This is a genomic window from Mesorhizobium sp. L103C105A0 (assembly GCF_000502215.1).
Classification (GTDB): Bacteria; Pseudomonadota; Alphaproteobacteria; order Rhizobiales; family Rhizobiaceae; genus Mesorhizobium.
The window spans coordinates 1-56317 of the sequence record NZ_AYXF01000004.1 but is presented as its reverse complement, the minus strand read 5'-3'; the positions used below and the strand labels follow the sequence as shown (position 1 = coordinate 56317).

Here is a 56317-nt window from a genome sequence, read left to right as displayed (position 1 = left end):
CGATCCGCCCGTCATCTGCTTCTTGACGATGTCGGCCTGCGGGTGGTCGGCGCGGCCGGGATAGATGACGCGGGCGATTTCCGGCCGTCCTGCCAGGAAATCCGCGATCTTGGCCGCGCTTTCCGTCTGCTGGCGCACCCGAACCGGCAGCGTCTCCAGGCCCTTGAGCAGCGTCCAGGCGTTGAACGGCGACAGGCTCGGGCCGGTGTGGCGGAAATAGTCGTGCAAATTCTCGTCGATCCATTTCTTGTCCGACAGGATGATGCCGCCGAGACAGCGTCCCTGGCCGTCAATGTGCTTGGTCGCGGAGTAGACAACGATATGGGCGCCGAGCTGCAAGGGCTTCTGCTGCAAGGGCGTGGCAAAGACATTGTCGACGATCAGCCTGGCGCCGATCGAGGTGGCGAGCGCCGCCACCGCTGCGATGTCGACCACTTCCAGCGTCGGATTGGTCGGGCTTTCCAGGAAGAACAGTTTCGTGTTCGGCCGCACCGCCTTTTCCCAGTTGGCGATGTCGGTGCCGTCGACCAGCGTTGCCTCGATGCCGTATTTCGGCGCCAGCGTCTCCACCACCCAGCGGCAGGAGCCGAACAGCGCGCGCGCCGCAACGATATGGTCGCCGGCCTTGGCGCTGCACAGGAGCGCTGCCGTCACCGCCGCCATGCCGGACGCCGTGGCGCGCGCATCTTCGGCACCCTCCAGCGCGCACATGCGCTTTTCGAACATGTCGACGGTAGGGTTGGCATAGCGCGAATAGATGAAGCCCGGCTCCTCGCCCTTGAAACGGGCCTCGGCAGCCTGCGCCGTCTCGTAGACATAGCCTTGGGTGAGGTACATCGCTTCGGACGTCTCGCCGAACTGGGAACGCAGCGTTCCCCCGTGCACGAGTGCGGTCTGAGGTTTCCAGTTACGCTTCTTGGTGCTCATCGCTTTTGTTCCAGACACAAAAAAACCGGCCGCGAAAGTCGCAACCGGTCCATATGGCCTTGCGGCCCGACGGTCCTTTAGCGACTTGTTTAACGTGGCTGCAAGCCGACCGGCCAAATCACCACGGGATAACGACCCTTTAGACCTCACCTGCGCTTGCGTCAATTGCCGGCTTCATTAAGAGGTTTGTACCAGGCAGGTTCCGCAATAATATCCAGCGGTTTTGCGGCAAGAACCTGCCACAAAGAGACCGACCTTGGAGCGGAGCCAGCCTTTTGCGGCAGACAGGCATTCTTCCCGATCAGGACATTTCCGCGCTGTTTCAGTCCGGCGCGCTCAAGTCGCCGCGCGCGCTCGATGTCGACCAGGTGCAGCCGGCGAGCCTCGATCTCAGGCTCGGCGACAAGGCTTTTCGCGTGCGCGCCTCCTTCCTGCCGGGTCCCGATCATCTGGTGGCCGACAAGCTTCACCGGCTGAAATTGCATGAGTTCAGTCTCGCCGAGGGCGCGGTGCTGGAAACCGGCTGCGTCTACATCGTGCCGCTGCTCGAAAGCCTGGCGCTGCCCGCAAACGTGTCGGCCTCGGCCAACCCGAAGAGCTCGACCGGCCGGCTCGACATCTTCACCCGGGTGATGACCGATCGCGGCCATGAGTTCGACAAGATCGCCCCCGGCTATCACGGGCCGCTTTATCTCGAAGTCAGTCCGCGCACCTTCCCGATCGTCGTACGCGCCGGATCGAGGCTGTCGCAGATCCGCTTTCGCACCGGCAACGCGCTGTTGTCGGAGGCAGAACTGAACGAATTGCACCGCGCCGAGATGCTGGTGGCGACCGAGCCGCCCAACATTTCCGGCGGCGGCATTGCGCTGTCGATCGATCTCGACGGCGACCAGAACGGCCTGGTCGGCTATCGCGGCAAGCATCACACCGGCTTGGTCGATGTCGACAAGCGCGCCGCCCAGGATGCCGTCGATTTCTGGGAGCCGCTCTATAAGAGCGGCGCCGGCGAACTGGTGCTCGACCCGGACGAGTTCTACATCCTGGTCAGCCGCGAAGCCGTGCACGTGCCGCCGCTCTACGCCGCCGAGATGACGCCCTTCGATCCGCTGGTTGGCGAATTCCGTGTTCACTATGCCGGCTTCTTCGATCCGGGCTTCGGCCATTCGGCCTCAGGCGGCACCGGCAGCCGGGCGGTGCTCGAAGTGCGCAGCCACGAAGTGCCGTTCATCCTCGACCACGGCCAGATCGTCGGCCGGCTGGTCTACGAACACATGCTGAAGCGGCCGCAGGCGCTTTACGGCACCGATCTCGGCTCGAATTACCAGGCGCAAGGCCTCAAGCTCTCCAAGCATTTCCGCCCCGCCGGCTGAACCTTCGATCACCGTCAGGCAAAATACTTGCCTGCGCTGCCTCACCATGCTTGGCTGCCTTTCGGTGGCCGGCAAGAGAACGGCGCGCAAGGGGAACCAAAATGCAGATTTCAAGATGGATCATATCGGCAGCGGGCGCTGCCATGCTGGTGATATCGGCCGGCTCGCTGGCTGAGGCGCAGGAGAAATTGAAGATCGGCACCGAGGGCGCCTATCCGCCCTTCAACACCATTACCGCGGACGGCAAGATCGAGGGCTTCGACATCGACATTGCCAATGCGCTGTGTGCGCAGATGAAGGTCGAGTGCGAGATCGTCACCCAGGACTGGGACGGCATCATCCCGGCGCTGCAGGCGAAAAAGTTCGACGCCATCATCGCCTCGATGAGCATCACCGAGGAGCGCAAGAAACAGGTCGCCTTCACCAACAAATACTACACGACGCCGCTGGCGCTGGTGGCGCCGAAGGACAGCGACCTCACTTCCACCGAACCGGCAGCCCTTGCCGGCAAGACGGTGGGCGCGCAGGCCTCGACCACCCAGGCCGACTATGCGCAGGACGCCTATGGCAAGGCCGGCGCCGAGGCGAAACTCTACCCCACCCAGGAAGAGGCGATCACCGACCTGCAGAACGGCCGTCTCGACGCCGTCATCTCCGACAAATTCGTGCTGATGGACTGGCTGAAGAAGGCGAGCGAAGGCTGCTGCAAGCTTGTCGGCGACGTCAAGGGCACCGAGACGCAAGCCGGCATCGCTGTCCGCCTGGAGGACACGGCGCTGCGCGACAAGCTGAATGCGGCGATAGACGCCATCGTCGCCGACGGCACTTACAAGAAGATCCAGGCCAAGTATTTCGATTTCGATATTTATTGAGTCCCGTCCGCCGGCGTCAGCCGCGAAAGAGATACTCTTTCGCGGCGCCAAGGCAGGCATGAAAATGGCCGATAAACAGCAGTTCGCGTGCGGCCAAACGTTTCCTGCCCCAAAAGCCTTCGGTCAGTTTGACCTCGTCGAGCGAAGCGTTTGAGCCGCGCTTCAACGGGAACAACTGCTTGTCGAGGCAACCGAGAACATGGGCCTTGGCGGAGTCGATGCCGCAGACCTTGCCATTGTTGTTCAGCCTGTCGCTGCGAAGCGCTGATGTCATGTGATCCGTGTTGCGCATCAGAAAGCTCACCTGGGCTTTCGAATAGCCGGTTGCCAGAAGACGGCTCGTCATCGCCAAACGGGCTTCACGATAGGACTTCGGGCTGCACTGGCCGGCGCTAAAGGCCACCGACGGTTGGGTCAGGAACAGGGCCACGCCCGTGAACACAATGACAAGCCGCATTCCGTTCATTTCCGGCTCCCAAATTGTGATGCTGCCTCAAAGCGCCTTCACCGCCACCTTAACCGGCTGCTCAATCTCCAGCGGGTTGCGCAGCGGCAGGCCGAAATCCGCGGCCTCGATCTCGAACACGTCGCCGGCCTGAGTCTTGATGCCGTCGGCAAAGGACAGCGTCGCCGTGCCGAACATGTGCACATGCACGTCGCCCGGCTGGCGGAAGGCCGAATATTTGAAGTGATGATGTTCGAGATTGGCGATTGTGTGCGACATGTTCGCTTCGCCCGACAGGAACGGCTTTTCCCACAGCAAGTTGCTGTCGCGATAGATTCGCGATGAGCCCCTGACGTCGGCCGGCAGGTCGCCGATCAGGATTTCCGGCCCGAACGAGGCGTTGCGCAGTTTGGAATGTGCCAGGAACAGATAGTTCACCCGCTCGGTAACATGATCGGAAAACTCGTTCGACAGCGTGAAGCCGACGCGGAACGGCGCGCCGTCGTCGCCGATGACATAGATGCCGGCGATTTCCGGCTCCTCGCCGGCGTCCTGCGCGAAGGCCGGCGACATCAGTGCGGCGCCCGGCGCCACCGCCATGGTGCCGTTGCCCTTGTAGAACCATTCCGGCTGCACGCCGGTCTGGCCCTTGGCCGGCTTGCCGCCTTCGAGCCCCATGCGGAACATCTTCATGGAATCGGTAAGCTGCTCCTCGCCGCCATCGCTGAGCTTCTTGTGCATGGAATCGCGCGTCGCCGCCGAGCCGAGATGGGTCAGGCCGGTGCCGGTCAGATGCAGATGCGCGGGATCGGGATGGTTGATCGGGGACACCAGCCGGCCCTTCTTGTAGACGGCGTCGAGGTCTATCGCTTCACCGAACCCCTTGCGCTCGATCAGCGCGGCGAGGCCCGTGCCGGTGCGCGCGGCTTCCATGGCCAGCGAATAGACGCTGCGGGCGCCATTGATGATCCTGGTCTTGCCGCCGCCATTGCGGGCGACGACGCGGATGGTCTCGGCGTCGTCGAGGATCTGGGAGATCAGCATGATTAAATCCTCTCTCATGTGCTTGGCCTTGGATGCCTCTTGGCAAACCTTGACCTGCGCGGCTCGGACCTAGCCGCGCCACGGGTTGAACTCTTCGTCCGGATTGCGCTCGCGAACTTGATCCCTCGGGGGACTTCTTATGCCGACAACTTGCCGGCTGCGCCGCGATCGTATGCCTCCTGCTTGCCTCGCCTGAAGCTTGTCAGGCCTTGTTCTTGTTGTAGACGTCGAAGATCACGGCGCCGAGCAGCACCAGGCCTTTGACCACCTGCTGCCAGTCGACATTGACGCCCATGATCGACATGCCGTTGTTCATCACGCCCATGATGAAGCCGCCGACGACCGCCCCGATGACCTGGCCGACGCCGCCCATCGCCGAGGCGCCGCCGATGAACACTGCGGCGATGACGTCGAGCTCCGAGCCGAGACCCGCCGCCGGCACCGCCTGGCCGAGACGAGCCGCGATGATCAGGCCGCCAAGCGCCGACAGCACGCCCATATTGATGAACACCATCAGCGTCAGCCGCTCGGTGTTGATGCCCGACAGCTGCGCCGCCTTGGGATTGCCGCCCATGGCGTAGATGCGCCTCCCGATGGTCATGCGCTTGGTGACGAAGACGAACAGCGTGATCAGCACGCCCATGACCAGCAGCACCACGGGCAGGCCGCGGTAGCTGGCAAACTCATAGACCAGGAACAGCGCCAGCGCGCTGGCGACCAGCGTCTTGACCACGAACAGGGTGAAGGGCTCGGCCTCATAACCATGGCGTTCTCGTTTGCGCCGGGTGCGGACCCCGAAATAGGCATAGGCGAGCACGGCGATCAGCCCCAGCACGACCGTCGTCATGTGCAGGGTCACGCCGCTGCCCATGATGGTCTTGCCGGCTGCGTTCACGACCGGCGGGACGAGCGTCAGTGGGCCGATCACATCCGGGATGAAGCCGGAGCTGAGCATCTTGAAGTCGTCGGGAAGCGGACCCACCGACGAGCCGCCGCCAAGCAACGCCTGGCAAATGCCGCGGAAGATCAGCATGCCGGCCAGCGTGACGATGAAGCTCGGTATCCGGTGATAGGCGATCCAATACCCTTGCGCGGCGCCGATCAGGCCACCCGCGACCAGGCAGACGATCGAAACCACCAGCGGATTGCTCAGCGGTCCGAGCTGCCAGATAACCATCATGTTTGCCGCCAGCGCACCGATGAAACCGGCGACCGATCCGACGCTGAGGTCGATATAGCCCGATACGATCACCAGCAGCATGCCCAGCGCCATCACGATGATGAAGGAGTTCTGCTGCACCAGATTGCTGAGATTGACCGGCTTGAACAACGTTCCCGACGTGGTGAACTGGAAGAACAGCATGATGACGATCAGCGCTATGATCAGCCCGTATTCGCGCAAATTCGTCGCCAGCGCCGAGACGGCGATGCGCGGGCGCTGTTCGTCGGCGACGTTGCCCTGCGGGGCGGGGGCGCTTTCGGTGCTCATGCTGCTTTTCCTTCTCCCCGGACGATGGCGCGCATTATCTTTTCCTGGCTTGCTTCCGCCGCCGGCATTTCGCCCACCATGCGCCCTTCGTTCATGACGTAGATGCGGTCGGTAATCCCTAGCAATTCCGGCATTTCCGACGAGATGACCACGATCGCCTTACCCTCCGAGGCAAGGCGCGCGATGATCGTGTAGATTTCATACTTGGCGCCGACATCGATGCCGCGTGTCGGCTCGTCGAGGATCAGCACGTCAGGGTCGGCAAACAACCATTTCGACAGCACCACCTTCTGCTGGTTGCCGCCGGAAAGATTGCCGGTCATCTGATAGACGCTGGACGCACGGATATTGGTCTTCTTGCGATAGTCGTTGGCGACCGCAAGTTCGCGCATGTCGTCGATCACGCTGTGGCGCGACACGCCGTCGAGATTGGCCAGCGTAATGTTATGCTTGATATGGTCGATGAGGTTCAGGCCGTAGGTCTTGCGGTCCTCGGTGACATAGGCGATGCCGTGTTGGACCGCCTTGCTTACCGAGGAGACATCGACCGGCTTGCCCTTGAGCAGCACTTCGCCGGTGATGCGGCGGCCATAGGAGCGGCCGAACAGGCTCATGGCGAATTCGGTGCGGCCGGCGCCCATCAGCCCGGCGATGCCGACCACCTCGCCCTTGCGCACATTGATGTCGATGCCCTTGATCACCTGCCGCTCGGCATGGAGCGGGTGATAGACCGACCAGTTTTTCACCTCGAACACGACTTCGCCGATCTTGGGCTCGCGCGGCGGATAGCGGTCGTCGAGCGAACGGCCGACCATCGAGGTGATGATGCGGTCTTCGGAGATATCCTTCTTGGCCAGTGTCTCGATGGTGCGCCCGTCACGGATGACGGTTACCTTGTCGGCGACCCGGTTGATCTCGTTGAGCTTGTGCGAGATCAGGATCGAGGTCATGCCTTGTCGCTTGAATTCGAGCAGAAGATCGAGCAGCGCCTGGCTGTCTTTCTCGCTGAGCGACGCGGTCGGCTCATCGAGGATCAAAAGCTTGACGTCCTTGCTCAGCGCCTTGGCGATCTCGACCAGCTGCTGCTTGCCGACGCCGATATTGGTGATCAGTGTCTTGGGGTCCTCCTTGAGGCCCACCTTCTTCAACAGGGCAGCGGTGCGCGCCTCGTTGGCATCCCAGTCGATGACGCCGTATCGGGCGTTTTCGTTGCCGAGGAAGATATTTTCGGTGATCGACAGCATCGGCACCAGCGCTAGCTCCTGGTGGATGATGACGATGCCCTTGTGTTCGCTGTCATGGATACCTTTGAACTGGCATTCCTGACCCTGAAAAATGATCTGGCCGTCATATGTGCCGGCGGGATAGACGCCCGACAGAACCTTCATCAGCGTCGACTTGCCGGCGCCGTTCTCGCCAACCACGGCGTGGATCTCGCCTTCTTCGACGCTGAGGTTGACGTTCGACAGCGCCTTCACGCCGGGGAACGTCTTGGTGATGTCGCGCATCTCCAAAATCGTCGTCATCAGGGCAAGCTCCTCCTGTTGCATGTCGCTCAAAAGTGCTTGCGGTTTGAGACAACGACATGCACGGAAATAAAGTCCGGTAGAAACAATACCGGGGTCGCTTGTGAACGGAAAGGGGTCCTGCGTCGCGCAGGACCCCTGTCTTTATAAACGGATTACTTCAGTTCGTCGGCCTTGATGTAGCCGGAGTCGACGACCAGTGCCTGGTAGTTCGACTTGTCGACCTCATGCGGCGTCAAAAGGATCGAGGGAACGACCTTGACGTCGTTATTGTAGGTCTTTTCATCGAGGCCGTCCGGCTTGCCGCCCGAGAGCACCTTGTCGACGAGTTCGACGGTGGCCTTGGCCAGTTCGCGGGTGTCCTTGAACACGGTCGAGTATTGCTCGCCCGTGATGATCAGCTTGACCGAAGCAGTCTCGGCGTCCTGGCCGGTCACGATCGGCCACGGCTGGGCGTCGGTGCCGTAACCGACGGCGCGCAGCGAAGCGGTGATGCCGCGCGACAGGCCGTCATAGGGCGAAAGAACGCCATCGACGCGGCTGCCGTCCGAGTAGTTGGCCGACAGCAGGTTGTCCATGCGCGCCTGGGCGGTGGCGGCGAGCCAGCGCAGCGTGCCGACCTTGTCCATGCCGGTCTGGCCGGACTTGATCTTGATCGAGCCGTCATCGATCAGCGGCTGCAGCACCGAGATTGCGCCGTTGTAGAAGAAGAAGGCGTTGTTGTCGTCCGGCGAGCCGCCGAACAGTTCGACGTTCCACGGCTTGGTGTTCGGGAAGCGCTCCTTGAGGCCCTTGACCAGCGAGTTCGCCTGGATCACGCCGACGCCGAAATTGTCGAAGGTGGTGTAGTAATCGACATTGGCGGTCTTCTTGATCAGGCGGTCATAGGCGACGACGACGACGCCGGCGTCAGCGGCCTTCTGCAGCGCGTCCGACAGGGTCGTGCCGTCGATCGAAGCGATGATCAGCGCCTTCGGGCCCTTGGTGATTTCGTTTTCCAGTTGGCTGAGCTGGTTGGGGATGTCGTCCTGCGCGTACTGCAGGTCGACCGTGTAGCCGAGAGCTTCGAGCTGGGACTTGACGGCATCGCCGTCATTGATCCAGCGCTGCGAGGTCTTGGTCGGCATCAGCACGCCGACAAGACCCTTGTCGGCTGCGTGCGCCGAGTAGGTCATGGCAGCGATGCCAAGGGCCGCGACGGCGGCCAGTGTCTTGATGATTTTCACGTAAAACTCTCCCTGGTTGATGGACGCGACACCTCGGGGCTTCGCGGGCCGCGCAGTCGGGCGGATGCGCCAAAGCGCCGCCGCCGTCATAATCGATCTCCGGTATCCTCCCAATCGGCCCTCAGTCTTGATTTAAATCGATACGATTTTGCTCGTCATCGACCGTCAAGTCTTGAGGACGCGCGAAAGTGTGACCCTTTGCCATAACTGTCAAATGCGATCTTCGGTGGTTGCTATACCAAAACCGGTATATGACTAAACCGGGCTGGAACAGTGGCGGAAGCGGGAAAAGGCATGGCGGCTTTACGAGGTCCTCAGGGAATTTCAAGCGGTTACGATGAATTGCCGGGCGATGGCGAGACACTTCTGCGTAGCGGCTTGAGCCTGCGTCACATGCGCATGATCGCAGCACTCGACGATCACGGTCGGGTGAGTGCTGCCGCCCAGGTGATGAACATCTCGCAGCCGGCGGCCTCGCGCATGATTTCCGAGATGGAAGCGGTGCTCGAGGTGAAGCTCTGCGAAAGGCTGCCGCGCGGCATCACACTCACCCCTTACGGCAAGGCGCTGGCCCGGCGCGCGCGCTCGATCCTGCTCGAAATGCGCGAGGCCGACCGCGAAATATCGGAGCTCAAGGCCGGCAAGGGCGGCTCGGTGTTCCTTGGCGCGGTGACGGCGCCGGCGATCGAACTGGCGGTCCCGGCGATCCGCGAGATACGCCGCCTCTATCCGCGCATCGAGATTACCATGCAGGTCGAGACGTCGAATGTGCTGGCGCGCGAACTGATCGCCACGCGCCATGATTTCATCATCGCCCGTGTCCCCGAAGACCTCAATCCGCGCCTGTTCGAATCGCGCGTCATCGGCGTCGAGAAGGCCTGCCTGATCGTGCGCCGAGGCCACCCGCTGAGCAACGGCCATCCTCTAAACAATGGGAAGGCGGTGAGGCTGGAGGACACCGCCGCCTTCGACTGGGTGTTCCAGTCGGGCGGGTCGCCGCTGCGCCAGGCGATGGAGAGCAATTTCCTGAACCGCAACATCGCCCTGCCGGACCGCATCCTCAACACCTCGTCGCTGCTGCTCACACTGGTCATGGTGGCGCAGTCCGACGCCATCGCCCCGGTGTCGATCCAGGTGGCAAAATTCATCCAGAACCCCGACGGTCTCGCCGGCGCCATCGATGTCGTCCAGACCGAGTTCGACATCGAGGTCCGCCCCTACAGCCTGATCACGGTGAAGAACCGCGTGCTGTCGCCGGCAGCCAAGATGCTGCACGATTTTATCTTGCGGGAAGTGGGATAGGAACTGGAGCGGGTAGAGGGAATCGAACCCTCGCGTTCAGCTTGGGAAGCTGACAAGCTACCATTACATCATACCCGCGTCGGCCTCTCGATATCATGATGGGCGTGCTTCGGGCAATCGCCCTTGGACAGCTGTTCGGAAACGGCTGTTGGAAACCCGACCGATTGCGCCGTCCGCCCGCCTTGATGCGGGCGCAGCAAGTGCGTATTCGTGGGTTTGTACCCCGAATCCGGGCACACCAATCTGGAGGCAGGCCCCTTGTCCACAGTGACGCGCTTTCTCGGTGACTCGCCCGTCAGGGTGATCGTCAAGCTGCTGGTCGTGTCGTTCCTGGTCGGCCTGGTCATGAATGCGTTCGGCTGGACGCCGATGGACGTCTTCTACCGCATCCAGGGTTTCTTCATCGATCTTTGGAACCTCGGCTTCAACGCGGTCTATCGCTTCTTGGGCTATATCCTGCTCGGCGCCGCGATCGTCGTGCCGGTGTTCATCCTGCTCAGGCTCGCGAACTACCGGAAGTGAAGCGGACCACGATCCCGAAAAGTGGAAACCGGTTTTCGGAAAAGATTGTGCTCAAACCAAAGGCCACTCAGGCAAAGTCCGACGCCACCTCGAACAGGATGGCGTGGCGCGCCGCGAGCGCTGCGACATCGGTCGAATAGCCGCCGCCGATGACACCGCAGACCGGGATGCCCAGCGCGCGGAAATGACCGATCACCATGGCGTCGCGGGCACGCACGCCGTCATCGCTGAGCGATAGCCGGCCGAGCCGGTCCTCGGCATGCACGTCGACACCGGCATTGTAGAAGACGATGTCCCAGTGCGCCTTGGCCGAGAGCTCCGGCAGGAGGACACCCAGCCGTTCGAGATAGGCGCCATCGCCGGTGCCGTCCGGCAGGGCAACGTCGAGATCGGAGGCAATCTTGCGCACCGGATAATTGCGCTCGCCATGCATGGAAAAGGTGAACGCGCGTGGCTCGTCTTTCAGGATGTCCGCGGTGCCGTCGCCCTGATGCACATCGAGATCGACGATCAGGATGTTTTTCACCGCGTCTTCGGCTAGCAGCACCAGCGAAGCGACGGCAACATCGTTGAAGGTGCAGAAGCCCGCGCCTTGCGCGCGCCGCGCATGGTGGCTGCCGCCGGCGCTGTTGCAGGCAATGCCATCGATAAGCGCCAGTCGCGCCGCCAGCACCGTGCCGCCGGCGGCGAGTTGCGCCCTGAGCGAAACGCGCGGTCCCACGGGAAAGCCGATCTCGCGCTCGATCTTTTCAGGCACTGAACACGTGATGACCTGGTCGACATAATCAGCCGCATGGGCGAGCTTCAGCCAGGAGGCCGGCGCCGGCTCGGGCATCGACAGCGCCCCCGCATGGATCAGACCCCTGATATGCAAGGCCTGCATCAGCACCGGATATTTGCTCATCGGAAAGCGATGATTGACGGCGAAGCCGGCATCGTAGTCGGGATGATGGACGATCTGCAGGGGCATGGCTAAAGCAATTCCAGGAAAAGTGTGCAGCGGTTTTCCCGGGAGAAGCGCGTAGCGCTTCCCCTTGGGAATTGCTTAAAACCAGTACTCGGATCCGGCGGGCTCGCGCCAGAAGAACATTTCGGTTGGCCGTCACGGCAAGAGTGATTGCGCGGTGGCCGGAAAATGGGGCACATCGGCTGTTCGATCAAGCCGCAATCAGCAAGGCAGCAGTCCCCTGGACACGGGTGCAATCCCAGCCGACGCGAGACCCTTCGCCGTCACCAACCGTTCGGTGCTCGCCATCGCCGTGCCGATGACGCTCGCCTATCTGACGACGCCGCTGCTCGGCATCGTCGACACGGCGGTGGTCGGGCAGTTCGGCGATGCCGCCCTGCTCGGCGGCCTGGCGGCCGGGGCGCTGGTCTTCGACGTGGTCTTCAGCACCTTCAATTTCCTGCGCTCCGGTACCACCGGCCTCGTCGCCCAGGCGTTTGGGCGCGGCGACGAACTGGAGGAGCAGGCGGTGTTCTGGCGCGCCGTGCTGATCGCGGTCGCCGCCGGCATCGTGCTTGTCGTCCTTGCGCCGCTGATTGCCATCGCCGGCCAGAAATTCATCGGCGGCGAAGCGCGCGTCGGCGAGGCGATGGGCGTCTATATCCACATCAGAATGCTCGCCGCCCCCTTCACGCTGATCAACTACGCCATCCTCGGCTATGTCCTTGGACGCGGCGAGGGCGGGCTTGGGCTGATGCTGCAGGCGGTGCTCAACGGCATCAACATCGTGCTTTGCATCCTGCTCGGCCTGAAGCTTGGCTGGGGCGTCGCCGGCGTGGCCTGGGCGACCGTCACCGGCGAATGTCTGGCCATGCTGCTGGGTCTCGCCATCGTTGTCTGGCGCTTCCGGGCCGCACCCCGCCTGCCGCGGCATCGCCTGCTCGACATGCCCGCTTTCCTGCGCATGCTGTCGCTCAACCGCGATATCATGATCCGCTCGTTCTCGCTGCTCGCCGCTTTCGCGCTGTTCACCCGCCAGGGCGCGCAGTTCGGCACGCTGACGCTGGCCGCCAATGCCGTGCTGATGAACTTCTTCCTCGTCGCCGGCTATTTTCTCGACGGTTTCGCCACCGCGGCCGAACAGTTGGCGGGACGCGCGATCGGCGCACGTGCCGAGACGGCGTTCCGCCGGGCGGTACGTCTGACCTTATTCTGGGGGTTCGGCCTCGCCGGAACCGCCACGCTGATCTTCTGGCTCGGCGGCGCCGGCCTGATTTCGTTGATCACCACGTCGCCGGATGTTCGTGCTGTTGCCGACATCTATCTGCCGTGGGCGGCACTGACACCGCTGAGCGGCGTGCTGGCCTTCCAGATGGACGGCGTCTTCATCGGCGCTACCTGGTCGCGCGACATGCGCAACATGATGCTGGTGTCGTTCCTGGCCTTCAGCGCCGCATTGTTCAGCTTGGCGCCGTCTCTCGGCAATCACGGCCTGTGGGCGGCGCTGCACGTTTTCCTGCTGGTGCGCGGCTTCAGCCTGCTGGCCATCCTGCGGCTCCGGTTGCGCACGGCGTTTTAGAGCGGCCTGGCAGCCCACTGATCGAGCCGGCTGTCGCGCAGTTCGCGCAATGATTTCAGCCGCTCCTTGTCGGCAAATCGCACCATCCCGGCAAGGATGCGCCCCGGCAGCGCCGGCCCGGCATAGATCATGCCGGTGTAGAGCTGGACGAGATCGGCGCCGGCGCGGATTTTCTCCAGCGCGTTCTCGGCCGAATCGACGCCGCCGACGCCGATAATGGCGCGCTCCGGCCCGAGCAATTTGCGCATCTTGGCCAGCACGATGGTCGAACGCTCGAACAGCGGTTTGCCGGAGAGCCCGCCGGTCTCGCTGGTGGCGCTACGCAATCCGGTTCGCGCCAGCGTCGTGTTGGAGACGATGACGCCGTCAATCTGCTTCTCGCTGACTTCGGCGGCGATGTCTTCAAGCTCGGCCTCGACCAGATCGGGCGCGATCTTGAGGAAGAGGGGCGGCTGCGCCGAAGCTGCTGCACGCACCGACATGACCCGAGACAACAGTTCGCCGAGCTGTTCGCGCGCCTGCATGGTGCGCAGGCCGGGCGTGTTGGGCGACGAGATGTTGACGGTGAGATAGCTGGCGTATTTCGCAAAACGGGAAACGCCCAACTCATAGTCACGGACACGATCGGCGCTGTCCTTGTTGGCGCCGATGTTGACGCCGACAATGCCGCCGCGTCCCTGGCGCGCGGCAAGGCGTTTTTCCGCCGCCTCGTGGCCCTCATTGTTGAAGCCCAGGCGGTTGATCACCGCATCATCCTCAGTCAGCCGGAAAATGCGCGGCTTCGGATTGCCGGCCTGCGGCAGCGGCGTCACGGTGCCGACTTCGGCAAAGCCGAAGCCGAGGCCAAGCAGCGCGTCGGGCACCTCGGCGTTCTTGTCGTAGCCTGCGGCCATGCCGAGCGGATTGGGGAAGGCGATGCCACAGAGGCTGAGCTTCAACCTGTCGTCGCGCACCGTCCGCGCGCCGACCGGCAGACCGCATCGCAGCGCCGCGATCGACATGCCATGCGCCGTTTCCGGATCGAAGGTGAACAGCAGTTTCTGGCCGATGCGATCGAACACGATCATTCGGCCTCCAGCGCCGGGAATTGATGGGCGCCGTCGGCCCCGAGCGGCAGTGGCCGCACCCACAGCACGGCGCTCATATCGAGCACGCCATAGAGATGCGGGAACAGCGCGCCGCCCCGCGAGACCTCGTATTTCAGCGCGTCACCGAGCAGCGCCCCGTCGATGGCGATCAGCAGCAAATCCATCTGGCCGGCGAAATGCTTCGCCGCCGTCTCCCTGACCTGATCAGCGGTGGAGAAATGGATGAAGCCGTCGGCGATATCGATCGGAGCGCCGGTGAAACGGCCGTTTTTCTCGGCCTCGCGCCAAAGCGCTTCGGGCGCGATCTTGTAGATAATCTGAGACATGGTTGCGCTATAATCCGAACCGATCATGCGGGGAAGGGCAACTCGTCCGCATTTACGGCGCAAAGCTGTGATAGGTTGCGCATACTGGCTCGTGGAGGATGGAACATGCGTCTGCAGCACATACTGATCCCCGCCGCACTGGTCTCGCTGGTTGCGGCATCGGCCTGGTCCGAAGAGACCGACCGCTACCGGCTGGAAAAATCGGCCAACGGCTATGTCCGCATGGACACCCGGACCGGCGCCATGTCGATCTGCGAGGAGCGCTCCGGCCAGCTCGTCTGCAAGATCGCGGCCGACGAACGCGCTGCCTTCCAGGACGAGGTCGATCGTTTGCAGTCCTCGATGAAGGCCATGGACGAACGCGTCACCAGGTTGGAGAATTCGCTGTCGGCCCGTCTCGAATCGAAATTGCCGAGCGAAGAGGATTTCGACAAGACGATGAGCTATATGGAGCGCATGCTGCGCGGCTTCATGGGCATCGTCAAGGAGATGGACAAGGATAATGGCGACGGCGCCAAACTCAACTCGCAAAAGACCTGAACTGCCCGGCGGGGAAATGCCCCGTCCGGCCATTGCCGCTTGAAACAAAGCGCTTCGCCGCATAATCGTCCGGTCCCGTAAAAGCCGATAATCGATAAGGGATTTGGGAGGAAGATTTGCCGTCGGGTTACACCTTCGTCATTGCCGACGACCATCCGCTGTTCCGCGGCGCCTTGAAAGAGGCGCTTGCCGGCGTCGGCGATGTCGCCGCCATTCACGAGGCCGGCGATTTCGAAAGCGCCAAGGCCCTGGTCGTGGCCAATGAGGATGTCGACCTGGTGCTGCTCGACCTGTCGATGCCGGGCGCCAGCGGCCTGTCCGGTCTGATCGCGTTGCGCGGCATCCACCCGGCGGTGCCGCTGGTGGTGGTATCGGCCCACGACGACCCGGTGACCATCCGGCGCGCGCTCGATCTCGGCGCATCCGGCTTCATCTCCAAATCGGCCAGCATGGAGGAAATCCGCAGCGCTGTGCAATCGGTGCTGGCAGGCGATATCGCAGCCCCCGTCGGCATCGACCTCGGCGTCGAGCGCGACCCGGAAATATCCGACCTGATCAAGCGGCTGCAGGCGCTGACACCGCAGCAGACGCGTGTCCTCGGCATGCTGGCCGAAGGCCTGCTCAACAAGCAGATCGCCTACGAGCTCAGCGTCTCCGAAGCGACGGTCAAGGCGCATGTTTCGGCCATCCTGCAGAAGCTCGGCGTCGACAGCCGCACCCAGGCGGTGATCCAGCTGTCCAAGATCGGCAGCGATCCGTTGCAGCCAGCAGGCTAAAGCGCATCGCGCTGAACGGATTCATGCGACCCGCTTTAGCTCTTGTTCGATGCATGTCGTGGTCCCAGAACCGGGGCACACTTCTGGGCGACATGCATTGAACCCTACTCGGCCGCCGATGCCAGCGGCCTGACCCTTGCCATCATGGAACGCAGCACGGCCGGCTTCAGCGGCTTGTTGATCACCGGCACGTCCAGGGCGGCGGCAGCGGCACGGACCTCGGTGGAGCGGTCGGCGGTGACCAGCACGGCCGGCAGGTCCGAACCATGGATGTCACGCAGGCGGGCGATGATGTCGAGGCCGCTTCTGCCATCGAGATGATAGTCGGCAAGCACGATGTCGGGACGATCGGCCCTGCCAAAATCCTCCGAACCCGAAAACGTGCCGATGCTGCAGCCCCAGCCCTCGAGCAGAAGCCGCATGCCGTCGAGGATGCGGGCGTCGTTGTCGATGCACATGACGCGCAGGCCGGCCAGCGAATTCGCGGTGCGGGCAGGCGCCTTCGGCTCGACCTCGCGCCGCGGCGCCTCAACCGCCGCAACCGGCAGGATAACGGAAAAGCGCGTACCCTTGCCCGGGTTGGAAAAGATCTGGATCTCGAGCCGCAGCACCCGCGCGATGCGGTCGACGATGGACAGGCCAAGGCCGAGACCTTCGGCCTCGCGCACGCCTTCGTCCAGCCGGGTGAACTCGTTGAAGACCGTGTTCAGCTTGTCGCCGGCAATGCCGATGCCAGTGTCGATCACCTGGATTTCGGCGAGTTCGCCGCGCCGTCGCACGCCGACCAGGATGCGGCCATGGGGGGTGTATTTGATGGCGTTGGAGACCAGATTCTGGATCAGCCGGCGCAGCAGGTTGCGGTCCGTCAACACGCTGAGCGACGAGGCTATGATCGTCAGATCGAGTTTCTTTTCGGCGGCGAGCGGCTGAAAATCATTGCCGATCTGGCGCAGCAGCCCGTCCAGGCGGAAGGCGCTGTCGTCCGGCTTCATTGCGCCGGCGTCGAGGCGCGAAATGTCGAGCACGGCGCCCAGGATCGTCTCGACCGATTCGAGCGAGGATTCGATGTTGACGGCAGCCTTGCCCGCCGGCCCCTTGCCGGCTTTTTCGATCAGCGACGAGCAGTAGAGACGGGCGGCGTTCAAAGGCTGCAGGATGTCGTGGCCGGCGGCGGCGAGGAAGCGCGTCTTGCCCAGATTAGCCTCCTCGGCCAGCATCTGCGCCTGCGCCAGCTCCTCATTGACCCGGGTCAACTCCTCGTTGACTCTAGTCAGTTCGATGGTGCGCGTCTTGACCCGCTGCTCCAGCGATTCATTGGCCCGCTTCAGCGCCAAATCCTGTTCGACGCGTCCTGATATGTCGGCATAGGTGGCGACGATTCCGCCGTCCGGCATCGGGTTTGAGCGCAGTTCGAGGATGCGGCCGCTGGTCTTCAACTCCATCTGCCACGGGCTGACGAAACTGGTCAGCCGGTTGAGCATCGCCACGCGCTGGTCGGCCGGAATATCGCCGCGCTCGGCGAGGTGGCGCAGGATGCGGTCGAGCGAGACGCCGACCTGGCCCATCTCGTCGGGCAGGTCGAACAGCGCGCGATATTGTCTGTTCCAGCAGATCAGACGAAAATCGCGGTCGAATACGGTGATGCCCTGCTCCATCTGGTCGAGCGCGATCTGCAGCAGGTCGCGATTGTGCTGCAGCGCTTCGGTGGCGTCGTCGAGCAGGCGAAAGGCGTCCTTGGACTCGCGGTCGTTGCGGCGAAACAGCAGCGACAGGATCAGCCGCGCCGAAGACGAGCCGACCGCGCTCGCCAGCAGCTGCTCGGAAAAGCGGATGACATCCATGCTGGCCTGCTCATTGCCGTGCAGCGAGACGCCATTGCTTTTCTCGAAGGATTGGAAGGAGCGCTCGGTGCGCTCGACGCCGAGGTAGCGCGAGATGGTGTCCTTCAGCACGTTGACGGTGATGGCGGTGCGGAAGCGGCGCAGGCTGGGCATCGGGCCGGATTCGCGCGGCACGAAGATCGACGCCTGGATCCGCTCCAGCGGCACTGACGCGCGCGACAGCGAGCCGAGCACGAAGAACAGCGTGTTGACCGACAGGCTCCAGAGCACGCCGTGGTTCAACGGTTCGGCGACGGTGCCGAACAGAGCCTGCGGCCGCAGCGCCTCGAAACCGAACAACCCCTGCACGACGATGTCCGCGTCGGCTGCCGAGAGCGACGGCAAAAGCAGCGTATAGCCCCAGACGAGGATGCCGGCGACCATGCCAAGGGCCGCGCCGCGGCCATTGGCGCCGCGCCAGATCAGCCCGCCGATCAGCGCCGGCGCGAATTGGGCGATTGCCGCGAACGACATCAGGCCGATCGACGACAGCCGCGCCGAGTTGGTGCTTTCGCGGTAGTAGAGGAAGGCAATGAACAACAGGATGAAGATGGCGCCGCGCCGCACGTTGAGGATCAGCGTCGACCAATCCTCATTCTCCGAGGTCGTGGTCTTGAGCAGGCGGCGCACGAACAGCGGGATGACGAGGTCGTTGGAGATCATGATCGACAGCGCCACGCTTTCGACGATCACCATGGCGGTCGCCGCCGACAGCCCACCGATGAAGGCGGCCATGGCGAGGAAGTCATGGCCGCCGAACAAGGGCAGTGCCAGCACATAGAGGTCACTGGTGGTTTTGGTGCCGACCAGCGCCAGGCCGGCGAAGGCGATCGGCAGCACGAACAGGTTTATCGCTACGAGATAGAGCGGGAACACCCAGGTCGCGGTGCGCAGTTCGGCCTCGCCGCGGTTCTCGACGATGGTGACGTAGAACTGGCGCGGCAGCATGATGATGGCAAAGCCGCTCAGGCAAGTCAGCACCAGCCAGGTGGCGAGCGAGGTGTCGTAGCCCATGGCCTGCCGCACCTGGCTGTTTTCGGCCAGCTTGTCGATCATGTCGCCCGGGCCGCCGAAGATCAGGAAGGTGACCATCAGGCCGATCGCCAGGAAGGCGGCGAGCTTGACCACGGTTTCGACCGCCACCGCCAGCACCAGCCCGTCCTGGTGCTCGGTGGCGTCGGCATGGCGGGTGCCGAACAGCACCGCAAACAGCGCCAAGAGCATGGCCACCACCAGCGAGATGTCGCTGACGAAGGGATCGAAGGAGGGCGGCGATCCCGTATAATGCTCGACCATCAGGCCGACCGAACCGGAGATCGCCTTCAATTGCAGTGCGATATAGGGCACCGCGCCGATGGTGGCGATCAGCGTGGCGATCGCCGAGACGGCAAAGCTCTTGCCATAGCGGGCGCCCAGGAAGTCGGCGATCGAGGTGATCTTCTCGCTCTTGGCCAGCCGCACGATGCGATTGAGCAGCGGAAAGCCGAACACGAACACCAGCACCGGCCCGGTGTAGATGCCCAAAAATTCGAGGCCGCGCTCGGACGACAGGCCGACCGAGCCGAAGAAGGTCCAGGAGGTGCAGTAGATGGCGAGGCTGAGCGCATAGATGAAGGGCCGGGCGCGGCCGGGTCCCAGCGCCGTTGAACGCCGGTCGCCGAGGCTGGCGATGACGAACAGCAGCGTTACATAGGCGACCGCAATGATGACGATGAACCAGCCCTGCACGGCCCGAAAATCCTCCTCGGCCAGCTTTCACCCCGGCCTGCCCAGAGGCAATCACAGCTCTAAGGTCAAGTCCATCGCGGCTTTCCGGCGCATGGCCGCGACGCGGCCCTGTCGAACCGTGACCCAAGGTAAGGAGAAAGCGGTGTTTTCCAGCTTTTGCTTCTGTTGCAACCGCAGGTTTTTGTTATGGTGCGCACGGGCCGACGCCGGAGGGACAGCGGCAGCGCGGTCCGTCATGACAAGGAGGGTCGAATGCTGAAAGAATTCCAGGAATTCATTTCCAAAGGAAATGTGATGGACCTTGCGGTCGGCGTCATCATCGGCGCGGCCTTCAGCAAGATCGTCGATTCTCTTGTCAATGACATCATCATGCCTTTCATCGGCGCACTTGGTGGCGTCGACTTTTCCAACTACTTCATAGGCCTCTCATCAACAGTGCATTCGACCAATCTTGCCGACGCGCGTAAGGAAGGCGCGGTGTTCGCCTACGGCAATTTTATCACCGTGGCGCTGAATTTCGTCATCCTGGCTTTCATCATCTTCCTTATGGTCAAGGCCGTGAACAACATGCGCAAGCGGCTCGAGCGCGAGAAGCCGGCCGCACCTGCGGCTCCGCCGCCGGCTGACGTCGCACTGCTCACCGAAATTCGCGATCTCCTCGCCAGGAAATAGACAAGGCCAGATTTCTGGACCAAAACCCCGGTCGTTCGCGGCCGGGGTTTTCTGTTGCCGCATCTGCTAAGAGCATCCGCCAATGCATGTCGCCCATAAGTGCGCAGCGGTTCTGGATAATGACATGCATCAAAGCGGACATCAAAACGGACCTGTCATGACCCTGATCGATAGCTTGCGCGCCGAAGCGGTGGCCGCCCCCGAAAGCGGCATTGTCGCCGTCGTCAATTACGGCCGTACGCGCGAGGGCATGATCCCGCTCTGGGCCGGTGAAGGCGATTTGCCGACGCCTGCCTTCATTTCGGAAGCCGCCGCCAAGGGGCTAGCCAATGGCGAGACCTTCTATACCTGGCAGAAAGGCATTCCGGAGCTGAGGCAAGCGCTTTCTCGCTACTATGCCAGGCATTTCGGCAAGAGCTTCGCCGAAGAGGAATTCATCGCCACCGGTTCCGGCATGCATGCCATTCAGTTGGCATTAGCCGCGGTCGCCGGCAGCGGCGACGAGGTGGTCTATCTCTCCCCGGCGTGGCCGAATTTCGCCGCCGCCGCCGGTATTTCCGGCGCTACCCCGGTTGCGGTCACGCTCGACCAGTCGGGCAATGGCTGGTCCTGCGATATCGACAAAATTGCGGCTGCGGTGACGCCGCGCACCAAGGCGCTGTTCGTCAACACGCCATCGAACCCCACCGGCTGGACGGCCGATAAGGAAACGCTGCAGGCGATCCTGAATCTCGCCCGCCAAAATGGCCTGTGGATCATCGCCGACGAGATCTATTCGCTGTTCCACTACGGCCACGGCCGTGCGCCGTCCTTCCTCGACATTTCGACCGCGGAAGACCGCATCCTGTTCGTCAACTCCTTTTCCAAGAACTGGGCGATGACCGGCTGGCGCGTCGGCTGGATCAAGACCCATCCCGAGCTGCAGCAGGTGTTCGAGAACCTGATCCAGTATTCGACCTCAGGCGTCGCCCAGTTCATGCAGCGCGGCGCCGTCGCGGCGCTGGACCACGGTGATGCCTTCATCGTCGAGCAGGTGGAGCGCGCCAGGAAAGCGCGCGACCTGGTCTGCGATATTCTCGGCGCAACCGGCAAAGCGCGCTTCACCGTGCCGCAAGGCGCGTTCTATTTGTTTTTCACGGTCGACGGCATCACCGATCCGCGCCGGGCTGCTTTCGACATCGTCGACAAGGCCAATGTCGGCCTGGCGCCGGGCACCGCCTTCGGCCCTGGCGGAGAGGCGTTTTTGCGCCTGTGCTTCCACCGCCGCCTCGACCAACTCGAGGAAGCGGCACACCGGCTGGCGGGATGGATGAGGACGGTTTGAGGTGAATGGGCGGCGGCTTCAGCCGCCCGACTTCGGCACAAGCAGCGGCACAATCCGGTCGCTCTTGGCGACAGTGGGCCGTCCGGCGGAGCCGTAGGGAATGCCCAGCGCATCCCATGTCTCGACCAGCGCGTCCTGCAGTCCCGCAATCAGGGTATCGNGCTGCAGACAGAACCTCCTTGGTCCGCGACGCTTGGCGCTGTTGCGCATCGCGCTCGGCTTGCGACCGCTTGAGGTGGCGGATGGACGTGGTGGCGGCGGCGGCGATCGCCGGCGGCAGCGCCGTGGTGAAGATGAAGCCCGGCGCATAGGAGCGCACCGCGTCGATGACGGCGCTGTTGCCGGCGATATAGCCGCCCAGCGTGCCGAACGCCTTGGCCAGCGTGCCTTCGATGATGTCGATGCGGTCGGCCAGCCCCTCGCGCTCGGTGATGCCGCCGCCGCGCGGTCCGTACATGCCGACGGCATGGACCTCGTCAATATAGGTCATGGCGTTGTAGCGTTCGGCCAGTTCGACGATCTGCTTGATCGGCGCGATGTCGCCATCCATCGAATAGACGCTCTCGAACACGATCAGCTTGGCGCGTTCGCGGCCCGCCACCTGCAGCAGGCTTTCGAGATGCGCGACGTCGTTGTGGCGGAAAATCTTCTTTTCGGCGCCCGAGCGCCGTACGCCTTCGATCATCGAGGCATGGTTGAGCTCGTCCGAAATGATCAGGCAATTGGGCAAAAGCCGCGCAATGGTCGAGATCGAGGCCTCGTTGGAGACGAAGCCGGAGGTGAAGACGAGCGCGGCTTCCTTGTCGTGCAGGTCGGCCAGTTCCAGCTCGAGTTCGACCAACGGGTTCGAGGTGCCGGAAATGTTGCGGGTGCCGCCGGCGCCCGAACCCATCTTGCCGGCCGCGTTCTGGAAAGCGGCAATGACATCGGGGTTCTGGCCCATGCCGAGATAGTCGTTGGAGCACCAGACGGTGATTTCCTCGGCGCGGCCGTTGGAACGCCAAATGGCGCGCGGAAACTTGCCGACAATGCGCTCGAGATCGGCGAAAACCCGGTAGCGCCGCTCGGCGTGGAGCTGGTCGATCGCTTGTCGGCGATGAAATCATCCTCGACCNATGGCGCGCGGAAACTTGCCGACAATGCGCTCGAGATCGGCGAAAACCCGGTAGCGCCGCTCGGCGTGGAGCTGGTCGATCGCTTCCTCGAAGAACCGCTGATAGTTCATGTCGCCTTCCCAGTTTTGCGCGGGATCATAATCGTTGGCCCATTCGTCGTCCACCGGGCCGTTTTGGTCAAAATGCCACGCCCCAAGCCTGTTCCTAACGACCCCGGATCGTGGCCTATTCCCTTGATGTGGATCAATTTTGTTTCCGTACGATGCCGCAGGCCGGTGAGACTGTTACGGATTTAACATTCAGGCGTTTCTAATGGCCTTGCCGCAGGCTTTCCAGTAAGGCGGTGATTGAGACAGTTTCCGATAAATCATGAGTAAAAGAGGACGCGGATGACGGTTTTGGTAACGGGCGGCGCCGGTTATATCGGCAGCCACATGGTCTGGGAACTGCTGGATGCCGGCGAGAGCGTCGTCGTTCTCGACCGCCTTTCCACCGGCTTCGAATGGGCGGTAGCGCCGGAAGCCAAGCTTGTCGTCGGCGATGTCGCCGATAGGGAATTGGTCGGCCAGATCATCCGGGATAACGAGGTCGACGCGATCATCCACTTCGCCGGTTCCATCGTGGTGCCGGAGTCGGTTGCCGACCCGCTCGCCTATTACGAGAACAACACCTCCAAGACCCGCACGCTGATCGAAACCGCGGTGCGCGAGGGCGTGCCGCATTTCATCTTTTCCTCGACCGCCGCCGTCTATGGCGGCGCCGGCCTGGAGCCGGTGCGCGAGGATGCCCGCCTGGCGCCGGAATCGCCCTACGGCCTGTCCAAGCTGATGAGCGAATGGATGCTGCGCGATGCAGCGCTTGCGCATCCCTTGCGCTACACGGCCCTGCGCTACTTCAACGTCGCCGGCGCCGACCCCAGGGGCCGGACGGGTCAGTCGACGCCTGGCGCCACGCATCTGATCAAGGTCGCCTGCGAGACCGCGCTCGGCAAACGCCCCTTCATGCAGGTGTTCGGCACCGATTATCCGACGCCGGACGGCACCTGCATGCGCGATTATATCCATGTCAGCGACCTGGCCGCGGCCCACCGGCTGGCGCTGCAGCGCCTGCGCGCCGGCGGCGGCAGCCTCGTCGCCAATTGCGGCTACAGCCACGGCTATTCGGTGCTCGAGGTCATCGACAGCGTGCGGCGCGCCTTCGGCCGGGATTTCGAGGTCAAGACGGGCGACCGGCGCCCCGGCGACGCCGCCGCCGTGGTTGCCAATTCGGACCTTGCACGCGCCGAACTCGGCTGGACCCCGCAACGCGACGACCTTGACCAGATCGTCGCCGATGCGCTCGCCTGGGAGCGCATCCTCACCGGCAAGAACTCCGCGCGAGGCTGAGCCGGGCACTTCCGAGGGCTCGCAAGGCGCGCGGCGAAGCGCTATTGAAGGCATTGGCGATGCGGCGTGGAGGCGCTGCGCCGCGAAGAGGGGGTGGCATGAAGATAACGGTGCTTGGAGCCGGTGTTGTCGGTACCGCGGCCGCGTATTATCTGGCCGCCGACGGCCATGAGGTCACCGTTATCGAGCGCCATCCGGCGCCGGCGCGCGGCACCAGCCAGTCCAATGCCGGTCTGGTGTCGCCGGGCGACGCCACCGCCTGGGCCTCCCCGGCGGCGCTGAAGACCTTCCTGCGCGCGCTCTGGAACCATGATCTCGGCATCAAGGTCAGGCTGCGCTTCGATCCCTATTTCCTCGCCTGGAGCCTGCGCTTCCTGCGCCAGTGCACGGTGGCGCGCCTGCGCGCCAACAGCCAGGTCAAACTGCGCCTGGCGCTCTATTCGCGCGACTGCATCAACGCGCTCTCCGACGCCACCGGCATCCACTATGACGAGCGCAAGAAGGGCATTCTTTATTTCTTCCGCTCGCAGCACAGTCTCGACACCGGCACCGACAACTACCAGTTTCTGGCGAAGCATGGCCTGCAGATCGAGATCGTCGGCCGCGACCGGCTGGTCGAACTTGAGCCCGGGCTCGCCGGAGTGAAGGAAAAGATCGCCGGCGGCGTTTATTCGCCAATCGACCAGACCGGCGATTCCAGGATATTCGTCGATGGGCTGGCCGCCTATGCCGCCGAAAAGCTCGGCGTCAGATTCCTGTTCGACACCACGGTCGAGGGGCTCGACATAGAAGGCGATCGGGTGCGTGCGGTCATGACATCGGCCGGCCCGGTGACGGGCGACGCCGTCGTCATCGCCATGGGCCCCGAGAGCGGCCTGATCGGCCGCCGCTACGGTATCGACCTGCCCGTCTATCCGGTTAAAGGCTATAGCGCGACCATCCCGCTGGAGGACGAGAGCAAGGGACCGACCATGGGCGGCGCCGACGAGGACCGGCTGGTTGGTTACTCCAGGCTCGGAAACCGCCTGCGCATGTCCTCGACAGCCGAGTTCACCGGCTTCGACCGCAGCTTCAAGCTCAGCGACTTCAAGTCCATGCTGAGCACCGGCAAAGACCTTTTCCCCGGCGCTTTCGACGAGAAGAAGGCGCTGTTGTGGGCAGGTCTGCGACCGATGATGCCCAACTCGGTGCCGGTCATCGGCAAGGCGAAATACAAGAACCTTTACCTCGACACCGGCCACGGCCATGTCGGCTGGACCATGGCCTGCGGCTCGGGCAAGTTCCTGGCCGACCTCGTCGCCGGCCGCAAGCCGGAGATCGACCCGCAAGGGCTGGTCTACGGGAACTGAGGGAGCTCTAGTCGTCGTGTTGGCATCGAGTCCATTCGTCGTGCACCCATTCGGCAAGCCATCCGCGCTCAAGCTGGCCAATCTGTGCCAAGTTTTCCTGCCTGGCGGTCAAATGGCCGAGACCGATAACTTCGAAACCTCCGCAGTCCGCGGGGTGATCATGTTCGCCGCAGGTCAGTTGCCACTCACCATCGAAATGATGAACGACCAGCGTCACCGGCCTCTCCGATCGAAAGACGTGCCCACATACAATTGCTCTGGTTTCCAACATTGAGACCGTCACTGCGCAAAGTTTGACAAATATCGTACGACGATCTGGAAGATGCATCCGACTGACAGATTCTACAAACCCTGAGTGACGAAATGTCGGGACCGCAAGTCGCTATCGACCTTGGCCGCATCGAGCGCAACGCCCGCACCATCGTCGAACGCTGCGCATTGTCTGATATCAAGGTATTCGGTGTCACCAAGGGCACATGCGGCATGCCGCAGGTGGCGCGGGCCATGCTGCGCGGCGGTGTTGCCGGCATCGCGGAATCGCGTTTTGAGAACATTCGGCGGCTGCGCGACAGCGGCATCAATGCGCCGGTCATGCTGCTGCGCAGCCCGCCCATGGCGCGCGTCGAGGAGGTCGTGCGCACCGTCGACATCAGCCTGCAGTCGGAACTGACCACCATCCGCGAGATATCGCGCATTGCCGAGCGCATGGGCCGCGTCCACGACATCATGCTGATGATCGATCTCGGCGATCTCCGCGAAGGCATCTGGCCAAGCGACCTGATCCCCACCGTCGAGCAGATCCTGGAATTCAAGGGCGTGCGCATCGCCGGCATCGGCACCAATCTCGGCTGCTTCGGCGCCATAATGCCGACCCCGGAGAACCTTGGCCAACTCGTCGCCCATGCCTACAAGACTGAGCGCCTGTCCGGCAAAAGCCTCGACTTCATTTCCGGCGGCGCCTCGTCATCGCTGACGCTGCTGCTCGAAGGCAAGCTGCCGCCCGGCATCAACAATCTGCGCGTGGGCGAGGCGATCCTGCAAGGCGGTGTCGAAACCTTTCGCGACGTGCCGTGGCCCGAACTCGAACCCGATGCCTGCCGGCTGACCAGCGACATCATCGAGGTCAAACTCAAGCCTTCGCGGCCGATCGGCACATCCGGCTACGACGCCTTCGGCAACCAGCCGGTCTTTGCCGACGAGGGCGACCGGCTGCGCGCCATCGCCAATATAGGCCGCGAGGACGTGCTGGTGGAAGGGCTGACGCCGATCGCCAAAGGGGTGAGGGTGCTCGGCGCTTCCAGCGACCATCTGCTGCTCGATGTGCAGGATGCCGATCCGCGACCCACCGTCGGCGACCGCGTCGCCTTCCGCATGAATTATGGCGCCATGCTTCTGGCGATGACCTCGGAATATGTCGAGAAGGCGCCGATGCACGACGTCGCGGATTTCTCCGGCCGCAAGATGGTGTCGATCTCGGCCGAACCGGAAGCCGGCGGGATTATCGCCCGCGAGGGAACCGGCGCGCGGCTGGAGGCGATGAATTTCGACGTGGTCGAACTCGCCGACGTCGAGCGGCCGCCCTCGGGCCTCGTCCGTCTCGCCGCCGGCGCAGATCGCCGTATCGCCCACAAGGCGCTGACCGCAACGGCGCGGGCGACGCATTCCTTTGGCCTGATCTGGATCGATTCCCTCGCCGCCCTGATGCCCGAGGACGAGGAGGCCGAAGACATGCCTGAAGTCTCGGTGCTGGCCCGCGCGCTCGGTCTCGATCACAAGCCCGGCGCGCTGCAGCCGCAGCTGTCGCCGGAAAATGTCGTCATCGTGGGCCTGCGCCATGCCGATCCGGCGGAGGCAAGGGTGCTCAAGGATTCGCGTGTCTCGGCCTTCACCATGACCGACATCGACGCCATGGGCATGCGCGACCTCATGCATGAGGCGATCCGCATCGCGACGTCGGGCACGCAGGGCTTTCACGTCAGCTATTCGCCGACGGCGACCGAATTTACCGGCTGGGCTGCGGGCTCGGGCGGGCTGACGGTGCGCGAGACGCATCAGGCAATGGAGGCGATCTCGCTGTCCGGCGGTCTGCTGTCGATGGATGTTTCCGGGCTGACCGCCGGTCTGGAGCCGCGGATCGGCGCCGACGCCGTCAACTTCGTCATGTCGGCCTTTGGGAAGCGGATTTTGTGATCAGCCTTGCGCGTCGACTGCCGCGCGCCACGCGGTGACATAGGCCGCCCAGACCGGGTCGGTCTGCGGCTCAATTCTTTCGCCCTTGCCGTGCGTCACTGGCTGATCGGATGCGAGCAGTGCCGCGCCGATGCTGGTGCCGGTGGCCGCCTCGGAGGCGATGACGATGCGCGCGGTCGCTGCCGCCAGCATGCCGACAAAGAGCCGGTTGCGAGCAAACGGTCCTTCCACGGTGGTCGGGCCGTCGGCGCCGATCAGCTCGAGGCAGGTCGCCGTCATCAGTGCCAGATAGAAGGAAATGGCGGCGAACCGCTCGCCTTTGCTGATGCCGTCGGCATCAAGCCATTCCGCGGCATGGTGCGGGAACGGTCCCGATCCCTGCTGCGTAGAAGGTAAAAGCAGCATTTTTCCGGTCAGAACGGCCAGCACCTCGCTGCCGCTGCAGTCCTGCGGCTTGTCCTTGGTCAGCTGGGAAAACTCGCGGCCACCCATGAACCGCGCCGAGGGCACGGGAGCGCCAAGCGCGCTGACATTGACCAGCGTGTCGCGCGCAGCATCGAGCGCAATCTCTCTGCCGCCGACCGCCATCGATACCACCCAGGTGCCGGTCGAGACGACCGAGAAGGGCGGCTCGTCGGACAGAAGATGCGGCAATAGGGAGGCGTTGGAATCGTGCAGGCCACAGAATACCGGGGTCTGCGGATCGAGCCCGGTGCGCGCGGCAAGCGCCGGCAGGATCGGGCCGAGCTGGTCCCTGGCCGGCCGCACCGGCGCCATCAGCCTGCGCCAATCCAGCCTGTCGACCATCGAGGAAAAGTCCGCCTCCCAAGGGCTCCACAGATCGGTGTGGCAGCCGAGCGAGGTCACCTCGTTGGCGGCAACGCCGGTCAGGCGCAGCGCCCAGTATTGCGGATACATCAGCATCGCGGCGGCCTTGGCGAATTCGGTGGGGAAACGCTTCTCAAGCCAGAAGAATTGCGCGCCGAGATTGAGACCGACCGGCAGGCGCGGTGTACCGGTTTCGGCGAAGGGCGGATGAACAGCATCATACTCCGCCGCCAACCTGTCGGGGCCATCGAACTCATAGTCTAGGACAGGCAGCACCAGCTCGCCCGAGGCGTCGACCAGCACGCCGGTCGCACCATGCGTGGTGATCGAAATCGCGTCGATACGCTGTTCGCGGTCGAGGCTGGCAAGGCTGTTGAGGATAAACGTCCACAGCGCCTCGACATCGTGATGCGGATAGGGCGCTTGTCGCAGCGGCGCGTTCGCCATGCGGCGCAACCCCACCTCGCTCAGCGTGACGAGATCGACCAGCGCCACCTTGGCGTTGGTCTTGCCGATGTCGATGACGGCGATGTGGCGCAGCGCACTCATGCCATATGGAACATTGTTTCCAGGGGGATGGCCACCGGTTGGTTGTCCGGCCTGGTCTCCATGATGTCGGCCATGTGCGCCCACCAGCGCTGCATCACCGGATGCTTCGGCAGGTCGGCCATGCCATGGTCGTCGCGCCGCCACAGCACGCCGAACAGGATGTTGGTGTCTTCATCGAGATGGATCGAATAATCGGCGACGCCGGCCTCTCTCAGCAGCGCCACCAGCGACGGCCAGATCTCATCGTGGCGCTTTTTGTACTCGGCTTTCATGCCGGGTTTGAGCTGCATCTTGAAGGCGTATTTCTCAGGCATCAGCTGTTACCACGCAGCTGTCGCCAGACGATCGGCAGCGCGATGACGAAGATCAAGAGCAGGCCGATGAAGATCGACATGACGATGCCGGGCACGTTGAGCAGGCCGAGGCCGAAGGTCACCAGCCCCATGATAAAGGCGGCGAGCACGACGCCAACAATGCTGCCGGAGCCACCCAGAATGCTGACGCCGCCCAGCACCACCATGGTGATGACCTCAAGCTCGTAACCCTGCGCGATGGACGGTCGCGTCGAGCCGAGCCGCGAGGTGATCAGCACCGAGGCGATGCCGGCCATCAGCCCTGTCAGGCAAAACAGGATGAATTTGATGCGGCCGACGCGAACGCCGGAAAACTGTGCCGCGACCGGATTGTTGCCGATGGCAAAGACACGGCGGCCGAAGCTGGTGCGATGCAGCAGGAACCAGTAGGCGACGGCCGCGATGAGGAAGAGCACCAGTTCGAACGACACCACCCACCAGACATAGCCCTGGCCGAAGAAAGCAAAACTCTCGGGATAGCCCTTGTAGGCCTGGTCACCGAGGATGATGAAGGCAATGCCGCGAAACAGGCTCATCGTGCCGATGGTAACGACGATGGACGGCAGGCCGAGCCTCGTCACCAACAGGCCGTTGAAGGCGCCGCAACCGAGCCCGACGACGATGCCGATAGCCACCAGCACCGGCGTGTCGGCGCCGGCCTGTACCGCCATGCCCATCATGGTCGAGGCGAGCGCGATGATGGCGGCGACCGACAGGTCGATCTCGCCCGAAATAATCAGCAGCGCCATGGCGAAGGCGATCAGGCCTTTCTCGGTGAAATTGAAGGTCAGGTCCGACAGCGAATAGGCATCGAGGAAATAGGGCGATGCGAAGCTGTTGATGGCGAAGATGGCGACCGCCACGACGACCAGCAGCGCTTCCCAGGAAAAGATCGCTGAAGAGAGCGGCTTGTCGAGCCGGTCGGGAATGTGGCGCGGGGCGGGGGTGTCGGTCATGCCGCCTCCGCCTTCCTCAGAATGATCCGCCCCTGCTGGCGTTCGCCGCGCGCGTTGAGCACGACGGCCAGGATGATGGCGCTGCCTGAAATCGCCATCTGCCAGAAGGGCGAGATGTTGATCACCGGCAGTGCGTTGGAGATGATGCCGAGGAACAGCGCCCCTAACACCGCGCCCCCGACCGAGCCGATGCCGCCGGCAATCGAAATGCCGCCGATGACGCAGGCGGCGATGATATTGAGTTCATAGCCATTGGCGACCTCGACCGAGGCGATGACATAACGAGAAATCCAGAGATAACCGGCGAGCCCGCCGATCATGCCGGAAATGCAGAAGACGATGAATTTGGTTCGGCCGACATCGATGCCGGCATAGACCGACGCCGTCGGGTTGACGCCGATGGCATAGATCGAACGGCCAAGCGCGGTTCGCGTCATCACCACGAAGAACAGCGCGATGACCAGTATGGCGATCCAGGACAGAACCGGAATGCCCAGGAAAGCTCCGCGCTGGAAGCCGATGAAGTCCGGGCTCATCTTGTCGGCATTGACCCAGGCGCCGCCGGAGAGGACGAAGGTGGCGCCGCGATAGATGGTGAGCGTGCCCAATGTCACCACGATCGAAGGGATGTTCAGCCGCCACACCAGCAGGCCGTTGATGGCCCCGAGCACCAGTCCGACGGCCAGCGCAATGACGATCAGCAGCGGGATCGGGATCGCCGGATGCGCGGCGTTCAGCATCGCCACCACCATGCCGGTGAAGCACAGGTTGGAGGCCATCGACAGGTCGATCGAGCGGGTCAGGATGACGACCATCTGTCCCAGCGCCAGGATCATCAGGATCGAGGTGTCGTTGAACACCTGTGCGAGATTGCCGGGGTCGGCAAAGGCCGGGAAGCGCGTCGAGATCAGAGCAATCAAAACGACGATCGCCGCTGCCAGCCAGATCTCGCGGAATTTCAGGAGAGCCTTCATGCCGCGATACCCGCTGCCGTCCGGACCAGCGTTTCGGCGTCCAGCCCTTTATTATCGTAGACCGCCGCAACCAGCCCTTCGCGCATGACGACGACGCGGTCGGACATGCCCAGAATCTCCGGCAGTTCCGACGACACCATGATCACCGACAGGCCCTGCGCGACGAGCTCCGCCATGAAGCCGTGCACGGCGGCCTTGGAGCCGATGTCGATGCCCTTGGTCGGCTCGTCCAGGATGATCACCTTGGGCGCTGTCGCCAGCCATTTGGCGATGACGATCTTCTGCTGGTTGCCGCCCGACAGCGTGCCGACATCCTGGCTCAGCGACGAGGCGCGCAGGTCTAGCCGCTCGGTGTAGGAGCGGGCGAGCGCGAATTCGTCCGACAATCGCAGCAGGCCGGATTTGGAGGTGCGCTTGAGCGAGGGAAGCGAGACGTTTTGGAAGATCGGCAGGCCGATCACCACGCCCTGCTTGCCGCGTTCCTCCGGCACGTAGACGATGCCGGCTTCGATGGAATCCGCCGCCGATTTCGGCGTGATCACCTTACCTTCCAGCGTTATCGTGCCGCCCGATATGCGGGTGATGCCTGAAATCGCCTGCATCACCTCTGACCGCCCGGCGCCGACCAGGCCATAGAAACCGAGGATCTCGCCCTTGTGCAGTTCGAAGCCGATGTCGTTGAATTCGGTCGGGTGCGACAGGCCGGATACAGACAGCACCGGCGCGCCGATCTCGGCCTTGCGCTGAGGAAAAATGTGGTCGACCGAGCGGCCGACCATCATGCGCACGATCTGGCTCTGGCCGGCGTCCTTGATAAGGCCCTCGCCAACCATCTCGCCGTCGCGGAACACGGTGTAGCGATCGGCGATCCGATAGATCTCGTCGAACTTGTGGCTGATGAACAGGATCGCCTTGCCTTCCTCCTTGAGGAATTCGATCAGCAGGAAAAGCTCCTCGATCTCCTTCATTGAAAGGGCTGCGGTCGGCTCATCCATGATGACGATCTGCGCATCGATCGACATCGCGCGAGCAACCGCTACCAGATGCTTGTTGGCGATGCCGAGGTCTTTCAGCCGCGCATCGGCGTCGATATGGCCGGCATGCATGGTGTCGAGCACTTCGCGCGCGTGTTTTCGCATGGTGCGCCAGTCGATGGTGCCTAGCCGCGTGCGCGGCGCATGGCCGAGAAAAATGTTTTCGGCGACGCTCAGATCGTCGAACAGCACGGTTTCCTGATGAATGGCAGTGACGCCGTGGCCGAAGGCGGCATGCGCGCTGGGCAGGGTGACGGCCTGGCCGTCAATGCTGATCGTGCCGGCGTCCGGCTGGTAGATGCCGGTCATGATCTTGACCAGCGTCGACTTGCCGGCGCCGTTTTCACCGATCAGCGCCGTAACCTGGCCGGGGTAAAGCGACAGGCTGACATTGTGCAGCGCGCGCACGCCGGGAAAGCTTTTGGAGACGCCGGACAGCGTCAGGCGCGGGGCAGGACCCGTGGGCTCCTCCTTCGCAATGCCGTGCTGGGCTGTCGTGTCCATATCCGTATCAAGCCCTGAAACAAGGTCCGTTTAAAGTCGCGGCGGGATTTTGGTCCCGCCGCGCTTGGTCCGAGACGTCCGAGATCAATAGATCTTGGAGAACTTTTCGATGTTGGACTTGTCGAACTGGAAGGGCGGAGCCATCGCAGCCGAGTTGCTGTCATCGAGCGTGACCTTGCCGACGCGGCCGATCGACAGCGTTGCGCCCGGCTTTGCCTCTTCCTTCTTCACCGCCAGATCATGAGCGAGGTAGACGGCGGAGTAGCCGAGGTCGATCGGATTCCAGAGGGCAACCGCCTGGCTGGAACCGTTGTCGATGAACTTCTTGAACTCCGACGGCAGCGCCAGACCCGTGACATTGACCTTGCCGATCAGGTTCGCGTCGGTGACGACCTGGGCAGCGGCAACGACGCCGACGGTGGTCGGCGCGATGATCGCCTTGAGGTTCGGATAGGATTTCAGCAGGCCCTTGGCTTCGTCGGTGCTCTTGGCCGAATCGTCATCGCCGTAGACGGTGGCGACGAGTTTGATCTTGGGGAATTTCTCCGGCAGGATCTTCTTGGCCGCGTCGATCCAGGCGTTCTGGTTGGTCGCGGTCGACGAAGCCGACAGAATGGCGACTTCGCCGCCTTCCGGCAGATAGTCGGCGGCCAGCTTGATGATGGTCTCGCCGATCAGGCCGGTGTCGGACGGGTTGAGATGCAGCTGGCGGCCTTCCTTGGCGACGCCCGAATCCCACGAGATGACGGTGATGCCGCGCTCCATGGCCTTCTTCAGCACCGGCACCAGCGCGTCGGCGTCATTGGCCGAAATCGCAATGGCGTTGACCTTCTGCGCGATCAGCGAATTGACCACTTCGATCTGCGCTTCGGCGGTCGCCTTGGTCGGGCCGGTGTAGATGATGTCGACATCGCCGAGTTCCTTGGCCGCCTCTTCGGCGCCCTTGTTGGCGGCGTCGAAGAAGCCGTTGCCGAGCGACTTCACCACCAGCGCGATCTTGACGTTCTCGGCATAGGCGGCATTCACGAACATGGCGGCCGAGAACGCGGCCGTCACCATCAATTTCTTCAGAAAGCTCATCGTATTTCCTCCCTTGAGCGTTGCATTCCATCGTCGCTGCGGTTGGCCTCAGGCCTGCAGCGAGGATTCTTCCTTTGCCGACTTGCGGGCGACGATCAGCGTCACACCCGCGGCCTCCAGCATGTTGGCTTCGCGATCCTCGATGCCGTCATCGGTGATGACGGTGGCGATGCGCTTCAGCCCGCACAGGATCAGGCTCGAGCGCTGGCGGAATTTCGATGAGTCGACCAGCACCACCAGTTCGTCGGCCTGGTCGATCAGTTTCTGCTCCGCCTGGATCAGCAGCGGGTCGCCTTCCATCAGGCCAAGCGGCCCGAGCCCTTGAGCGCCCATGAACATGCGGCGCGCGTAGAAATTACGCGTCACGTCATTGTCGAAGGGCGAGAGGATGATGTTCTGCTCGCGGTAGATGGTGCCGCCCGACAGCATGACGGTGTTCTTCGAATGCTTGAGCAGGTGCTCGGCGATGGGGAACGAATTGGTGAAGATCGGCATGCGGCGTCCGGTCAGGAAATGCACCATCTGGAAGGTGGTGGTGCCGCCATTGATGATGATCGGTTCGCCGTCCTTGCACAGCTCCACCGCTTCGCGCGCAATCGCGCGCTTCTGCGAAGCGTTAAGCGTTTCGTTGACGGAAAAGGGCCGGCCGGCGAGGCCGATGAACTGCGGTGGCGAGATCGCCTCGGCGCCGCCACGCACGCGACGCAGGCGCTTTTGCACATGAAGAGCCGCGATATCGCGCCGGATCGTCGCCTCGGAGGAGTCCGTCAGGTCGACCATCTCCTGCACCGTCACCACAGGCTTTTCCTGGACGGCGGACAGAATGATCCTGTGGCGCTCTTTTTCGTGCATGGTTCCTCCCTGCATGGTCATGAGGCACTAGAAAACCACCAGTGTCAATCATTTCCGCTCATATAATTTCATTGTGCAGTGCAATATGATCGATCTTGATCGTTTATGATTGACAACCGAGATGCTTGCGTAGACATTTCCGGCAAAATGGACCGCGCCTTTTGCGTCCCAGGGAGGATAATCATGCTCGACAAGCGCTCCGGCTCGCGCCTTGCCAACCTTTGGGACGATGCGAAAGCCAAGGGGCTGAGCGAGCCTGAGCTTCTGGTCTATCGCTCCAACACGCTCGGCTCCGACAAGCGTGTCACCAATTATGGCGGCGGCAACACCTCGTCCAAGATCCGGCAGAAGGACCCGCTCTCCGGCGCCGAAGTCGAAGTGCTATGGGTCAAGGGCTCGGGCGGCGACAGCGCCTCGATCAAGCTGGACGGTTTCGCCACGCTCTACATGGACAAACTGCAGGCGCTGAAAGGCCTCTATCGTGGCGTCGCGCATGAGGACGAGATGGTGGGCTATCTTCCCCACTGCACCTTCAACCTCAACCCGCGCGCGGCCTCGATCGACACGCCGCTGCACGCCTATGTGCCGAAGCCGTTCGTCGATCACATGCATCCCGATGCCATTATCGCGATTGCCGCGGCCAAGGATTCCAAGGCGTTGACCAAGGAGATATTCGGTGACGCCATCGGCTGGCTGCCGTGGAAGCGGCCGGGCTTCGAACTTGGCCTCTGGCTGGAGAAATTCTGCGTCGAACACCCCGAGGCCAAGGGCGTCATCCTCGAAAGCCACGGCTTGTTCACCTGGGGCGACATACCCAAGGAGTGCTACGAGACGACGATCTCGGTCATCAACCAGGCGATCGAATGGTTCGAGCGCCGCTCCGAGGGTCTCGCCATCTTCGGCGGCGAAGTCGTCAAATCGCTAGACGCCGCTGAGCGCCGCGCCATCGCGGCGAGACTGATGCCGAGAATCCGCGGCCTGATTTCGGAGAAGAGCCACAAGCTCGGCCATTTCGACGATTCCGCCGCCGTGCTCGAATTCGTCAACTCCAGGGATTTGCGCCCGCTGGCGGCGCTCGGCACCTCATGCCCGGATCATTTCCTGCGCACAAAAATCCGCCCGCTGGTTATCGAGTTCGACCCAGCGAAGCCCGACGTCGAAGCCGTGATTGCGCGCCTCGCCGACGATATTGCTGAGTACCGTGTCGGCTACCAGGCCTATTACGACAGCTGCAAGCATCCGGACTCGCCCCCGATCCGTGACCCCAACGCCGTGGTCTACCTGATGCCCGGCGTCGGCATGTTCACCTTCGCCGGCGACAAGGCCACCGCCCGCATCTCTGGCGAATTCTACGTCAACGCCATCAATGTCATGCGCGGGGCCTCGACCGTTTCGTCCTATGTCGGCCTGCCGGCGCAGGAGGCCTTCGACATCGAATACTGGCTGCTCGAGGATTTGAAGCTGCAGCGCATGCCGAAGCCGAAGTCGCTCGCCGGCCAAATCGCGCTGGTCACCGGCGGCGCCGGCGGCATCGGCCGCGCCACCGCCAATCGCCTGCTGCGCGAAGGCGCCTGCGTCGTGCTGGCCGATATCGACGAGACCGCACTTGCCAACGCCAACGACGAACTGGCGAAAGCCTATGGCAAGGACTTCGTCCGGCCGGTGCTGATCAACGTCACCGCGGAGGAGCAGGTGATTTCCGGCTTCGCCCAGACAGCCGTCGAGTTCGGCGGCATTGATATTCTCGTCTCCAACGCAGGCCTCGCCTCCTCGGCGCCGATCGAGGAGACGACGCTGGCGCTGTGGAACAAGAACATGGACATATTGTCGACCGGCTATTTCCTGGTCTCGCGCGAAGCCTTCCGGCTGTTCCGGGCCCAGAAGATCGGCGGCAATGTCGTCTTCGTCGCCTCCAAGAACGGTCTTGCCGCGTCACCCAATGCCGCCGCCTATTGCACCGCCAAGGCGGCCGAAATCCATCTCGCCCGCTGCCTGGCGCTGGAAGGCGCGGAAGCCCAGATCCGGGTCAACGTCGTCAATCCGGACGCCGTGCTGCGCGGTTCGAAGATCTGGACCGGCGAGTGGAAGGAACAGCGCGCCGCCGCCTACAAGATGTCGACCGACGATCTGGAAGAACACTACCGCTCGCGCTCGATGCTGAAGCGCTCGGTGTTTCCCGAAGACATCGCCGAAGCGATCTATTTCCTGGCGTCCGACATGTCGGCCAAATCCACCGGCAACATCATCAACGTCGACGCCGGCAACGCGCAGAGCTTTACGCGCTGAGTTAAGGGCGGAGCGCTTCTCTTCTCCCCGTCACTATACGGGGAGAAGGTGGCCCGAAGGGCCGGATGAAGGGCAGCGCTGACTGAACGCATTGGGAGGAATAGCACTTGTCCGAAACCATCATCGCCGCCGATCTCGTCTCCAGCCACAACGCCCAGCGCAAACCCGACCTCGAGCGCGACTACGCGTCGCTCGGCGAACGCCTCGACCGCCGCGGCATCGCCATCGATGCCATCCGCGACAAGGTCGAGAAATTCGCCGTCGCCATTCCGTCCTGGGGCGTCGGCACAGGCGGCACGCGGTTTGCCCGCTTTCCCGGCGCCGGCGAGCCGCGCGACATTTTCGACAAGATCGAGGACTGCGCCGTCATCAGCCAACTGACACAGGCGACGCCGACCGTCTCGCTGCATATACCGTGGGACAAGGCCGATCCGAACCGGCTGAAGCAGGCGGCCTCGCGCTTCGGCCTCGGCTTCGACGCCATGAATTCCAACACCTTCTCGGATGCCAGGGACCAAAAACTGTCCTACAAGTTCGGGTCGCTGTCGCATGCCGATGCCGGCACGCGCCGGCAGGCAGTCGAGCACAATCTGGAATGCATCGAGATCGGCAAGACGCTTGGTTCCAAAGCGCTGACGGTGTGGATCGGCGACGGCTCGAATTTCCCCGGCCAAGTCAATTTCGCCAAAGTCTTCGAGCGCTATCTCGACGCGATGAAGGAGATCTATGCCGGACTGCCCGCCGACTGGAAGCTGTTCACCGAACACAAAATGTACGAGCCGGCCTTCTATTCGACGGTCGTGCAGGACTGGGGCACTAACTACCTCATATCCAAGGAGCTGGGCAACAAGGCCTACTGCCTGGTCGACCTCGGCCACCATGCGCCCAACGTCAACATCGAGATGATCGTGTCGCGGCTGATCCAGTTCAAGAAACTTGGCGGCTTCCACTTCAACGATTCCAAATATGGCGACGACGACCTCGATGCCGGCTCGATCGATCCCTACCGGCTGTTCCTGGTCTTCAACGAACTGGTCGATGCCGAGCTGTCCGGCGCCGAGGGTTTCGATCCCGCCCACATGCTCGACCAGAGCCACAACGTCACCGACCCGATCGAAAGCCTGATGCTGTCGGCAGTCGAGGTGCAGCGCGCCTATGCGCAGGCGCTGCTGGTCGACCGCAAGGCGCTCGAAGGTTTTCAGGACGGCAATGATGCGCTGATGGCGACGCAGACGCTGAAAGCTGCCTACCGCACCGATGTCGAGCCGATCCTGGCCATGGCGCGGCTGAACACAGGCGGCGCCATCGATCCAGTCGCCGCATATCGCGCGGCGGGCTACCGGGCGAAGGTCGCGGCGGAACGGCCGGCGGTTGTGGCCGGTTCAGGCGGGATTGTTTGAGATTGGCTAGTCTCCACCACAGGGGGGAGATCAGCTTGCCTCCGCCAGCAGGCGAACACCAATATATGTTCGCTCATATTGATGATGGACTCGGCCGCTCCATGTAGGTCTTCTAGGCACACTGCACTTGGAGCACCGCCATGCCCTTGACCCGCCGGACGCTGATTGGCGTCACCCTTTCGCTCGCAATTGCGCTCGCGCCATCCGGCGCGCTCCATGCCGCCTCGCCTCAACCGGCGAAGGGCGAGCACGGCATGGTCGTCACCGCCCAGCATCTGGCGTCGGAAGTCGGCGTCGAGGTGCTGAAGAAGGGCGGCAACGCTGTCGATGCGGCGGTCGCGGTCGGCTATGCGCTCGCCGTCGTCTACCCTAATGCCGGCAATATCGGCGGTGGCGGGTTCATGACCATCCGCTCCAAGGACGGCAAATCGACCTTCCTCGATTTCCGCGAGCGCGCGCCGCTGGCGGCAACCAAGACCATGTATCTCGACAAGGACGGCAATCCGGTGAAGGGCGCCAGCCTTGATGGCTACCTTGCGGTCGGCGTACCGGGTTCCGTGGCAGGGTTCGAGATGGCTCGTGAAAAATATGGCACGCTGCCACGCCAGGATTTGATGGCGCCGGCAATTGCCTATGCCAAGGATGGCTTCATCCTCGACCAGGGCGACGCTGCTTCATTCGCAAGCAATGCCGCACGGCTGGCGAAGGACCCTGCCGCCGCCGCCATCTTCCTGAAGCCGGACGGCAAACCCTATGGCGCCGGCGAGCGTCTCCTCCAGCCCGATCTTGCAGCCTCGCTCGCCGCCATCTCCGAAAAAGGCGCCGACGCCTTCTACAAAGGCGCCATCGCCGACGCCATCGTCAAGGCGAGCGGCGCCAAGGGCGGCATTCTGGCCAACTCAGACTTCGAGCAATATAAGGTACGCGAGTTGCAACCGGTGAGCTGCACCTATCGGGGCTATGAGATCACGTCCTCGCCGCCGCCAAGCTCCGGCGGCGTCATCATCTGCGAAATCCTCAACGTGCTGGAGGGCTACCCGCTGTCTTATCTCGGCGCCCGCTCGGCCGAGACGGTGCATGTCATGGTCGAGGCGATGCGTTACGCCTATGTGGACCGCAACTCGGCGCTCGGCGATCCCGATTTCGTCGACAATCCGGTCTCGAAACTGCTCGACAAGGGTTACGCCAAGGAGACCCGCGACAAGATCGACCCGTTCCGCGCCGGCGTCTCGCAGGATTTGATGCCGAAGGGCTTCGGCGAGTCGAAGGAAACGACGCACTATTCGATCATCGACGATGACGGCAATGCGGTCGCGGTCACCTATACGCTGAACGGTTCGTTCGGCGCCGGCGTGGTCGCCGACGGCACCGGCATCCTGCTCAACAACGAGATGGATGATTTCACCCAGAAGCCCGGCGTGCCCAACCTCTACGGTCTCGTGCAGGGAGAGGCCAATGCTATCCAGCCGAAGAAGACGCCGCTGTCATCGATGAGCCCGACCATCGTCGCCAAGGACGGCAAGCCGTTCATGGTTATCGGCAGCCCCGGCGGCTCGCGCATCATCACCATCACGCTGGAAGCCATCGTCAACGTCATCGACCACGGCATGAACATCCAGGAGGCGATCGACGCATCGCGCATCCACCATCAATGGCTGCCCGACACGATCTATGTCGAACCCTTCGGCCTGTCGCCCGACACTGAAAAACTGCTGGCCGGCATGGGCTACCACCTCGATCTCGCGGATTCTACCTGGGGTCAGGCGGCCGGCATTCTTGTCGGCGGCAAGAGCCTGGCGGAAATCGAGAAGGGCGGCGGCGCCCGCTACAACGGCGCCATCGACAGCCGCGCCGCATCCGGCGAGGCGATTGGCTACTGATCAAAACAAGAGATTGATCAGAGGACGAGCGTAAGCGTCGACCCGACGAGCATCAGCGCCGCGATCACGACGAACGCCGCGTAGATGCGGGGACGGTCGAGGAGCAGCGCATTGCCCGATATCCAGGCCGCGGTTGCGCCGCCAAGCGCAAACAGGAAGCCGTTCCGGTGACCAAAGGTCATGGAAGCGGCCATCAGCCCGCCAATGATCAGCGCGCCGAAGACGATGATCACGGCAACGGCGTATTTCTCGAAGTCGTTGCCGCCGCCCATGGCCGGGCCGATCGCGTTCAAATTCGTCAGATCGTCCGGATCGAACGGGTTGGTCGATCCATATTCATCTTGACCGACAGGTTCTCGCATCATTCATTCTCCGCTGACCGGCAACAAATCATCAACATCTGCCGAGCGCAACCGGATCGCGCCGTGCCGAAGGCCGCCGATGCGGTCTTCAACACTTTCTGATGCCGACTTGCCACGGTTTTTTTGCGCCGGTTCACAAAATCTACCCTGCTTTCGGGTCCACACGCCTGAATTGCCTGGAAAATGAATTACCTGGAAAAATCGCTGCGCACGATGCCGTGCCGCTGCAGCTTGTCGTAGAAGGTCTTGCGCGGAATGCCGAGCGCTTCGATCGTGCGCCGGACATCGCCGTCATTGCGGCCAAGCGCCTCGCGGATGACATTGGCTTCATAGCGTTCCAGCCGTTCCGGCAGTGAGCTGGCGTCATCCGGCTCCGCCGGGGCGGAAGGTGGCGCTTGCGCCGCTTCCTCGAGTCCCAGCACGAAACGCTCGGCGAAATGCGCGAGTTCACGCACATTGCCCGGCCAGTCGTGCTGGCTCAGATGGCGGTGCACTGAGGCAGGCACGGCTGGCATTTGCCGGCGGAAGCGGGCGGCTGCACGCTCTGCGAAGTAGAAGAACAGCAGGGCGACGTCGTCGCGGCGTTCGCGCAGCGGCGGGATCGAGATCGTCACCACATTGAGCCGGTAGTAGAGATCCTCGCGGAAGGCGCCGCGCCGGCTGGCATCGCCGAGATCGACCTTGGCGGCGGCGACGACGCGCAGGTCGACCGGCCGGATTTCATTGGTGCCGAGCGGCGTCACCTCGCGCATTTCCAGCACCCGCAGCATCTGCACCTGGGTCGAGGCCGGCATGCTTTCGATCTCGTCGAGAAACAGCGTGCCGCCGCTCGAATGCTCGATGCGGCCGATGCGCTTCTTCTGTGCGCCGGTGAACGCGCCGGCCTCATGGCCGAACAGTTCGCTTTCGATCACCGTATCCGGCAGCGTGCCGCAATTCAGCGCCACGAAATTGCCCTTGGCGCGGCGGCTCCAGCGGTGCAGCAGGCTCGCCGCCACCTCCTTGCCGGAGCCGGTCTCGCCAGTCACCAGCACGTCGACATCGGTGTCGGCGATCTGCCGCAGCGTGCGGCGCAGCCGCTCCATCGCCGGCGTCTGGCCGATCAGCGGCAGGCCGTCCTGCGCCTGTTCGGCGCTTTCGCGCAGCGCGCGGTTCTCCATCACCAGTCGGCGTTTTTCCGCCGCCCGCGCCACACTTTGCGCCAGCCGGTCGGCGGCGAACGGCTTGGTGATGAAGTCGTAGGCGCCATCCTTGATCGCCTTGACCGCAACCGCGATGTCGCCATGTCCGGTGACCAGGATTACCGGAATGTCGGCATCAAGCTGCAAGACGCGGTCGAAGAGCTGCAGGCCGTCAATGCCGGGCATGCGGATGTCGGACACCACCACGCCGGGAAAATTGGCGTCGAGCCCGGCCAGCGCCTCGGCCGCCACCGCAAAGGCCGAGACGGAAAAACCAGCGAGTTCCAGCGTCTGCCGCGTGGCCCTCAGCAATTCGCTGTCGTCGTCGATCAATACGACCGGTGCGGTGTCCATCATGCTGCCCTGGCGAGGTGAATGGTAAAGCGCGTGCCGGCCTGGCCGCTCGCCACCTCGATGCGTCCGCCATAGTCGGCGACGATGTCCTGCGAGATGACGAGGCCGAGCCCGAGGCCTTTTTCCTTCGAGGTGTTGAACGGCGTGAACAATGACTTGAGGATGGCAGGCGAAATGCCCGGCCCATTGTCGGCGACGGCAAGCGCCACGCCGTCGGCCGTCTCCTGGGCCGACACCTGCACCCTGGCGCCGTCGCGCCCGTCCAGCGCTTCCAGCGCATTCTGGAACAGGTTGATCAGCACCTGTTCGAGCCGCAGCCTGTTGCCCATCACCTTGAGCGTTACCGGCGGCAGCGTGATATCGAGCGCGTCCAGCCGGCCGGCAAAGCGGCTTCTGAGCAGCACCACGGCGCCCTCGATGACGCCGCGCAGTTCGACCGGTTCGGCTGCCGTGCGCCCCTTGCGGGCAAAGACCTTCAACTCTTCGGTGATGCCGCCGATGCGCTCGGTCAGCGCGGCAATCGCTCCAAGGTTCTCCTCGGCCGAGGCGGTCTGCTTGCGCTCCAGGAACACACGCGCATTGTCGGCATAGGCGCGGATGGTCGCCACCGGCTGGTTGATCTCATGCGCGACGCCGGCGGCAACCTGGCCGAGGGTAGCAAGACGGTTGGCCTGCACCAATTCCTGCTGCATGACCTGCAGCTTGGCTTCGGTGCTGCGGTGATCGGTGATCTCGGCCTGCAGCCGGTCGCGAGCCAGGCTGAGGTCATGCGTACGCTCGACGACGCGGCGCTCGAGCTCGATGCGCGCTGCCTGTTCGGCGGCGATGCGCATCTGCGCCGACTGACGGCGCCACAGGAGGTAGCCGGCCAGCGCCAGCAACGGCACCACGACGCCCAGCGCCAGCAGCCGCATCTCACGCACCGCAGCCGCGATCGGCGCTTCGACCGGCACGAGATAATCGAGCCGCCATGGCGTCGATTGGACCAGTGTCGAAAGCCTGAGATATTCGGCATCGCTGCCGCCCGGTGTTATCGCATGCACCATCGACACGTCAGGGCTCAATGCCTCGGGGCGTGTGATCGGCAAGGGGATCAGCGGCGCGTTGCCGAATTGCTGGCTGCTCCGGATGGCGGCAGCCACCGGGCCGGCCAGCGGCGCGGTGGTCATGAAGCGCCAGGACGGCACGCTGGTGATCAGCACGACGCCGTGGTCGTCGCTGACATAGGCCGGCCGGTTGGCCTCATGCCAGTCGGCTTCAAGCTGGTCGAATTCCATCTTGACGACGACGACGCCGAGCGGTGCCGCCGCATTGCCGACGCGACGCGAAATGTAGAGGCCGGGGCGCTTGCTGGTGTTGCCCAGCGCAAAATATTCGGCCGTTCCCGATTGCATGGCGCCGGAGAAATAGGCGCGGAAGCCATAGTCGTTGCCGACGAAGCTGGTTGTTTCGCGCCAGTTGCTGGAGGCGATCGCAAACCCGTCGACGCCGGTGACGTAAAGCACCGAAGCCTTGGTGCCGGAGACCAGCCCTTCGAGCTTGCGGTTGAGCACGTCGATCGTGACAGCGCCCTTGTTCTGCAGGGCGTCGTGCACCTGCTGGTCCTCGGACAAGAGCAGCGGCAGCGCCCGCGGGCTTTCCAGCACGGCGCGCAGCAACGCTACCTTCAGATTGGCATCGGTGCGGCCTTGCGCCGCCAGTGCCGCGACCTCGGCGCGGCGCGCGTAGAAGCCGGCGCCGGTGAGCGCCGTGGCAACGATCACCAGCGCGATCGCCGCAAACAGGAGCCAGGCGCGACGCGCGCTTTTGCCGAGTTGCTCGGACGTCGGCGACAGGACCGCGGCAGGGCGTTGCAGCATTCCCTATTTGTGCATAATTTCGCACAAAGCACAATTCAATCATGCGGATGTCCGCACTTGCGGTTGAGCGGCATCAGCCTCCATCGGTCGAATACCCAACAAAATCAATGGCTGCGGTAATGCCGCACAGTCTGGCACGGCAGTTGCAATCACCGATACAGCAGTCGCAAGGCTGCGGAAACAACTGCCCCGGGAGGTCGAGCTTTCGATCGGGGCGCCATGGAGGACGTCATGCAGCCAGCATTCGCTGCCGCCGAACCGCGCGGCAAGCTACCCTTTTACCGTCATCTCTACGTGCAGGTCCTGACGGCGATCGCCGCCGGCGTGCTGCTCGGTCATTTCTATCCCGAACTCGGTGCTTCGCTGAAGCCGCTCGGCGATGCCTTCATCAAGCTGGTCAAGATGGTGATCGCGCCGGTCATCTTCCTGACGGTGACCACCGGCATTGCCGGCGTCTCCGACCTGAAAAAGGTTGGCCGCGTCGCCGGCAAGGCGATGATCTATTTCCTGGTCTTTTCGACCCTGGCGCTGGTCGTCGGCATGGTCGTCTCCAACGTCGTCCAACCGGGCGCCGGCATGCACATCAATGCGGCGACGCTCGACCCCTCGAAGGTCGCCACCTTCACAGAGAAGGCGCATGACACGACCATCGTCGGCTTCCTGCTCAACATCATCCCCGACACCATCACTGGCGCCTTCGCGCAAGGCGACATTCTGCAAGTGCTGTTCTTCTCGGTACTGTTCGGCATCTCTCTCGCTCTGGTCGGCGAGCGCGGCCGCCCGGTCGTCGATTTCCTGCAGGCGCTGACCTCGCCTATCTTCCGCCTGGTCGCCATCCTGATGAAGGCCGCCCCCATCGGCGCCTTCGGCGCCATGGCCTTCACCGTCGGCAAATACGGCATCGGCGCGATTGCCAACCTCGCCTTTCTGATCGGCACCTTCTACCTGACGTCGCTGCTCTTCGTGCTGGTCGTGCTCGGCGCTGTCGCTTGGTACAACGGCTTCTCGATCCTCGCCTTGATCCGCTACATCAAGGAAGAGCTGCTGCTGGTGCTCGGCATCCTCGTCCTTCGGCTTCTCCGGCGCCGGCACCAGGCGCTCGGNATGACGCTGGCGGCGCTGTTCATCGCCCAGGCGACCGATACGCCGCTCACCTATGGCGACCAGATTCTGCTGCTGCTGGTTGCCATGCTGAGCTCCAAGGGTGCCGCCGGCATCACCGGCGCCGGCTTTATCACGCTGGCCGCCACGCTCTCTGTCGTGCCTACGGTACCCGTTGCCGGCATGGCGCTGATCCTAGGGGTCGACCGCTTCATGTCGGAATGCCGGGCGCTGACCAACTTCGTCGGCAATGCAGTGGCTACGATCGTTGTGGCGCGCTGGGAAGGCGAACTCGACCAGACCAAGTTCGCCGCCGCCATGGCCGGCACATTGTCCGAGGAAGCCGACCTGGCGCTGTCGGGCGATCTGCAGCCCGCCTGACCGCTCCGGGCACTGACGTTTGAGCACAAGGCCGCAGCCGATTCGGTTGCGGCCTTTCCTTTTCCGCCTGCACGTGGCTGGCGCTGGCCGGGCCCTCCCGGGTAGGGTGCGGACGTAAAACCGAAAGGCCGGCGCATGAGCAATCCGTACCCCGAAATCTACCTCGTCCGTCACGGCGAGACGGAGTGGAGCGCTTCGGGAAAACACACCGGCCGCACCGACATACCGTTGACGGCAAAGGGCGAGGCGGCAGCTCGCGGCGTGGCGGACCGGCTCAAGGATCTGTCCTTCCAGGCGGTGTGGTCGAGCCCGTCGCAGCGAGCCTTCAGCACCTGCACGCTTGCCGGCTTCGGCGCTGCTGCCGTCAAGAAGGACGACCTGCAGGAATGGGACTATGGCGCCTATGAGGGCGTTAAGACCAAGGAGATTCTTGTGCAGCGCCCCGGCTGGCAATTGTTCCGTGACGGCTGTCCCGACGGCGAGTCGGTAGCGGATGTCGGCGCCAGGGCCGACAGGATCATCGCCGGGCTGCGGGCAATCGAGGGCAATGTGCTGGTGTTTTCAAGCTCGCATTTCCTGCGCGTGCTGGCCGCGCGCTGGCTCGGTCTGCCACCCGAAGGCGGTGCGCACTTCGTGCTTGATACCGCGAGCCTCAGCATCCTCGGTTATGAGCACGATCTGAGCGAGCCGGTGATACGCAGGTGGAACCAGAAGTAGTGTTTCTCAGCAAGCCTGCCTCTTAACGCGCGAGCACCGCCAATTCCTCCGATGTCAGATGCCGCGCCTTGCCCTTGGCGAGCTCGCCGAGCTGCAAACCGCCGATCGCCACCCGAACCAGCCTCAGCATCTCGATATCGAATGCCCCGAGCAGGCGGCGGATCTGGCGGTTGCGGCCCTCGTCGAGCACGATTTCCAGCCAGGCAGTGCGGCCGCCGCTGCGCAGCAGTTCGATCGAACTTGCGGTCAGCAGTTCGCCGTCGACGATCGCTCCGTCGCGAAAGCGCGCCAGCATCGCTTCGTCGGGCGCGGTGCCGATCTGGACATGATAGGTCTTGGCGACATGCGAGGCCGGATCGAGCAGGCGGTTGGCCCAGCGCGTGTCGTTGGTCATCAGCAACAGGCCTTCGCTGGCCTTGTCGAGGCGGCCGACCGGCGACACGAAAGGCAACTCCAGTTCCACCAGGCAGTCATAGACGGTGCCACGATCCTGCGGGTCATCGCGCGTGGTGACCTGTCCGCGCGGCTTATTGATCATCAGGTAGACTTTTGCCTCGCCGACGATCTGCTCGCCGTCGACAGCGATGCGGTCGCGGCCGAGATCGACACGCAGCGACGGATCGCGCACCACCTTGCCGCCAACCCGCACGCGCCCTTCGGCTATCAGCAGCTCGGCCTGCTTGCGCGAACACAGGCCGAGTTTGGAAAGCGCCCGGTTCAGGCTAACGCCTGCCTTGGCGGCCTGGTGTCGGGCGATGTCTGGTGGCCGTGCCATGTCCTGCTTGCCATCCCAATGATCGGCATCGACAAATGCCACGCCCCGCATTGGCTTCGCAACCTGCCGCGGCATCAACATCACGGGTCGCGGGAGCGGGGCTGTTCTCAAATACGATGTGTCAGGGGGTCGGGCTCAACAGCCCGCCATGGAACGCTGCCCCGCGACGGACGTTGTTGCCGACGAGCGATTTGTCGCGAAAGGCACCGCCATGAAGAAAATCTACCAAAAGCCGACGCTCGTGAAGCGAGGCAGGCTCACCAGCCTGACGGCTCAGATCGTCGCTTCTGGGGTCATTCTGGGGGAATGATCCCCCAGATAACGGAAGGGATAAATCGATGAGCGAGCGCGGCGTTGATTTCCTGCAGGGCTGGATCCACGAGCACCTGCCGGGCGAACTGCCTGCCGACAAGGCAACGGCTCGAACCCTAACCACGCGAGCTGCCCTGGATGCTCGGCATTTAGGCCTTGAGGTCAGCGAGATCGAAGAGGATCTCGGTCCGCTGGAACGGGTGATTTTCGAGGCGCTGGATCAGCCCGATATCTGAGCCCCCGATATGAGCCCATTGCAGGCGATATTGGCCCATCGCCATCCTGGCGGGGGCTTTTCCGTGATGGCATCCGTGGGTGCGCAGCCCTAGGCAGCCCGCGCAGCTGACGCTCCCCGTGCCGGCGGCAATTCGAACACAGTGGCGCCGTTCTCTCGGCCGCGTTCGACATAACCGATGACACGGAACCATTTGCCGACGTCGGCCCGCTGCAGCCAGCTGCGCGAGTGGATGGGAAGGTTGCCGGCCAGCGCCTGAATGTGGCGGATGTGGCGCCTGCAGAAGCGGACCGTCGCGGCGCTGAAGAAACCCTCCTGCGCGGCAAACAGCGTGTCGGCGGCGTCGCTGTTCTCGTGCCAGGCGACGATCGCCACCGTCTTGTCGCCCTCGACCAGCGCGTGCGCTCGGCCTTCCTTCAAATTCATCATCAGATTGTCGTAGGCGACCTTGCTGTCCTTGCCGGCGGCCACATACTCGTCCGACATCCGCGTGGACAGATCACGGAAGACACTTTCGAGATCGCCGATCGTAGCTGCGCGTGCTCGCATTTCTCCTCCTGCAGCCCCGGCAGGCAGTTTGCCCTAGGTGGAGGGGATCACCAAGCAAAGCGAATCCGCCATTTGGCCGATGGGCGCAAAGTGATTTCATTGGGCGGGTTTATTGCGTTGGCAAATCGCTCCCGTGGAACCGAACTTGCCTCCCCCGAATTGACTCGCGATCGCGTTCGGGAGGGGAAGCATGCAAGATCAGCATTTCGATGAGCCGGTTCGCGTGGCGCTTGGCAGGTCCAGAAACACGATCTACAAGGTGGAGCGTGTCGCGCAGGCCGCTGACATCCTCATGAACCGATGGCCCGTGAAGACAGGCGGCTATCACGTCGCCGCCCGTAAAGCCTGCCTTGGCGTTCTGGAAGGCCTTCAAGAGGCGCGCTATGCCCGCGCCGCCTTCGTCAACGCGGCGATCGAGCCCGATATACTGCTCGAGCGCGACCGCGAGGGTTGAGCGGTCCATCGCCTCTTTGTTTGGCGTGAGGTAAACTGGCAGACCGGTCGGGAGCCTTCCATGTGCAACGACTATGAGCAGCATATTCTCTGGGCTGAATATTGCCGGATGCTGGAGTCGCTGGCACTCGAGATCCCGACCCATCAGACCGAACTTGAACTGCCGCGGGTTGATGACATCCATATCAACGATCCAGCCCCGATCATGCGCGCCGCCGGCGACACTGGCGTTGTTGAACTGACGTCGATGACGTTTGGATTTCCGCCGGCCGGCCCGAAAGGCGGACCAGTGTTCAACTTCCGCTCCGAAGGCCGGCAATTCGCCGGCAGCAAACGCTGCCTCGTGCCGGCATCCGCCTTCTTCGAGTTCACGGGCACGAAGTATCCGAAGGCAAAGCATCGCTTCACGCTCAACGGCTCGCCGTTCATGGCCATCGCAGGGCTTTGGCGTGAAGCTGCCGGCAACAAGCCGCCAACCTTCACCATGCTGACAACCGAGCCTGGACCGGATATTGCGCCCTATCACAGTCGGCAGGTCGTGGTGCTTCGGCCCGGCGATTGGGCGGCTTGGCTCAGTCTGACCAAGCCGGAAGCCGAACTGCTGCAGCCGCTTCCAGCCGGCTCGCTGCGCGTGGAGACCGTGCGCCCCGAAAGTTCATAACTCGGTTGCGCAGGCTTGCCGGCACAGCCGGCAGGCCGAAATCAGGAATCCGTCGGTGCGGCGCCAGGAAGTCAAGCCCTTGATGTTCAGAGAAAACTGGTGCCCAGAGGCGGAATTCAAGTGAAGAAAATCCCGTTTTGCTTTCAGATACTTAGGGCAATGTTAGCCGCATCTGCTACCAACATAAATACCAACAAAATATTCCTGTGGATTGGTTCGGTTCCTGCTATTTCTCTCAATGCCTTGCACCTGCACCTTGTCTCTTCCGGTTTAGTCTACATCCTTCTTGGTCATACCTCATCATGCGGGGTCGAGTGAAGACCACGGCTGGCCAAGACGACTTAATCAGAACGGATGGCCATTGCCCCAAATATCGGGATCGCTTTAGGCGGTTTCTGAAAGCCGACATCGTGCGAAGAACAGGTGGCTATTTACGGGTCCTGAGACCTTGGCCCATACACCGCTTTGTAGGGTGGACGCGGCGCAGCGAAAAGCGCGGCCAGCCGTTCCTCATGTTGCTTGACCAGTGAGGCAGCAATAACAGGTAACTCTGCGGCGGACCGGTGTAGTCGTCGAGGTCGATCGGATTAGACTTCATAGGTGCTCCGTCGATGCGTAGTAGACGGTCTCGTCCTACCAGCAGCCCAGCTTGGCCCGGTGCATTCTGGCTTTGCAGGCGCATGGCGGCAGAAATGATCTCGCGCCAGTGCCTGATACCGCCCTTGGCGATTTGGCCCTTGGTGAAGGCGAACTCCAATTCAACGCAGCCGAGAGACAGGATGTCGATTTGATGTCGGTCAATTGCGTAGCAGGCCATGGCATCGACCAACGCTGTCAAATAACTGGCATAGTAGGATCGGCGCCTCGGAGGTGCCGGGCCACATCCACCCGCTTGGGCCGTCCCCAAGTCTGATATCTGTCAGGAGAGCCACAACTCGCTCCGGCTCACGATCGAAAGTCGCAATCGCTTGAAGGCCCTTTAAGCCGGCGACTACCTCGAACCCGGCCTCCCGGAGAGAGTTCTCGACGTCTCCACGATCAGCACGGAACCCGATGACATTGAAAGCCTGCTTCGTGCGCCCCAACAGTTGAACGGCTGCGAACTCTTAAGGTTCCTGGCGCGCAATAGCACTCGTTAATCCGGTGGAAAGCAGGTTGTGATCCAGCCGTTTCGAACAGGTTGCGGCAGGCGAAAAGGATTGAGGACAGCTGAACTTTGCGCGCATCATCGACGCACTGACCATTGGCCTTCGTCTCCTCTAGGCAGCGGGAACATTAGCGCCAACTAAAAGTTGGGAGCATACACGAACAGGTTCTTGATGGCACATGATCATTCTTTCAAAATGTTGATCCGCAAGCTCCAAGCCATCTCGGAACTCGCAGAATCAGACATTGCGACCTTGGGGAACATCTCGATTCAGGAGAAGAGATATCAGGCCAACGAAGACATTCTGCGCGAGGGCGATAAGCCGAGCCTTTCGTTCGTCGTTCTTGAAGGCTTAATAGGGTCGATCAAACTAACCGGGGAGGGGAAGCGTCAAATCTCCTCCTTTTTTGTTCCGGGCGACATTCCCGACCTGCATGGTTTGCATTTGTCGGTCATGGATTGCACTTTCACCCCTCTCATGCCCGCTAGGGTGGGCTTCATGCGGCACGACGAACTTCGCGCCGTTTGCGACCAGCACTCTTCGATAACGAGAGTGTTTTGGCGCTCGACGGTGATCGATGCGGCGATCTATCGAGAGTGGGTCACCAACGTCGGTAGGCGCGACGCCTACTCGCGTATGGCCCACATTCTTTGCGAACTCATTGTTCGCCTTCGCTCGGTAGGCCGCATTGAAGATCATGTGGCCTATCTCCCCATAACGCAGGCTGCACTTGGCGACGCACTTGGCCTCTCTACCGTGCACGTGAACCGAGTGCTTCAGGACCTTAGACGCGACGGTCTGATATCCACCGTTGGCTCGCGTTTTCATGCGACCGACTGGGCAGGGCTCGTTCGCGCCGCAGATTTTGACTCTACCTATCTTCATCAAAGGGCTGCGCAGACGGGTGCCGGTTTCTGATCCTGCTGGGCCGCTCATGATCCGTTGAGCCCTCGCGATCCTCAAAACCGAATCTCCTGTAGAACCCGCACTCCAACAGGAATGTCGATCACCGCTTGAGAACTGGACCGCAGACTTACCTAGCGACGGCATGGCTTCTCAAAGATACGACCTCAGGAGGGACTCGACGAAACCTGAGCGGTGTTTGACGCGTTCACTGGCCAACCAGCCGAGGCGTGGGGCGCTCCGGCTAAATATCTGGACGAGGAATATTCCCGCGATTTTGTAAGCCTTCTGACCGTGTCGACCTGAAGCGAAGTTTCGCCGGGGGGTAATCTCTAAAGTGCGACTGCCATGGAACACGTGCCGAGCGCCGGAGAGTGTCCAATTCCCCGGTCTGTGCATCCCGGGCACAAGCTCAGCCATAGTGGAGACGCGGCTTTGGCAACGTTCCTATAAATTGAACCCCAATTCGGTCGTTCCTGCGCCACCGCAGGACTGCCTGGTAGGCAACGCCGTCGGTCGGCACGTAAACCACGAACCGCTCAGGGACACGCGATTCCACCGGGACTTTGAGCTCAGCTCCGCCACTGTTTTGGTTCCGAATGGTGCAACTGATCTCGGAGTTTGTGATTCCGCTGATGATTGAGGCGCCTTTCAGCACCCGCTGCCTCCGTTCGCGGCGATGCTCTTCATCAACCATGTGACCTCCATCGGTCACCCGCGGCCCTATATGGTACGCGCACCGGCGAATAACTGTCCATCTAGGTCGTCGCTCGTTAGTGTCTCACTTTAAAGTTTGACGACGGAGACGGACAGCATAAATGCCCGTTGCGCCGGTGAATTCGCAACGCGAACAGACCCGAATGGGCTCGTCGTATAGCGTTGTTAATCCGGCAGCAGCATCTCCTCTTCATCGGCCGCGGCTTCGAACAGCAGCCGGAAGTCATTACCCGGCATTTTGCCATCCATCGCAGATAGGCAAGCTTCGGCCGCCAGCCGCCACTTGGGGCCACGACTGGACCACTTTAGGAGCTCCTCGGCGGCGGCATCAACCCGGTTGACACCAAGGCGAAGCCCCGGGCGCTCAGTCTTCACATAAACCGGAGGGTTGAACCAACGGTGGGGCATCACGCCTCTCGAACGTCAAAGGCGATGAACAGTCCCCAAACGGAGGCTGATTTGACGATCATTTCGACTAACTGGCAGTCAGTTTCGAGAAGATCGCCGCCGCGCTCACGGACCGCTACAATGGTCGCTTTGACGGAAATAATGTCGCCGGGTTGAGAGCCCAACAGGACCTCGCGGACCAGCTCCTTGGCCGTTTGCTGCGTAGGCCGAACAGGTGCTTGAATGTCCATCCCATCCTCCCAGAGAGATAGAACCTCAATCAGCTATTCTGTGGGTCACTTTCCGAAAAAGGCAAGAATCGGAAACGTACAAAGTAGGTTCCCGCAAACACCGCCCTACGATGGCTAAATCCCGCGACAGGCGCTGATTTGCACCTCACCGTGTCAGCTGCCAGAGGCGGCCATACGGAGAGAGGACCGGCCTCCTCGCCCAAGTTCTCACGGACGAACGCGGACAACCGTCTTTCCTGCGCGTCGGTCCGTTGAGTTGAAGGTGCCGATGGCATCATCCAAGCTCGAAACCTTGCCAATGTTCGTCCGCAGTCGTCCATCGCGGATCCGCTGCACTATCTCAGAGAGCTGAGGGCGATCAGCCTCGACGACGAAGTCAACGGTCAGGCCATCGGCAGCTCGAATGTCCGTTGGTCCAACGACTGTGACAAGGATACCTCCGGCGCGGACGAGCGTTGCGGATCGCTTCTGGATATCGCCGCCGATGACATCGAACACCAGATCGACGCTGCCTACATCTTCAAGGGTGTCTTTTGCGAGGTCGAGGAATTCATTTGCACCGAAGTCGAGCGCTTTCTGGCGGTCGGCGGCCCGCCCGGTGCCGATCACATAGGCTCCGGCCTCCCTTGCAAGCTGCGCCACCATCGAACCGACGGCACCGGCAGCGCCATGCGCGAGAACGCTCTGCCCGGCCTTGATGCGGCCATGCTGAAACAGCCCCTGCCATGCGGTTAGGCCGGAGATCGGCAGGCTAGCGCCCACCGTAAAGTCGACATCGCCGGGCAGCGGCGCGAGGTTACGGGCCTCCATGGCAACATACTCGGCGAGGGTGCCGTCGCGATGCCAGTCCGCGAGGCCGAACACCCGCTGACCGATAGAAAGCCCTCTGGTGCCGTAGCCGAGCGCAGTGACCACACCAGCCAGTTCGTGGCCCAGGATCGAAGAGGTCCGGTCACGGAAGGCTCGGTCGGCCCACGTCGAGGGCCACTCCAGTTCGGTGTTGACGAATCCTGCCGCATGAACCTGTACGACCACGTCGTTAATTGCCGCCTGAGGCTCGGGCAGCTCCACCAACTTCATCCCGGCCGTTCCTGCAGTCTGGTCCGTCGCTACGATTGCTTTCATGGGGATTGTCTCCTCACCGTTGGGGTAAATTGCGGGCGCGGAGGATCTTTCGATGTCTCGCGCAGAGTTGGCGTCGGGTTCATCGTTGGCGACCGCGAGCGGAAGCTAAGCAATCTCGTCGGATTCTTCCAGCACGGGTAAACTTGCAGTTGTGAACACCTATGCCCTCGCAATTTCACACACTTCAAGCATGTGGAACAAAAGCAGATCAAATACGTTGTGCCGTTCCCAACACGGAGAGCGTCATGCAAACTTCACCCCGAGCCAAAAGCGAAACTATCAGCAAGGATCCTGACGAATGGACGACGGGAGACGAGCCAATGACTCCGTCGCAAGCTTCCTACTTGAAAACATTATGTGAGCAGGCGGGCGACGACAGAAGCTACGCCGAAGATCTAAGCAAAGCCGAGGCCTCGAAGCGAATCGACGCGCTAAGGACTGAGCTCAAGCTCTAAAGGCGCTGGGAGACCTACGACAGGTTGGCCAGTTTTGCGGTATTTGGCCTCTGATCTGGACGGTCGTATTAGTGAAGGTGGTAGAGTTTGCTAAGGATCTTCATTTCTCCTGCGATTTTGAGCAGAGAAAGATAGTCGGTGAACCTTGTGGTTCCAAATTCGTCCTCGACCTTCGCAGTGGCTGCATCGCCCGTAATGTCGAGCGATGCGACTGCCCAGTTGGGGCTGGTGTTCGGCGGCAAGGCCGCACTCATCACCTCGCCGACATAGGCATCGACACTCAGCCATGGAGCTCGAAGAGATCGCGGCTATCTACCCGCTCCATCAGCAAACCGGGTATGGGCGGAAAGTGGGCGTAGGCCGACCATGTGGTTGTCGACGCCGAGATGCGCAGTGCTGGTATCGGCGCCAAACTGATGGGGCGATCGAGAAGGAAGCAGCGCGTTTCGGCTGCGACATCACCCGCATCTCGATACGAGCGCACACACAAATTCTACAGCCTAAACGGTTAGGCCGATGATGCGCTCGTTCTGGTCAGCCACTGAGTGCGTGGGCCGAGGCAGAGTTCCCACAATATGCTGCGCACAAAATAGCGACAGAGCGGGCCTAGAAGCGACATAGCGCCGGGTGTGAACGCGAACGCAGCCGGCGCCCGAATGCGTTCAGCGAGCGCCGTCGCGTCCACCTTGCCTTTCTTTGACGGCCCTGATGTTCAGCTTCCCACGGCAGCGCGTGGAAGTCGGGCTGGTGCCCCGCTTCACGGTAGCCAGCCTGAGTGAGTAACTTGCTTTGTCCCGCTCCACAACGCAAACAAACGGCGGATTCCCCAAGCACCTGTAAACGCCTACAGCTTTTTCCATGCGACAGGTGTGCTGCGGGTGCTCGAAGATGTCGTCCTTCATTGCGATGACAGAACAGGGAGCGAGGACAACTCTTTTTTTGATTGCAGAGAGAGTCTGAGCGGGCTTACTAGTGAGGGCTTTGCCATCGCTTTGAGGGAGGCTGCGATGGTTGCAACGCCCATAGATATCGCTCAAGCGGCCACTACGGCCACCTTGCTGATGCGCCTTCGTCAACGTCATCGCGATGACGTGGCGCGAGGCTGGGAAGATGCCGACCCTTCTACTGTTGCCGTCTCCCGTGCGCCTGAGTGTCAATGGCGCGATTTAGCCAAGGCCCTGGTGCACGATTGGTTCGAGCTGATCGAAACTGGCTTGGTGGATTGGATCGTCAGCAAGTAGCCGCTGCCCGCCAGCGGCCCAGCAGCCGTCTGCGGGACTTTGCAGCGGACGCGCTGGGCCTGACCGGTGGGGCGGTGTGGTATCCGCCGGCTGGCGAACATATGCGCCTCCTCNCTGCCCGCCAGCGGCCCAGCAGCCGTCTGCGGGACTTTGCAGCGGACGCGCTGGGCCTGACCGGTGGGGCGGTGTGGTATCCGCCGGCTGGCGAACATATGCGCCTCCTCCCAACGCCAGCGAAACATCCAAACGAACGAGGCGATCTAACAGCGATCTCCCCATCCAGCCAACACATAGGCCTATAGCAAGGGGTCTATAATCGCTGAGAGAGCGAAAATGGCCGACGCCATGGTTGGGGAACCCGGGTGGGTAGGCGCCGGCCACAAGCGGAACAGGCCCGCCGCGCCACACACATGGCTGATTTGTCATCACGTGGTTATGGTGTGATCGCGTAGGGCTAGACCAGCGGAACTTAGTAAACGCCGCTTGGTAAGCGATCCTCGACGCGATCGTTCATCGCCACGACGACTTGGGAAACTTGACGGTTGCAGCCTTCTGCCATGTCAAGCTCAAGTCATTAACAGCGGCCGCCCGGTCATGAGCAGGCATGCGCCCATCCTAGCATGTCGCGCTGCCGGTATCGCAAGGCGCCGGCAGCAAGGGGAGGCGACCAGAGCCGATGTGAAGGGACTAGGCAGCTAATATTCGCTTGCGCTAATTTAAAAGTGCCGTTACGTCATGCTCAGCCTTTTGCGGAGGCGCAACGGTGGGGAAGTATGATGAGAGTTGCTGCGTTTTGTGCGGCGATCGTGATCGCTGGGACTGGTGTCGCTGTT

At 62.6% G+C, this 56317-nt stretch carries 53 protein-coding genes, 1 tRNA gene, 1 pseudogene and 1 riboswitch (1 of these 56 cut by a window edge); of the genes and pseudogenes, 24 read left to right on the top strand and 31 right to left on the bottom strand.

The window, feature by feature from the left end; translation table 11 throughout:
• Positions 1-927 carry the 5' portion of an O-succinylhomoserine sulfhydrylase gene (locus tag X727_RS150785; protein WP_023669633.1) on the bottom strand. It extends 264 nt beyond the left edge of the window, so 927 of the gene's 1191 nt are visible here — the first part of the coding sequence; it begins with the start codon at positions 925-927; its stop codon lies beyond the left edge, outside the window.
• A 57-nt stretch (positions 928-984) separates the two neighbouring features.
• Positions 985-1062: riboswitch (SAM riboswitch) on the bottom strand.
• 140 nt (positions 1063-1202) lie between these two features.
• Here X727_RS150785 and X727_RS150790 point away from each other — a divergent pair.
• Positions 1203-2297, top strand: coding sequence for a 2'-deoxycytidine 5'-triphosphate deaminase (locus X727_RS150790; RefSeq protein ID WP_023699517.1), 1095 nt, complete (start codon positions 1203-1205; stop codon positions 2295-2297).
• A gap of 101 nt (positions 2298-2398) precedes the next feature.
• Positions 2399-3169 carry an ABC transporter substrate-binding protein gene (locus tag X727_RS150795; protein ID WP_023669635.1) on the top strand — a complete coding sequence of 257 codons (771 nt, stop codon included), beginning with the start codon at positions 2399-2401 and terminating at the stop codon, positions 3167-3169.
• 16 nt (positions 3170-3185) lie between these two features.
• Here the strand turns inward: X727_RS150795 and X727_RS150800 are convergent, their stop codons facing one another.
• The 5 genes from X727_RS150800 to chvE form a co-directional block, all read right to left on the bottom strand.
• Positions 3186-3635 (bottom strand): hypothetical protein, encoded by a 450-nt coding sequence (locus tag X727_RS150800; RefSeq protein WP_155923575.1) that lies wholly within the window; start codon positions 3633-3635, stop codon positions 3186-3188.
• A 27-nt stretch (positions 3636-3662) separates the two neighbouring features.
• Positions 3663-4658, bottom strand: a complete 996-nt coding sequence (araD1, locus tag X727_RS150805) for an AraD1 family protein (protein WP_023692527.1) — start codon at positions 4656-4658, stop codon at positions 3663-3665.
• 202 nt (positions 4659-4860) lie between these two features.
• Positions 4861-6147: a multiple monosaccharide ABC transporter permease gene (mmsB, locus tag X727_RS150810; protein WP_023669637.1), complete on the bottom strand. Its 1287-nt coding sequence runs from the start codon at positions 6145-6147 to the stop codon at positions 4861-4863.
• Positions 6144-7676 (bottom strand): multiple monosaccharide ABC transporter ATP-binding protein, encoded by a 1533-nt coding sequence (gene mmsA, locus X727_RS150815; RefSeq protein WP_027049369.1) that lies wholly within the window; start codon positions 7674-7676, stop codon positions 6144-6146. The genes mmsB and mmsA overlap by 4 nt, the downstream gene beginning before the upstream one ends.
• Positions 7677-7828: 152 nt before the next feature.
• Positions 7829-8899, bottom strand: a complete 1071-nt coding sequence (gene chvE / locus X727_RS150820; RefSeq protein WP_023681943.1) for a multiple monosaccharide ABC transporter substrate-binding protein — start codon at positions 8897-8899, stop codon at positions 7829-7831.
• Between the two features lie 294 nt (positions 8900-9193).
• Between chvE and X727_RS150825 the strand changes: the two genes are divergently transcribed.
• Entirely contained in the window at positions 9194-10201 is a 1008-nt protein-coding gene (locus tag X727_RS150825) for a LysR family transcriptional regulator (protein ID WP_023681942.1), read from the top strand.
• Positions 10202-10205: 4 nt separating this feature from the next.
• On the opposite strand, the gene X727_RS150830 is transcribed toward X727_RS150825, so the two are convergent.
• Positions 10206-10279, bottom strand: a tRNA-Gly gene (locus X727_RS150830).
• A gap of 180 nt (positions 10280-10459) precedes the next feature.
• On the opposite strand from X727_RS150830, the gene X727_RS150835 reads away from it, so the two are divergent.
• Positions 10460-10723: a DUF6460 domain-containing protein gene (locus X727_RS150835; protein WP_023696688.1), complete on the top strand. Its 264-nt coding sequence runs from the start codon at positions 10460-10462 to the stop codon at positions 10721-10723.
• Between the two features lie 67 nt (positions 10724-10790).
• Here X727_RS150835 and X727_RS150840 read toward each other — a convergent pair whose 3' ends face one another.
• Positions 10791-11693 (bottom strand): histone deacetylase, encoded by a 903-nt coding sequence (locus tag X727_RS150840; RefSeq protein ID WP_023834303.1) that lies wholly within the window; start codon positions 11691-11693, stop codon positions 10791-10793.
• Positions 11694-11910: 217 nt separating this feature from the next.
• Between X727_RS150840 and X727_RS150845 the strand changes: the two genes are divergently transcribed.
• A complete protein-coding gene (locus X727_RS150845) occupies positions 11911-13248 on the top strand; it encodes an MATE family efflux transporter (protein ID WP_023696686.1) in 1338 nt (445 codons plus the stop codon).
• Here the strand turns inward: X727_RS150845 and X727_RS150850 are convergent.
• Complete coding sequence (locus X727_RS150850; RefSeq protein WP_023711402.1) at positions 13245-14315, bottom strand: quinone-dependent dihydroorotate dehydrogenase; 1071 nt, start codon at positions 14313-14315, stop codon at positions 13245-13247. The two genes, X727_RS150845 and X727_RS150850, sit on opposite strands and share 4 nt — an antisense overlap.
• Positions 14312-14662: a DUF952 domain-containing protein gene (locus X727_RS150855; protein WP_023669645.1), complete on the bottom strand. Its 351-nt coding sequence runs from the start codon at positions 14660-14662 to the stop codon at positions 14312-14314. Before X727_RS150855 ends, X727_RS150850 begins: the two co-directional genes overlap by 4 nt.
• 105 nt (positions 14663-14767) lie before the next feature.
• On the opposite strand from X727_RS150855, the gene X727_RS150860 reads away from it, so the two are divergent.
• Together X727_RS150860 and X727_RS150865 are read left to right on the top strand one after the other, a co-directional pair.
• Entirely contained in the window at positions 14768-15202 is a 435-nt protein-coding gene (locus X727_RS150860; protein WP_023669646.1) for a hypothetical protein, read from the top strand.
• A gap of 116 nt (positions 15203-15318) precedes the next feature.
• Entirely contained in the window at positions 15319-15978 is a 660-nt protein-coding gene (locus X727_RS150865; protein ID WP_023715341.1) for a response regulator transcription factor, read from the top strand.
• Between the two features lie 104 nt (positions 15979-16082).
• Here X727_RS150865 and X727_RS150870 read toward each other — a convergent pair whose 3' ends face one another.
• Positions 16083-19586: a PAS domain-containing hybrid sensor histidine kinase/response regulator gene (locus X727_RS150870; protein ID WP_023745305.1), complete on the bottom strand. Its 3504-nt coding sequence runs from the start codon at positions 19584-19586 to the stop codon at positions 16083-16085.
• 252 nt (positions 19587-19838) lie between these two features.
• On the opposite strand from X727_RS150870, the gene mscL reads away from it, so the two are divergent.
• Positions 19839-20258 carry a large conductance mechanosensitive channel protein MscL gene (gene mscL, locus X727_RS150880; protein WP_023681933.1) on the top strand — a complete coding sequence of 140 codons (420 nt, stop codon included), beginning with the start codon at positions 19839-19841 and terminating at the stop codon, positions 20256-20258.
• Positions 20259-20415: 157 nt separating this feature from the next.
• Complete coding sequence (locus X727_RS150885; protein WP_023745306.1) at positions 20416-21582, top strand: pyridoxal phosphate-dependent aminotransferase; 1167 nt, start codon at positions 20416-20418, stop codon at positions 21580-21582.
• 18 nt (positions 21583-21600) lie between these two features.
• On the opposite strand, the pseudogene hemA reads toward X727_RS150885, so the two are convergent.
• Positions 21601-22666, bottom strand: a pseudogene (gene hemA / locus X727_RS01000000164720) (5-aminolevulinate synthase).
• A 420-nt stretch (positions 22667-23086) separates the two neighbouring features.
• Between hemA and galE the strand changes: the two are divergent.
• Both galE and X727_RS150895 read left to right on the top strand, forming a co-directional pair.
• On the top strand, positions 23087-24082 hold the full coding sequence (gene galE / locus X727_RS150890) for a UDP-glucose 4-epimerase GalE (protein ID WP_023688672.1): 996 nt from the start codon (positions 23087-23089) through the stop codon (positions 24080-24082).
• A gap of 98 nt (positions 24083-24180) precedes the next feature.
• On the top strand, positions 24181-25431 hold the full coding sequence (locus tag X727_RS150895; RefSeq protein ID WP_023688671.1) for a D-amino acid dehydrogenase: 1251 nt from the start codon (positions 24181-24183) through the stop codon (positions 25429-25431).
• Positions 25432-25438: 7 nt separating this feature from the next.
• On the opposite strand, the gene X727_RS150900 is transcribed toward X727_RS150895, so the two are convergent.
• A complete protein-coding gene (locus X727_RS150900) occupies positions 25439-25648 on the bottom strand; it encodes a hypothetical protein (protein ID WP_023688670.1) in 210 nt (69 codons plus the stop codon).
• A gap of 146 nt (positions 25649-25794) precedes the next feature.
• Between X727_RS150900 and X727_RS150905 the strand changes: the two genes are divergently transcribed.
• A complete protein-coding gene (locus tag X727_RS150905; protein ID WP_023711396.1) occupies positions 25795-27621 on the top strand; it encodes an alanine racemase in 1827 nt (608 codons plus the stop codon).
• On the opposite strand, the gene X727_RS150910 is transcribed toward X727_RS150905, so the two are convergent.
• The 7 genes from X727_RS150910 to X727_RS150940 all read right to left on the bottom strand — a co-directional run bounded on the left by X727_RS150910 (position 27622) and on the right by X727_RS150940 (position 34751).
• Positions 27622-28998: an FGGY-family carbohydrate kinase gene (locus tag X727_RS150910; RefSeq protein WP_023834300.1), complete on the bottom strand. Its 1377-nt coding sequence runs from the start codon at positions 28996-28998 to the stop codon at positions 27622-27624.
• Positions 28995-29312, bottom strand: a complete 318-nt coding sequence (rhaM, locus tag X727_RS150915) for an L-rhamnose mutarotase (protein WP_023681927.1) — start codon at positions 29310-29312, stop codon at positions 28995-28997. Before rhaM ends, X727_RS150910 begins: the two co-directional genes overlap by 4 nt.
• Positions 29312-30307 (bottom strand): ABC transporter permease, encoded by a 996-nt coding sequence (locus tag X727_RS150920; protein WP_023834299.1) that lies wholly within the window; start codon positions 30305-30307, stop codon positions 29312-29314. Before X727_RS150920 ends, rhaM begins: the two co-directional genes overlap by 1 nt.
• Positions 30304-31281: an ABC transporter permease gene (locus tag X727_RS150925; protein ID WP_023834298.1), complete on the bottom strand. Its 978-nt coding sequence runs from the start codon at positions 31279-31281 to the stop codon at positions 30304-30306. The genes X727_RS150920 and X727_RS150925 overlap by 4 nt, the downstream gene beginning before the upstream one ends.
• A complete protein-coding gene (locus X727_RS150930; RefSeq protein WP_023834297.1) occupies positions 31278-32819 on the bottom strand; it encodes a sugar ABC transporter ATP-binding protein in 1542 nt (513 codons plus the stop codon). Before X727_RS150930 ends, X727_RS150925 begins: the two co-directional genes overlap by 4 nt.
• An 84-nt stretch (positions 32820-32903) precedes the next feature.
• On the bottom strand, positions 32904-33899 hold the full coding sequence (gene rhaS, locus X727_RS150935) for a rhamnose ABC transporter substrate-binding protein (RefSeq protein ID WP_023669661.1): 996 nt from the start codon (positions 33897-33899) through the stop codon (positions 32904-32906).
• A gap of 48 nt (positions 33900-33947) precedes the next feature.
• Complete coding sequence (locus X727_RS150940) at positions 33948-34751, bottom strand: DeoR/GlpR family DNA-binding transcription regulator (protein ID WP_023669662.1); 804 nt, start codon at positions 34749-34751, stop codon at positions 33948-33950.
• A gap of 183 nt (positions 34752-34934) precedes the next feature.
• Between X727_RS150940 and X727_RS150945 the strand changes: the two genes are divergently transcribed.
• The 3 genes from X727_RS150945 to ggt all read left to right on the top strand — a co-directional run bounded on the left by X727_RS150945 (position 34935) and on the right by ggt (position 40317).
• A complete protein-coding gene (locus tag X727_RS150945) occupies positions 34935-37037 on the top strand; it encodes a bifunctional rhamnulose-1-phosphate aldolase/short-chain dehydrogenase (protein WP_023711390.1) in 2103 nt (700 codons plus the stop codon).
• A 107-nt stretch (positions 37038-37144) separates the two neighbouring features.
• Positions 37145-38437, top strand: coding sequence for an L-rhamnose catabolism isomerase (rhaI, locus tag X727_RS150950; RefSeq protein ID WP_023834296.1), 1293 nt, complete (start codon positions 37145-37147; stop codon positions 38435-38437).
• Between the two features lie 140 nt (positions 38438-38577).
• A complete protein-coding gene (ggt, locus tag X727_RS150955; protein ID WP_023834295.1) occupies positions 38578-40317 on the top strand; it encodes a gamma-glutamyltransferase in 1740 nt (579 codons plus the stop codon).
• 17 nt (positions 40318-40334) lie between these two features.
• On the opposite strand, the gene X727_RS15845 is transcribed toward ggt, so the two are convergent.
• From X727_RS15845 to X727_RS150965, 3 genes are all read right to left on the bottom strand, one after another.
• Positions 40335-40682 carry a hypothetical protein gene (locus X727_RS15845; protein ID WP_032885862.1) on the bottom strand — a complete coding sequence of 116 codons (348 nt, stop codon included), beginning with the start codon at positions 40680-40682 and terminating at the stop codon, positions 40335-40337.
• 185 nt (positions 40683-40867) lie between these two features.
• Positions 40868-42217: a sigma-54 dependent transcriptional regulator gene (locus tag X727_RS150960; protein WP_023834294.1), complete on the bottom strand. Its 1350-nt coding sequence runs from the start codon at positions 42215-42217 to the stop codon at positions 40868-40870.
• On the bottom strand, positions 42214-44073 hold the full coding sequence (locus tag X727_RS150965) for an ATP-binding protein (protein WP_023696666.1): 1860 nt from the start codon (positions 44071-44073) through the stop codon (positions 42214-42216). Before X727_RS150965 ends, X727_RS150960 begins: the two co-directional genes overlap by 4 nt.
• Positions 44074-44292: 219 nt before the next feature.
• Here X727_RS150965 and X727_RS150970 point away from each other — a divergent pair, with 219 nt between their 5' ends.
• Entirely contained in the window at positions 44293-45555 is a 1263-nt protein-coding gene (locus tag X727_RS150970) for a cation:dicarboxylase symporter family transporter (protein ID WP_155923574.1), read from the top strand.
• A 135-nt stretch (positions 45556-45690) separates the two neighbouring features.
• Positions 45691-46272 (top strand): histidine phosphatase family protein, encoded by a 582-nt coding sequence (locus tag X727_RS150975; RefSeq protein ID WP_023711385.1) that lies wholly within the window; start codon positions 45691-45693, stop codon positions 46270-46272.
• Positions 46273-46294: 22 nt separating this feature from the next.
• Here X727_RS150975 and X727_RS150980 read toward each other — a convergent pair whose 3' ends face one another.
• On the bottom strand, positions 46295-47047 hold the full coding sequence (locus tag X727_RS150980; protein WP_023726814.1) for a pseudouridine synthase: 753 nt from the start codon (positions 47045-47047) through the stop codon (positions 46295-46297).
• A 148-nt stretch (positions 47048-47195) separates the two neighbouring features.
• On the opposite strand from X727_RS150980, the gene X727_RS1000000169025 reads away from it, so the two are divergent.
• The gene (locus X727_RS1000000169025; RefSeq protein WP_023669672.1) at positions 47196-47357 is read left to right on the top strand and encodes a hypothetical protein; all 162 of its coding nucleotides are present in this window, start codon (positions 47196-47198) and stop codon (positions 47355-47357) included.
• A gap of 28 nt (positions 47358-47385) precedes the next feature.
• Entirely contained in the window at positions 47386-47595 is a 210-nt protein-coding gene (locus X727_RS150985) for a DUF768 domain-containing protein (RefSeq protein WP_023669673.1), read from the top strand.
• 89 nt (positions 47596-47684) lie between these two features.
• On the opposite strand, the gene X727_RS150990 is transcribed toward X727_RS150985, so the two are convergent.
• Positions 47685-48143, bottom strand: coding sequence for a hypothetical protein (locus X727_RS150990; RefSeq protein ID WP_023669674.1), 459 nt, complete (start codon positions 48141-48143; stop codon positions 47685-47687).
• 190 nt (positions 48144-48333) lie between these two features.
• Here X727_RS150990 and X727_RS150995 point away from each other — a divergent pair, with 190 nt between their 5' ends.
• Both X727_RS150995 and X727_RS151000 read left to right on the top strand, forming a co-directional pair.
• Positions 48334-48597, top strand: coding sequence for a DUF982 domain-containing protein (locus X727_RS150995; RefSeq protein WP_023834292.1), 264 nt, complete (start codon positions 48334-48336; stop codon positions 48595-48597).
• A 60-nt stretch (positions 48598-48657) separates the two neighbouring features.
• On the top strand, positions 48658-49257 hold the full coding sequence (locus X727_RS151000) for an SOS response-associated peptidase (protein ID WP_023834291.1): 600 nt from the start codon (positions 48658-48660) through the stop codon (positions 49255-49257).
• 427 nt (positions 49258-49684) lie between these two features.
• On the opposite strand, the gene X727_RS151005 is transcribed toward X727_RS151000, so the two are convergent.
• Complete coding sequence (locus X727_RS151005) at positions 49685-50074, bottom strand: hypothetical protein (protein ID WP_155923573.1); 390 nt, start codon at positions 50072-50074, stop codon at positions 49685-49687.
• Between the two features lie 502 nt (positions 50075-50576).
• Between X727_RS151005 and X727_RS151010 the strand changes: the two genes are divergently transcribed.
• Positions 50577-51323, top strand: a complete 747-nt coding sequence (locus tag X727_RS151010) for a Crp/Fnr family transcriptional regulator (protein ID WP_023699539.1) — start codon at positions 50577-50579, stop codon at positions 51321-51323.
• Between the two features lie 397 nt (positions 51324-51720).
• Here the strand turns inward: X727_RS151010 and X727_RS1000000169020 are convergent, their stop codons facing one another.
• The 4 genes from X727_RS1000000169020 to X727_RS151025 form a co-directional block, all read right to left on the bottom strand.
• The gene (locus X727_RS1000000169020) at positions 51721-52005 is read right to left on the bottom strand and encodes a PilZ domain-containing protein (protein ID WP_023834289.1); all 285 of its coding nucleotides are present in this window, start codon (positions 52003-52005) and stop codon (positions 51721-51723) included.
• A gap of 185 nt (positions 52006-52190) precedes the next feature.
• On the bottom strand, positions 52191-52433 hold the full coding sequence (locus tag X727_RS0133965) for a DUF982 domain-containing protein (RefSeq protein WP_031204261.1): 243 nt from the start codon (positions 52431-52433) through the stop codon (positions 52191-52193).
• Entirely contained in the window at positions 52433-52663 is a 231-nt protein-coding gene (locus X727_RS151020; RefSeq protein ID WP_023669678.1) for a hypothetical protein, read from the bottom strand. Before X727_RS151020 ends, X727_RS0133965 begins: the two co-directional genes overlap by 1 nt.
• Positions 52664-52870: 207 nt before the next feature.
• The gene (locus X727_RS151025; protein WP_023834288.1) at positions 52871-53788 is read right to left on the bottom strand and encodes an NADP-dependent oxidoreductase; all 918 of its coding nucleotides are present in this window, start codon (positions 53786-53788) and stop codon (positions 52871-52873) included.
• A 245-nt stretch (positions 53789-54033) separates the two neighbouring features.
• Between X727_RS151025 and X727_RS151030 the strand changes: the two genes are divergently transcribed.
• Positions 54034-54243, top strand: coding sequence for a DUF3072 domain-containing protein (locus tag X727_RS151030; RefSeq protein ID WP_023834287.1), 210 nt, complete (start codon positions 54034-54036; stop codon positions 54241-54243).
• A 68-nt stretch (positions 54244-54311) separates the two neighbouring features.
• Here the strand turns inward: X727_RS151030 and X727_RS151035 are convergent, their stop codons facing one another.
• Positions 54312-54527, bottom strand: a complete 216-nt coding sequence (locus X727_RS151035) for a nuclear transport factor 2 family protein (protein ID WP_280806378.1) — start codon at positions 54525-54527, stop codon at positions 54312-54314.
• A 723-nt stretch (positions 54528-55250) separates the two neighbouring features.
• On the opposite strand from X727_RS151035, the gene X727_RS1000000166480 reads away from it, so the two are divergent.
• Positions 55251-55484: a hypothetical protein gene (locus X727_RS1000000166480; protein WP_081726126.1), complete on the top strand. Its 234-nt coding sequence runs from the start codon at positions 55251-55253 to the stop codon at positions 55482-55484.
• Positions 55485-56317: the final 833 nt, after the last annotated feature.

Excerpts from the sequence above, each read along its gene's own strand:
- X727_RS150795 (WP_023669635.1), top strand. The coding sequence starts at position 2,399 with ATGCAGATTTCAAGATGGATCATATCGGCAGCGGGCGCTGCCATGCTG.
- X727_RS150800 (WP_155923575.1), bottom strand. The coding sequence starts at position 3,635 with ATGAACGGAATGCGGCTTGTCATTGTGTTCACGGGCGTGGCCCTGTTC.
- araD1 (WP_023692527.1), bottom strand. The coding sequence starts at position 4,658 with ATGCTGATCTCCCAGATCCTCGACGACGCCGAGACCATCCGCGTCGTC.
- mmsB (WP_023669637.1), bottom strand. The coding sequence starts at position 6,147 with ATGAGCACCGAAAGCGCCCCCGCCCCGCAGGGCAACGTCGCCGACGAA.
- X727_RS150825 (WP_023681942.1), top strand. The coding sequence starts at position 9,194 with ATGGCGGCTTTACGAGGTCCTCAGGGAATTTCAAGCGGTTACGATGAA.
- X727_RS150840 (WP_023834303.1), bottom strand. The coding sequence starts at position 11,693 with ATGCCCCTGCAGATCGTCCATCATCCCGACTACGATGCCGGCTTCGCC.
- X727_RS150850 (WP_023711402.1), bottom strand. The coding sequence starts at position 14,315 with ATGATCGTGTTCGATCGCATCGGCCAGAAACTGCTGTTCACCTTCGAT.
- X727_RS150855 (WP_023669645.1), bottom strand. The coding sequence starts at position 14,662 with ATGTCTCAGATTATCTACAAGATCGCGCCCGAAGCGCTTTGGCGCGAG.
- X727_RS150860 (WP_023669646.1), top strand. The coding sequence starts at position 14,768 with ATGCGTCTGCAGCACATACTGATCCCCGCCGCACTGGTCTCGCTGGTT.
- mscL (WP_023681933.1), top strand. The coding sequence starts at position 19,839 with ATGCTGAAAGAATTCCAGGAATTCATTTCCAAAGGAAATGTGATGGAC.
- X727_RS150885 (WP_023745306.1), top strand. The coding sequence starts at position 20,416 with ATGACCCTGATCGATAGCTTGCGCGCCGAAGCGGTGGCCGCCCCCGAA.
- galE (WP_023688672.1), top strand. The coding sequence starts at position 23,087 with ATGACGGTTTTGGTAACGGGCGGCGCCGGTTATATCGGCAGCCACATG.
- X727_RS150895 (WP_023688671.1), top strand. The coding sequence starts at position 24,181 with ATGAAGATAACGGTGCTTGGAGCCGGTGTTGTCGGTACCGCGGCCGCG.
- X727_RS150905 (WP_023711396.1), top strand. The coding sequence starts at position 25,795 with ATGTCGGGACCGCAAGTCGCTATCGACCTTGGCCGCATCGAGCGCAAC.
- X727_RS150910 (WP_023834300.1), bottom strand. The coding sequence starts at position 28,998 with ATGAGTGCGCTGCGCCACATCGCCGTCATCGACATCGGCAAGACCAAC.
- rhaM (WP_023681927.1), bottom strand. The coding sequence starts at position 29,312 with ATGCCTGAGAAATACGCCTTCAAGATGCAGCTCAAACCCGGCATGAAA.
- X727_RS150920 (WP_023834299.1), bottom strand. The coding sequence starts at position 30,307 with ATGACCGACACCCCCGCCCCGCGCCACATTCCCGACCGGCTCGACAAG.
- X727_RS150925 (WP_023834298.1), bottom strand. The coding sequence starts at position 31,281 with ATGAAGGCTCTCCTGAAATTCCGCGAGATCTGGCTGGCAGCGGCGATC.
- X727_RS150930 (WP_023834297.1), bottom strand. The coding sequence starts at position 32,819 with ATGGACACGACAGCCCAGCACGGCATTGCGAAGGAGGAGCCCACGGGT.
- rhaS (WP_023669661.1), bottom strand. The coding sequence starts at position 33,899 with ATGAGCTTTCTGAAGAAATTGATGGTGACGGCCGCGTTCTCGGCCGCC.
- X727_RS150940 (WP_023669662.1), bottom strand. The coding sequence starts at position 34,751 with ATGCACGAAAAAGAGCGCCACAGGATCATTCTGTCCGCCGTCCAGGAA.
- X727_RS150945 (WP_023711390.1), top strand. The coding sequence starts at position 34,935 with ATGCTCGACAAGCGCTCCGGCTCGCGCCTTGCCAACCTTTGGGACGAT.
- ggt (WP_023834295.1), top strand. The coding sequence starts at position 38,578 with ATGCCCTTGACCCGCCGGACGCTGATTGGCGTCACCCTTTCGCTCGCA.
- X727_RS15845 (WP_032885862.1), bottom strand. The coding sequence starts at position 40,682 with ATGATGCGAGAACCTGTCGGTCAAGATGAATATGGATCGACCAACCCG.
- X727_RS150960 (WP_023834294.1), bottom strand. The coding sequence starts at position 42,217 with ATGATGGACACCGCACCGGTCGTATTGATCGACGACGACAGCGAATTG.
- X727_RS150965 (WP_023696666.1), bottom strand. The coding sequence starts at position 44,073 with ATGCTGCAACGCCCTGCCGCGGTCCTGTCGCCGACGTCCGAGCAACTC.
- X727_RS150975 (WP_023711385.1), top strand. The coding sequence starts at position 45,691 with ATGAGCAATCCGTACCCCGAAATCTACCTCGTCCGTCACGGCGAGACG.
- X727_RS150980 (WP_023726814.1), bottom strand. The coding sequence starts at position 47,047 with ATGGCACGGCCACCAGACATCGCCCGACACCAGGCCGCCAAGGCAGGC.
- X727_RS1000000169025 (WP_023669672.1), top strand. The coding sequence starts at position 47,196 with ATGGAACGCTGCCCCGCGACGGACGTTGTTGCCGACGAGCGATTTGTC.
- X727_RS150985 (WP_023669673.1), top strand. The coding sequence starts at position 47,386 with ATGAGCGAGCGCGGCGTTGATTTCCTGCAGGGCTGGATCCACGAGCAC.
- X727_RS150990 (WP_023669674.1), bottom strand. The coding sequence starts at position 48,143 with ATGCGAGCACGCGCAGCTACGATCGGCGATCTCGAAAGTGTCTTCCGT.
- X727_RS150995 (WP_023834292.1), top strand. The coding sequence starts at position 48,334 with ATGCAAGATCAGCATTTCGATGAGCCGGTTCGCGTGGCGCTTGGCAGG.
- X727_RS151000 (WP_023834291.1), top strand. The coding sequence starts at position 48,658 with ATGTGCAACGACTATGAGCAGCATATTCTCTGGGCTGAATATTGCCGG.
- X727_RS151005 (WP_155923573.1), bottom strand. The coding sequence starts at position 50,074 with ATGGCCTGCTACGCAATTGACCGACATCAAATCGACATCCTGTCTCTC.
- X727_RS151010 (WP_023699539.1), top strand. The coding sequence starts at position 50,577 with ATGGCACATGATCATTCTTTCAAAATGTTGATCCGCAAGCTCCAAGCC.
- X727_RS1000000169020 (WP_023834289.1), bottom strand. The coding sequence starts at position 52,005 with ATGGTTGATGAAGAGCATCGCCGCGAACGGAGGCAGCGGGTGCTGAAA.
- X727_RS0133965 (WP_031204261.1), bottom strand. The coding sequence starts at position 52,433 with ATGCCCCACCGTTGGTTCAACCCTCCGGTTTATGTGAAGACTGAGCGC.
- X727_RS151020 (WP_023669678.1), bottom strand. The coding sequence starts at position 52,663 with ATGGACATTCAAGCACCTGTTCGGCCTACGCAGCAAACGGCCAAGGAG.
- X727_RS151025 (WP_023834288.1), bottom strand. The coding sequence starts at position 53,788 with ATGAAAGCAATCGTAGCGACGGACCAGACTGCAGGAACGGCCGGGATG.
- X727_RS151030 (WP_023834287.1), top strand. The coding sequence starts at position 54,034 with ATGCAAACTTCACCCCGAGCCAAAAGCGAAACTATCAGCAAGGATCCT.
- X727_RS1000000166480 (WP_081726126.1), top strand. The coding sequence starts at position 55,251 with ATGGTTGCAACGCCCATAGATATCGCTCAAGCGGCCACTACGGCCACC.